Here is a 57671-nt window from a genome sequence, read left to right on the forward strand (position 1 = left end):
ATATAAGCAGATTGGTATTATATAAAAAGTATGAGATCCTCATAAATCAAAGTTATTTTAAATTAATGGTATTAGTTAATGATTACTCGTTAACAAACCTCTGACTTAACTTGTTTATGAAGGCAATGAATACTAATATAATTTCATGACCTTATAACTAAAATTTATTGAGTTAGTTGTTTTAAAATTACTACCAATAATGATTGTGAGCTGTAACTAGATGCCCTATGAAACATTTTTAGATGACTCTACTTCGCTAGTTGAATTTACACGTATTTACTTAGCTATTTTTTATACTTTTGTTGCGGGCTTTTATACATTTAGAATTATTTATAAAAATCGAGACACACCATCAGGCGTTATTTATCCCGGAGATAAGTTTTGTACTAGTTGGTGGAACCATATGGTTTTTAAGTTTTTCAGAGCTGCTATTTGGTTTATATGTGTAATTAGAGTGTTTGTACCTGAGTTAGATAGCTACCTTGGGCTATTCCCAATTCTCAATGGCTGGCCAGGTGTATTATTTGGCGATATTTTATTGAGTGCAGGTTTTATTTTGACGATGTTTGTACATTTTCATATGGCAGCACTTTGGCGTTCAGGAATTGATCCTAAGGGACCACATGAGCTTAAAACATCAGGATTATATGAATACTCTAGGAATCCGATGTATTTAGGTGTTGTAGCTGCACAGGTGGGTTTCTTTTTAGCCTTACCTAGTATATTTAGTTTGATCTGTTTAGTTATAGGTTTTACAGCTATATATCGACAAACGTTAGTTGAGGAGGCTCATTTAGCTCATCGTTTTTCTACACAATATAAAGAGTATAAACAACTAGTCCCTCGCTGGTTATAGCTTGGGATTAAGCTTTAAATACATGAATTTTTAACGCAAGAGTAAAGAAGTGTTCTGTGTTGGCTTGCTAAAATCTAGCACGATAGACATAAATTAGATCACTTCTTTTTGTTTTATATACTTTTTCATAAACTCTTGTTTAGTAATTGCCTTTGAAAAAATGTAGCCTTGAATATAATCGCAAGCAAGCAGCTTTAATAGGTCATACTGTTTTTGTGTTTCAACACCTTCCGCTACCACCATTACATCTAGGTTGTGAGCCATAGTGATAATAGCCTTAACGAGAGCAATACTATTATCGTTTGATTCAATATCGCTTATAAATGAGCGATCTATTTTTAAAATGTCTATATCTAAGCGCTGTAAATACGCCAAAGAAGAATAACCAACACCAAAGTCGTCAATCGCTATGTCTATATTAATAGTGCTTAAGCGTTTTAATTGTCGCTGTATTGACGAATCTGGATCCATTAAGGTATTTTCAGTGACTTCAATTAAAATAGTGTTGGCGGGTAGTTGGTACTTTTTACTTGCAACAATCCATTCATCCACCCAGCAACCAGCGCGGTCAATTTCAAGAGGTGATGTATTTACACTGACTTGAATTGTCTTTTCACTTAAAACATTGAATTTGACGGTATCTTGAATTGCTTGAGATTTTACCCATTGGCCGATGTCGTTTATTAATCCGTTTTTTTCAGCGACAGGTATAAATTCATTGGGGCCTATTAGGCCTCGTTCAGGGTGGTTCCAACGAATAAGGGCTTCAGCTTTTGGTACTGATTTCCCATCAATTGAAAATATAGGTTGGTAATATAATTCAAATTGGTTTTTAACAATTGCAGTGCGTATCTCTTCTATCAGGCGACGCTTTTCTGTGGCTTTTTCTTCGATAGCATAGGAGAAAAACTCATAGCGATTCCGCCCTTTATTTTTAGATAAATACATCGCTTGATCAGCACGTCTAACGAGCTCTTCTACTGTTAAACCATCAGCAGGGAAAAACGTTAAACCTATGCTTGCGGTAACATAGACTGTTTCTTTTTTTATTTTAATGCTCTGCATTAAACTACTTTTTACAGCTTCGGCAATTTTTGATGCTTCATCTGGGCTATTTACACCCTCTAAAATTAATGTAAATTCGTCTCCACCTAAGCGTGCTACTGTATCTTTTGTTGTTATACAGCTTTGCAGCCTCGTTGCTACCTGGTGTAATAATAAATCACCGTAGTCATGCCCAAGGCTGTCGTTTACTTCTTTAAAACCATCTAAATCTATAAATATAAGTGCGAATTTCATTCCTTCAACACTTATTAAGCTTTGTAGTTTCTCGTAAAAATACCGTCTATTTGGTAAATCGGTTAACCCGTCTTGGTAAGCATATTGTTGCAACTGAATATTTGCATTTTCAAGTTCATTAGTACGAAGCCTAACTTGGTTTTCTAATGAACTTTCTCTTTGCTCAATGTTGTATAGCATATCGTTAAAACAAGAGGTTAATTGTCCTACTTCATCTTGTGATAGTTGTTTAGCGCGTAAGCTATAATCATGTGACGTTGTTATTTTATTTGCTGTTTGTGCTAAATATAAAATAGGGTTTAAAAAGCGGCGCCTTAGCAAAAGGGATAAAATGAGGCTGATAGCAAAGGTAAAGACCATCAAAATCATTATAAATTTAAAGTAAAAAGTGATTCTATCTTGAATGTAACTGTTGTTAGCGCGTATTTTTAATACGCCATAATCATGCATATCGAGCTGAAGGGGGGTATTAACCTCAATGCTTTGTTCTATTTCTTCATTTTCGGCTTGAGCAATAACAAGTTGTTCACCAGTCATACTCGTTACCATTATACTAATAACATCTGAGCGTATAAGTATTGGGTCTATAAGCTCTTGTACTGCATCTATGTCATTAAACATAAGTGCAGTAGTTATATTGGGTGAAAGCATTTTAGACAGCGACCCCAGGCTTTCTATTTGTTCTTCTTGAGCGCTGGTGATTTCATAAGCACTAAATACAATGGTTACTGTAGCGGTTGATACAAGTGCGACACTCATTAAGATGAATAATAATTTTTTGCTCATTGTATTTAATGCAAATAGTTTTTTCATTGCATTACCTATCTACAACGCGTGCAAGTCGTAGTACTTTTGAACTCATAGTAATGCCTGCATCTTTAAGCTGTTGTGGTGCAATTTCAAAGCGAATTTTACCACTGGAAAGAAAGAATCTGATATGGCCGCCATTTTCAATAAATGAGTCTGTTTCACCAATGACCATAATATTTTTTAGATCTAAAGGAGTTATGTTTTGCCACTGAGCAAATGTATCTGAGGTGATAAATAGCATGTTACACGCAGATGTAGTGACTTCATCAATAGTGACTAATTTATTATGTAAAGGTAATTTTTTTATAGTGCGATTTTTTAGAGCGGTGTTAGCCACATCAATAAAGTATTTATCAGGGCTACAAATAGTAAATTGATCAAGGGGTTCTAAATGAGAATCCCAGTGTCCAAAACGTGCAAAGTTATACAAGAAGCCTGCTTTTAGCATGTATTCTTTTTCAACAGCGTCAACGCTGGTACTTAAAAGTACCAAGGCTATCAAGCTTCTGTGAATTAGACTTCTTAATTTAATCATCTAATTAGCTTAGAAATTTGCTGAAATTGTAAACGTAATACATTCATCAATATAGTTTGGTAATGTATAGGTTTCGCGCGTATTACTGTACTCAATATGTGAACCTGAAAATAGGTTTTTACCCGAAACTGCAGTAGACCACACAGGAGTAGCCTGCCAATTCCAACTAACATCTAACGTTGTGTAATTATCAGTATTATATGCATTTGAGTTTACTGCTCGTAATGTCGCAAATACGTTATGGTCAGTTGAGAATGTATAATCGGCTTTTGCAAATAACTGCCTGTTTTTAGAGTCATACCCGATAGCGGGCTCTACTCTAGGAGGTAAATCGTAGTTATAGTCGGTGTAACTGTAACCAAACTCAGTATTGAGATTATCAATTGGTTGCCATGATATTACTAAGTCGAACCCTTTAGTGGTTGTGTTTGCTACAGATGCAAAGTCTAAATCTATACGAGTCATTGTTAGTGCTTGAAATACTTCTGGAATTCTCCCTGCTAGAAATAAATCAAGTATAGGAGTGAATTGTTCAGCATGCGTATTCATATCAATAACCGCTACGTTTTTAGCATCGGTATAATAAGTAGAAAGATCTAATGACCAATCGTTAGCAGTAAAACGGTAGCCTAATTCATAAGATAGATAGTTTTCTGATTTAACTTTGTCATTACCATTTAGGTAGGTTGCAATTCGGTAGTCGTCTATTTGGTCAAAGCCTGAACTTAAACCGGTAAGATCTTTAATTTCTGTACCATTAACTTTAAAATTATCGTTAAACTCAATTAATGTTGGTGTACGCACACTTCGCGATATTGCGCCCCAAGTAAGATGGTTATCTACTGGTTTGTATATAAGTCTTGCTGATGGTTGATTTCCCCAGCCAGTTAAATCGTTATGATCAAGCTTAGTACCGATAATAAAGTCGAGAGTGTCAGGAGTCACATTATATTGAGCTTGAACAAGTGCACCATATTGTTTGAGGCTATCAAAGTTTTTATCGCTATCTAAAAATACACTTTCTGCGAAAGATATAGAATTGTATCGGTAGTTCAACCCCCAATCTAACTGTAGAGATTGATATATAAAGTTCATTTGATAATCAATATCTATCGATTCAAAGTCTTCTTTAATATAATTTTGAGAGCCATTTTGTTTAAGCCAAGAAATTTGTAGCATTTGATTGGCATCTGGCGACATTCTGTTTTCAAGGCGCGCCATTATGCGCGAGTCTGTTCGCTTTAAATCATCTGAAAATGAAATGTTTTCGTTGGTTTCATCGACAACACCTCGGTAGTTTTGGCCAAGTGTGGAATGAGTTACATCACCCTGAAGTAGCGCAGACCACTCATCATTAGGGGTAAAGTCAGCTCTAAAACCTAAAGAATTTTGCTTAGTTGTGTCGTTAGGAGCGAGTGAGATCCCTTTTTTTGATTCATTAGCATCTTTTAAGTGCCCATACACACGGTAGCTGCCTATGTTACTTATATCACCACCGTAGCGAAGATTAGCATCAACATTTATTTGATTACCAGTTGTTACACTTGCGTATCCACCGCGAGTATCAATACTATTTTTAGTAATGATATTAATAACGCCATTATTTGCGTTACTTCCCCAAAGTAATCCGCCTTGTCCGCGTATAACTTCAATACGTTCAATATCGTACAAAGGAACGTTGAGTGTTTCCCAATAAACAGCGGCAAACTTTGGGGTATATAAGCTTTGTCCGTCAATCATAACCAATAATTTGCTTGAAAAGCGAGAGGCAATGCCTCTTGAGGAAATAGCCCATTGATTGTTATCGAGCTGACGGACAATTAAACCCGGCACCATTTTTAGTGCTTCAGGTACTGATGTAGCACCAGATTTAGTAATTTGTTCTTTACTTAATACATAAATAGATGAAGCGGTATCAAATGCTGATTGTGCTCTTTTCATCGCAGAAGTCGCTTGCACATCCATACCCATTAAAGCATCAAGATCGAGGTCTTCATCTTCAAACGGCTCAGCCGTTACAAGAGGGCACACAAAAAGTAATGGCCAAAATAAACGTTGTGATATTTTCACCCAAAAGTCTCCTGCGCAATCAAAAAATCAAAAACAATGACTGTTTTTGTAATACATGTGATATCACACAATATTAACATACATTAACAGCGTAAAAGTATAAATGCGATTAAATCAAAGCAACTAATTTTGTAGTAGTTAAAAAATTTAACTTAGGCCAATAAAACAGTAAAATTTAAAAAATAAAGTAGATACATTTTATACAATTACATTTATTAAAGAGTCAAAAAATAGAAGTTACTGAGAGTTATATGATTATATACTATTTAAAATTTAGTCTATTTTTGAAGGACTTCAAAGTATTTTACGCTTATTGATTATTTAACTTTGCATTTTATGCTTTTACAAGGGCGATATTAATTATACGTGCACGATTAATCTAACTTTGTATTAACTATTATTGTAGTTTCAATTACCTTTGCTTTTATTAAAGGTATATAGAATACTTAAATTCGCTTGGTTTTGCTTTGAAGGCACCAAAGTATGAAAAAAAATGAATTAATTAATGTAGAAGAAGTACTCGATTTAATGCTTGATGCGGTATGCGTGGTAGATAAACAAGGCACATTTGTTTTTGTAAGCGCAGCATTTGAGCAAATTTTTGGTTATACGGCCGACGAAGTTGTAGGCAAAAAAATGATTAACTATGTTTACGAAGGTGATCATTATAAAACGCATAATGCCGTAACTTCACTGTTGTCTGGCGAAATGGTGAACCCTCGCTTTGAAAACCGTTGGATGAGAAAAGATGGTCAGGTAGTTCATATATTATGGTCTGTTCGTTGGTCAGAGCAACATCAAGTAAGAATCGCTGTCGCGCACGATATAACTGAACGTAAAGTAATGGAAGATCAACTCCATTATATGGCACGGCACGATGTGTTAACTGGCCTACCAAATCGATCATTATTGATGAATCGATTAGAAAAAGTAATTATTAGTGCAACCAGAGACAACACGTTTTTTTCTTTACTGTTTATAGACATAAATGGCTTTAAAGCAGTAAACGATACTCACGGACATGAAATTGGCGATAAGCTTTTATGCGCTATAGCAAAAAGGCTTTCAGCGTCAGTAAGGCATTACGACACAGTAGGGCGTTTAGGCGGAGACGAATTTTTAATTATTTTAGATAACTTAAGTTCTAGCCACGAAACCGTCAGAATCAAAAATAAAGTCCTCACTGAGTTTAAAGCCGTCTTTAAGTTAGATGACGTACTACTAAATATTTCACCCAGTATAGGAATTGCAAATTACCCCGAGCACGGCCAAACAGATCACGAACTCATAAAGTATGCTGATGAAGCTATGTACAAAAATAAACAACGAGGCTTAGATAACGTAACCTATTTACCTCAATAACTAAGCTGAACTATCATCTTAGGTTAAACAATTGTCGCAGCGCCCTTGACTACAATGCCTTACTTGCTGACATATTTTTTAATATCGGTTTCCAGTGCTGCGCTAAAAAATCTATAAATGCTCTTACAGCAGTTTGTAGGTAGTTCCTTGATAAATAAACTGCACAAGTTATGTCTGGGTGATAATGAAGACAATTACCGTATCGGCAGTAATACATTTTTTACTAATGATGCAGGCGAAAGCAATATATTGGTCACTGATTATGCAAGCGCAATGGTTGATGAAGCGCAAAATGCAGCGTACTTAAATCAGCATATTAGTATTGCCTACTAATATGGTTACTAATCAAAAGCGTTTGATTATTTAGATATAACAATACTGGCTCATAAGGCTAAAATAATTTAATCTGAGCGTATTAATTCTTATTAAATTATTTGCCTTATGAGCCTTCTTTTTTCTCTTGCGTTAGCAAGCCTTCCCGCTTTACCAGAGCCTGTTGCAAATAATGCTGTGGCTAAAGTTATTGTTAAAAATCAGCCTTACTTTTTAAGCTTTATGGGGCTGGGGCGCGATAAACAATACTCGTCAGTGCATAATAAAGTGTGGGCGCTTAAAGTTGGCGATTCACAGTGGCAAACTAAAACTGGTGTGCCTTCAAGCTTGCCATTAAAAGGGCGCTTAGCAAGCACCGCAGTCGGCTTAGGCGAGTACGCTTATGTGTTTGGCGGCTATACGGTAGCAGAGGATCATACTGAAGTTTCAAGCCCCGACGTATATAGGTACGACGTAATAAAAGATACCTACACTCATCTTGCGAGTATGCCAGTACCCGTAGACGATAGCGTCGCGCTGAGCTACAAAGCGCGTTACATTTATCTAATTAGCGGTTGGCATAACGATGGCAACGTAAACTTAGTGCAAGTGTACGACACGCAAAATAATACATGGCAACAAGCCTCGCCATTTTTAGGTGAGCCCGTATTTGGGCAAGCTGCTGCAATTAGCGATAATACCATTGTTATTTGTGATGGCGTTAAAACACAAGCTAATCCTGATTCGCGTCGCTCGTTTGCAGGTGTAGCACAGTGCTTAAAAGGCACAATAGATTCAACTAACCCACAAAAAATAGATTGGCGTACGTTGCCACATCCAACAGGCAGCGCTCACTATCGAATGGCAGCTACCAGCTATAACGGCAATATTTATATGATGGCAGGCTCTAATAACCCATATAACTACAGCGCAATAGGCTACGACGGCAAACCTGCACCTGCAAGTGACCATGTTTGGCGCTTTAGTATCGAAAAAAACGAATGGCAGATTTTATCCCCAGTTGAAATAAAGAGCATGGATCATCGTGGTTTACTTGAGCACAGTGGGGTTTTATATCGAATTGGCGGCATTGATAACAGTCAGCAAGTAAGCGCTAAAGTACTCGGTTACGAGGCGCCAAAGTGAATACCCTTTACATTACCGGAGCGGGAGTCAGCGCTGCCAGTGGTATTCCCACCTTTAGAGGGGAGGATGGTTATTGGACCATTGGCAGTAAAAATTATACGCCTATGGAAATGGCAACGCGCGCAATGTACCAAAATGCCCCTAAAGAATTTTTAGCATGGTATTACCATCGCTTTGCAACGTATCGTAACCATGGCGCAAACGACGTACACCATTGGCTAAGTGATAAAAACCTAATTACTCAAAACATAGATGGGCTTGATGGCAAAGCGGGTAACAAAAATTACATAGCGATACACGGCAGGCTTGATCAAATGACCTTATTTCATGAGCAAGGTGAGCCAGTCACGCCACTTGCCACCCCGTGGGAAAGCGTAGACGAAAGCCGCCTGCAAGAGTCTCTTTTTGAGCTATTTAATATTCAACACCAAACGCCTGAGCTAAACCATTCATTTAAGCCCTTTGTTTTATTATTTGACGAATACTACACCGAGCTTTACAGAATAACACAAGCACAACAGCGTATGCTCAACGCCGATAAAATTGTATTTATGGGCACCTCGTTTAGCGTTAATATTACGCAAATGGCAATTGAAATAGCCCGAAATTACGACATTCCTGTTGAAGTGGTTGACCCTGAACCTGCACATATTTTGCACGCTAACGTCACATATAAAAAAATGAATGCATTAGATTACATTCAATCTAATTAATAAGTGCTATATTTTAAAGGGGTTGATAATGTTTTCTTAAATATTACAATCTCTTTATATAATATTAACGAGTCAAAAATGTTATTATTATCCTGATTATAACAATACTAAAGAGATCTGAATGAGCGACTTAACTGCAATAGCAAACTTGTCCATTTTACTTGTAGAGCCTTCAGAGGTTCAGCAAAAAATAATAATAAAATCGCTTTTAGAAAGTGGTGTAAAACAAGTTGAAACTGCATCTACACAAACACAAGCGCTTAGCTTATTAGCAAGTTATCACCCTGATCTAGTTATAAGCTCTATGTATTTATCTGACGGGACAGCCGACTCACTATTGCAAGAAATAAGATCAAACCCTATCACCGAGCATCAACCTTTTATGCTTATATCGAGCGAGCGTAATAAAAAATACCTTGAGCAATTACGTCAATCGGGTGTCCTAGCTATTTTGCCTAAGCCTTTTAGCGCAAAAGCCATTACCCGCGCACTCAAAGCAACCCTCGATATTATAAGCGAAGAAGAAGTCGAACTTGATCATTTTGACGTAACGCTGCTGCGAGTTTTAGTGGTAGACGACAGCCGCTTTGCGCGTAAACACATAATACGCGTACTTGCGGGTATGGGAATACCAGCACCGGTAGAAGCTGAAAACGGTAAAGAAGCTATTGAGCACTTAAATAACCAATCGTTTGACTTAATTGTAACCGACTACAATATGCCAGAAATGGACGGACGAGAACTAACAGAAACCGTTAGAAGCTCAAATAGTTACTCACATATTCCTATTTTAATGGTGAGCTCAGAGGCAAACGAAACGCACCTAGCAAATATAGCTCAAGCGGGAGTTGATGCTATTTGTGATAAACCGTTTGAACCGGCCACAGTGCGAGAATTATTGTTTAAAATAATGTCTTAAAAGTAAGTACAAGCGTAGGACTGTTATTATTTGGCCTACGCTCATCTTTAAAATACATTTACTATTACAGTTTTCCTAATCTATAAATGAGTAATGCAGTTTTTTTAATGTTTTTATCAAGGCTGGTTAAATCGGCTGTTTCGTTTTTAGTGTGCGCGCCGCTGCCCATCAAACCTAAACCATCAAGTGCCATATCAACATGGTTTGCCGCAAACGAAATATCAGCCGCACCTGCATTGCGTGGATTGGCGGCTACTACTTTGTTGAAGCCTAAATCGTGGCTTACGTCGCTGTATAATTCTAATAGCTTTTTATTGCCATCAGTTAATGCCATTGGCGGGTAACCGTCTTCAAAAATAAGCTCTGCTTTACTGCCATTTAAACTGTTGCTAGCAATGAGTTGCATTGATCTTTTTGCGTTTTCGAATTGCTTTGGCGATAGTGCGCGTAAATCACCTGCTACATGCACGGTTTGTGCTATTACATTACTTTTACCAAACGCCGTTGCTGACGAATTAGCACTGACGTAGTCGGCATTTGTACCACCTACAATAAGCCCTGGGTTAAATGTTAAATTAGGTTGCGTGGCAAGTTGCTCTCTAAAATCATTTAAAATGCGTGATGCTTCGTAAATAGCGCCATAACCAACGCTTTCGCTAAATATTTGTGACGAATGCGCTGCATTTGCCGTTACATTTAGCGTCCAACCGGTATAACCACGGCGCGCCGCCATAGCTGTTTTTATGTTGTTATCGCCATTTTCATAGCCAAGCGCTACGTCAGCCCAAATTGCTGCATCAACAATAGCTTGTTTAGATAAGCTAAGCGGGCGACCGCTGCTTTCTTCATCGCCAGTCAGTAATACTTTTATGCTTACATTTTCGAGTAAATTAAGGGCTTGTAAGCTTTTAAGTGCGGTAATTATTATCGTGTTACCGCCTTTCATATCGGCAACGCCTGGGCCACTGGCTGTATCGGCATCAAGTTGTTTGTAGGTAGTAAAGTTATCGTTTTTGGCAAATACCGTATCTAGATGGCCGATCATCAGTATTTTTATTGCATCGGGATCATTACTCTCATGGGTTGCTAATACATGCCCTGCGCGGTTAAACGCACTGCCATCCAGCCATTCTACTTTAAAACCAATGGCTTTAAGCTGCTCACTTGTCAGCGCACCTACTTTTTTTACACCTTCAATATTAAGCGAACCGCTATTAATGTTTACGGCTTGCTCTATTTCTTTAAGTGCGTGAGGAGTGTTTTTATCGACCTGTTTTACTATTTCACGCTCATTTTTATCAAGCGCAGCATGGCTTGTAAGCGGTAAGGTACTAGCGAGTGTGAGGATAAGTGCATGGCTAAATTTTAAAAATGACATAACAGCATAATAAGTGAGAAATAAGAGTATTTAATATGAAGTAAAAATACAGAGGATTCAATAGGGGTAGATTGTGATTTTTAACTAATTTTATAAGTAATAACGAGTTACAAGTTTAAGGGGGAATGCGTTATTGGTTTAAACACAGATATTTAAAATATAACCTCTTGAATAATAATCAACCTGTATAACTAAATAGCAATTTCCCCGATATTACTGACCTCCACCATTTTGGATTTTTGCTACATTTAGAAAAGATGAGACTGAACTAACTGTTTACAAATACTTATTTTATAGCTAGGGTAAAACCATTGTAATATAAGGACATTTATCGTTTTTTAGGTGACAAATGTCGTAGACTAAATTGTAAGATTCATAGGTATAAACAATGAGTAACTTAGTTGTATTAATAACGGGTGCTAATAGGGGAATAGGTTTCGAATTAGCCAGACAATACCTTATAAATGGATGGGCAGTAATTGCTACCTGTAGAAATCTAGAAACGGCGGTTGATCTCACTTCATTGAAAGGTAAGTTTCCAAATAAATTGTCTATTGAATTAATGGATATCACTTGCCCTGAAAAAATTAAGACGTTGGCAAGTAAACTTAATGAGGAAAATATTAAATTAGATTTAATAGTAAATAATGCGGGATATTTGGATAGAGAAAACACAAGTATCCATACTATTAATTATGCTAATGCTGAAATGTCTTTTAAGGTGAATTCACTTGGACCACTATATTTAACTCATTGCTTTTTACCTTTAATAAATAAAAAACGCTTATGTAAGATAGCCGTTATTTCTTCTGCTATGGGATCTTTGTCGCTAGAACAAAGTGTGGATTGGTATGGTTATCGAATGTCTAAAGCCGCTGCCAATATGCTAGTAGTGAACTTATCACAAGAACTTGTTAATGATAATGTGGCTGTGGTAGCTGTTCACCCCGGTTGGGTTCAAACCGATATGGGGGGCTCTACAGCAAGTGAAAATGTTGTAGATTCGGCTCTTGGAGTTATGAACGTTATTCTGAATTTATCTATTGATAATACGGGAAAACTTTATAGTTTTAATGGTGAGGAGTTACCGTTTTAATAAATATAACAACACGCTATGAGGTGGATAACTAGTAAAGTCAGCTATTAATTGCAAATTTTAAAACTGCTGAGCCTCTTCGTTTTAAGGCTATTAAATACGTCAATTCATTGTAGGGTGTTAACGCGGTTTAAGATCCATAACCCATTCATGCAACACTCTAGGTATGTAAGTGAGAAATAAGAGTATTTAATATGAAGTAAAAATACACAGGATTCAATAAAAGTGGATTGTGATTTTTAACTAATTTTATAAGCAATAACGAGTTACAGGTTTAAGGGTTATGAGGTGTACACGTTATTGGTTTAAACACAGATATTTAAAATATAACCTTTTAACTAATAATCAAGCTGTATAACTAAACGACGATTTGTCTGATATTACTGACCTCCACCATTTTGTTTTTTTGCTGTATTTAGAAAAGGTAAGGCGAAGCTAACTAACTGTTTACAGTTGTTTATTTTATAGCTAGGATAAAATTATTGTAATATAAAGACATTTGTCGGTTTGTAAAACGACAAATGTCGTAGACTAAATTGTTATGTTTCAATCATGGAAGGTGCAAATAAATATGTTTGGTTTTATATTTAAATATATATTCTTTAGTATTATTAACGTCGTTTTATTCCTTCTAGCAAGTTTTGCTTTAATGGCGTTGCTACCTGAAACTATCGTAAATGGAGATACATTCGAGTTGGTCTATGGAATAGTTTTTATTTCTTTTTTAGTTCTAACTGGCTTTGTAGTAAACCATCAAATCACCCCAAAAGTTGGCTTTATCGAAGGCTGGAAACTTGGGTTTCTAAGTATAAAAATGTATATTAAGCCCTGAGTAACTGAAACATAACAAGAATTTCAAGCAGGACAAAATATAGTTGGCTTTTTGTTCACTCCGTTCACCTATTTTAGCCAACTATATTTTGCCTCTTAAATGGGCGTTATACGCACAAAGGACATGTAGTTGAATAACGAAGCTGTTAAACCAAAATACTTAAATTACACTGAGATATTGGGTTTTAAAATTCCTTTAGTGTGGTGTTCGTTAGCTATGTTAATTGGCCTAATATTTCATGAAGTTGTAGAAGCTATTTTAGTACCGCCGCTAACGTTATTGATGGTTTATATTTGTCATAAAATAACCAGTTTTTTCCTGAGCTTTCAGGAACACAGTGGGATTTTGAGTGAGAAAGTTTATGGTGTGATAATTAGATTCATTTGGTTTAGTGCTGTACTTGGATTTTTCATATCTCTTTTTAGTGCCGCTTTTGAATCTGTAAACAACGAAGTAAATTTTGAATTTTTCAATGGTGTTTTTAGTATTGTCTATTTTGGTTTTGCTTTGGCAGCGGCTAATAAGTGGGGTAAAACCTATGTTCCCAAACATTAGCGTAATATGTGCGTATAACAAAAACATCAACTGGGAAACTACTCGCTGTAAAGCGCTCGTATTTTCCAGTTATATTAAGCGTTATGTGGCATGGAGTCAGCATTGAGTCAATTTGAACTAATTATAGGGTTGATAATCTGGGTATGGATATTCGTAAGCTCATTTCTGTTTAATTATTTGGAAAATAGTTGCATTGATAACATGCAAAAACATTCAGACTCAGAAATAGAGAACCCAAGTAAAAATTCTTGGATAAACCCTTTTGGTGGTTTTAAAAATTTATTGTTTTTTATTACCTATAAGCCTAAAACTTCTGACTCTACAGGTTTTGTTGTAGCGGCTAAAAATGGGAAAGTATTACAAGCGGTGTACTTCATTCAACTTATTTGTGTTGTTGGTGTATTTATAGCTTTTAAAGCTTAATAAAATTTACAGTACACTGCCACATAACAAGCACTTCAAACGGAACAAAAACAGTTGGTTAGGTTCCGCTTCGCTTCACATTTTAACCAACTATTTTTGTCCGCTTAAGTGGGCGTTAGCACTATCAGAGGTTCTATTGAAAGTTGAGAGTATTCGAGAATGCGAAAACGGTGAGTTTGTAGCAGATATACACCTTGAAAATGGTGAACACTATTTCACAACCGAATACTTTTCTACTTTTAAAAAAGCAGATGAATGGGTTACACCTTGGTGTGAGTGGGCGAATAAAGTTTCTTTTGGGACTATCGATAGCGTTTATTATATTATTCAGGTACCAGACTCTTGGGCTGGACCACCTAAAAATGCACACCCTTTACATGGGCTATTTATAAAGATTGGTAGATCTAAAAATGTACTCCAGCGTTTACAAAATTTACAAACTGGTACGTATGGCCAATTAATTATTGGCGCATTAGAACCAGGAGGCTCTGCTAGAGAGGCTGAATTACACCAAAAGTTTTCTCATCTAAGAAGACAAGGCGAATGGTTTTCTTGTAATGAACCTCTTTTTAAACATGTTTTTCGTACATGGTATAAAAATAAAATGCTTCCTCCTGAGCACCAAGAGAAAATGCAAATACTTGCGCAGCGTAGTAATGATTACCGTATTATGCGTGATCTAATTGGTGGAGCACCTGATACAGTAAATCCATCGCTTGACGATGAATGGCACGGAACAACTTTTGTAGATCTAGTATATAGTTCTTTGGCAAAGTCGTTAAAATAGTGCTAACAAGACGATCCAATAAGGACAAAAAACAGTTAGTTTTGCTCCAGCGTGAATTACAGTGACACCCAACCTAAATCTTGTAATGCTTTAAAAACGCTTAGGGTTAATTAAAGGAGCTCATTTTTTAATTGAATTTGGCTGTTGGAGTTATTTTACAGTCTCGTTAGTTGCCAAGGATAATAATGAGAACATTTCAGCTTTTAGGTTTTATACTTGCGATTGTTGGGTTTATTTTAGGCTACGTGATGCTAGCCCCAATTGATGGTGAAGCATCCGACGCTTCAGCAGGAGGTACAGGCATAGGCATTATGTTTATGGTGTTACCTATACTTGGTTGGTCTGCGTTAATATTAGTGCCCTCTTCAGTAGCATTGTTCAACCATGAAGTAAGAGAACGCACTTATTTCAGAGGCAATTTTTGGCTAAACCTTTGGAAAGTAAACCTAATTATTTCTTTTGGATATATTGCCGTTGTCTTATATTTTGCTTACATATGGTTTAAGGGCAGCATTGGCAATTAATAAGACTTTAAATGCGTAATACCTTTAATTCATTCTTACCTACTAACACCTAACCCAAACTAAGTACTAATAACCATCAGGTTTAACACCATTAGCATTAAACCTGACAGCCCGAACTCAACCAATCAACGTTAATTAGTCGGCATTAAATAAATCTCGCGTACGCTGTTGCGCTGGTTTGCTTCAATAGCAAACAATACCGCGTCGGCTACATCTTGCGGGTCGAGTTTGTCGGGTTTTGCTTCATCAAAAAACGGGGTGTTTACCATACCTGGTGCTATGGTTGTGCAGCGGCCGTTCCAATCGCTCATTTCCTCAGCTAAGTTTTGTCCAAAGCCATAAGCAAACCATTTAGTTGCCCCGTAAATAGAGCCTCCTAATGGCTTACGACCAGCAGCTGAGCTGGTTAATATAAAGTGACCTTTATTTTGGCGTAAATGCGGCAGGGTTAATTTTGCAGTCCACAGTAGGGCTTTAATGTTTATGTCGATCATAGTTGACCACTCATCGGGATCACCTTTTTCGGTGCCAGCGGTTGAAACACCCATACCCGCGTTAGCAAAGGCTACATCTAATCGGCCAAACTTTTCAATGCCTTTGGTAACTACGTTTTCAAGCGCGGTAAAGTCGGTTGCATCTGCGGCTACGCTCAGTGCGTTATCTGATCCTAGCTCGGCAACAAGTTGGTTAAGTTGCTCTTCTCTACGGGCGGTTAATATAACTTTATGACCGTTGTTTACTAAGGTTTTTGCCGTTGCTTCACCAATGCCACTAGAAGCGCCGGTTATGAGTACTATTTTCTCTTTTGCCATGGTTTTTTCCTTATTAACAAATGAATAAAGGCGCAGCTCAATGTGCGCCATGCAGTTATTGCGCTATGTCAAAATTGACTGATAAATCGTCAGCTTGCGTTAGGCTAATTTGTTTTAGTTGATAAATATTAAAATCAGCATCTATTTGCTCTGCATCGTCTATGTGTGCGCTACATGTATAAGCAAGTTGATAGTCGCCTGGTGTTATGAATGCGAGTTCAAATTCGTATTCATTATCGTCTGCATCAAATACAACATTGGCAGTAGCTAACGGAGCGTTATCAGGCGTTTGGTCATCTATTTCATGAATATCTGTTGGGGTTTGTGCTTGCGCAGAGTAAAGGTAAACAGCATGGCCAAATGATGAATCATCAGCAGCAAGATCAATGTTATCAGTCTCGCAATTGTTTATAAGTGTTTGGCTTACAGTGCCTTCAATATCTTGTGATTCAGAGAGGTTTTGTAAACGCACACCGCGAGGTTTTAAAAATACTTCGTTATTATTTTGTGGATCAACCAATGATTTTTTTAAATCAAACTCTAATACAAACTCGTTGTCGGTTTGATTGAGTGTAAAGCCATCTAGCTGAATTTCGCCCACGCCATCATTACCTTTTCTTTTTACGATAAGCGGTGCAATGCTGCCGTCTTCATAAACTACGTGAGATGTTAAGCTAAGGTTGTTTGTGTCGCCGTTTATTACTTGCGCGCGGATCCACGAATAATCACCTGCAGGTACTTCTTGATCGTCAAGTAATTGAAAAATATCGTCGCCCGTATAGTCTAGTAAATTGACCATTTGCGCTAAGGTGGAATCGTTTTTAGAGCGAGTTTCAAAGCTAACTTCTTCACCTTCTTGGGCTTTAATTGTTATTGAATCAAATACAACGTTAACTTGTTTTAAACCAGTGACTGGAGCGTCGGAAATACCTAAGCTAAAAGTGGTTTTATCACTTGTTTGCGGTGGGGTTGTTTCAGCATCGTCATTTGATGAGCCGCAGCCTGCTAAGGCAAAAATAATAGCGCTACTTAATATTGTTGATTTAAAGTTCATGGTTGTTTCCTCTTATTTGATTTGTTAAGTGTATGTATTTAACCCTTAACCTAAATTGAATTAAAAATATGAGAAGTTAGAACTTTAACATGCTGTTTTAAAAGTTTTTAATTTCATCGATTTAATCGTTTTTTACTATATACTCGCGCCACTTCTTTTGAAGTCGGTTTTTATTAGATTTAACCATTATTTTGCTGAGTTTCAGCCACATTTATCGGAACAAACATGAAAGATAAACTCTTAGCGTTTTGGCAAAGCCATTCAGAAACAATCATCACTTTAGGTTACAAGGTGATTTTAGCGTTGGTGATTTTAGTTGCGAGTGCCTTAATTGCACGCTCGGTTAAAAAAGCGATTAAAAACTCTAAATCCCCGTTAAAAAGAGTGGATAGTACGCTGCTTCCTCTTTTATCGAGTATTGCTGGTTATTTAGTTTATATAATTGGCGGTCTATTTATTTTAGATATTTTTGGCGTTAATACGGCAAGCTTAATTGCGCTAATGGGTGCTGCTGGTTTAGCGATTGGTTTAGCGCTTAAAAATACGCTGAGCAATATTGCTGCGGGTATTATGCTGCTAATACTCAGACCTTTTAAAATAGGCGATTTTGTTGATGCCAGTGGCACGCTTGGTACTGTGAGTGAAATAAATCTATTTACCACTATTTTTAAAACCACCGACGGCCTTTATATAGCATCGCCTAACGGCAAAGTGTGGGGTGGCAATATTAAAAACTTTACCCGTAATGGCAAAAGACGAATGGATATAGTGGTGGGTATTTCGTATGCCGACTCTATTGACGTTGGCTTAAATGTACTTAAAGAATTAGCCGCATCAGAGAGCCGATTACTCGCAGAGCCTGCACCTAAAGTAATGGTGACATCAATAGGCGAAAGCGCAGTGAACATTCAATTACGTGCGTGGGCTGTTAATGGTGATTATTGGCAAACTGTGTGGGATTTAAACAAACGCGTTAAAGAAGCAATTGAAGGTGCTGGGCTGAGTATTCCGTTCCCGCAGCGTACGCTGCATATATCTGAGTCTATGGCGTCGGCAATAACGGTTAATACCAATCCGCAATAATACTTAATCATTTTGCGGGGCTAAACGTGTCGCTACCTGCGTTAAAAAATTCTCATTTACGACTGCATGGATGCAGAAGGTAGAGCAATGCAGGAGCAATTGCCGAGAACAACTAAATAGCGAATTTTTTGCCTAGTTATCAACACGTTTTTCCTGCCTCAAAATAGATCACTTAATTAAGCGAATTGGTATAATAAAGACGTTTAAATTCTAGTAGCATAAGCACAAATAAAAATAGCGAGCCTTGGCTCGCTATTTTTGTATTAGCCTTTGTGTAGGCTGAGGTATTAACCTTCTAATTGAAAGTCGTACACTGAGCCTAAATTAAGTAGCTGCGTTAGCTCATCAAGTGCTTGGTAGCTTTCAGTCAATAGGGCTGAGTCTGCAAAGTCACTTGCGCCTAATTTGTCGCGGTAGTTACGTTTTGCCCAGTCACACAGCTGTGTGTATTTAGTATCAGTTAAAATAACCTCTGGGTTTACTGCAGCAAGTTCTTGCTCGTTAAGGGCTACACGTAAACGCAAGCAAGCAGGGCCGCCGCCATTTTGCATACTTTGGCGTAAATCAAAAAACTGTACTTGGTTTACTGGGTTATCAGCCATAATCATTTCTTCAATGTAGGCGTTAACTGCGCTGTTGCGTTTACACTCTTGTGGTGCAACTAACAGCATTGAACCATCATCAAGGCTCACTAGCTGGCTGTTAAATAAATAGCTACTTACAGCGTCGGTAATGCTTACTTTATCGGTAGGTACTTCAATAATATAAAATTCTTTATTGCCCACATACGCTTCGCGAATATCTTGCAGTGCCAAAGCTTGGTTTAAAAATGCTTGCTGGTGGCACAGTAATACATTGGCGTTACCTACTGCAATTACATCGTTATGAAACACGCCTTGGTCTATTACGTCTGGATTTTGCTGTAGTAAAATTTGGCTTGAATCTTTTAAGTTATGTAAGCGACAAATTGCTTCTGAGGCTTCGAGTGTTTGCCTTGCAGGAAACTTAGCTGGTTTTGGTAATTGGCTGTTAAACGCGCTGGCACCAAATACAAACATTTCAAGGCCTTGCTCGCCGTGGCTGTCACAAAAACGAGTATGGTTTGCTGCGCCTTCGTCGCCAAAAAAGCCTTGGTCGGGTAAATGGGTATGATGCGCAAAGTATTTGTCGTTGTTAAACATAGCCTTTAATAAGCGTGTAGTGGTTGCAGGCTCTAATGAACGATGAAACTTATTATTTAAATTAGCTGAAGTAAAATGTACTTTGCCGTCGGTTGTATCAGGAGATGGCGATACCGTAGCGGCATTGGCTGTCCACATTGCAGACGCTGAATAACACGCGCGTAATAAAATAGGATCTGCTTTAAATGCTTTATGAATTACTTGTGCATCATTACCGGTAAAGCCTAAGCGGCGCAGTACGTTTAAGTCGGGGCGCGCATGAGGTGCAAATACACCTTGAGTTAGGTCTTTGTCGTGCATGGCTTTCATTTTTTCAAGGCCTTGAAGCACGGCCTCTTGAGGATTTGAAAAGCTTGCTGCGTTATTTAACGAGGCAACATTACCATACGATAAACCAGCGTAGTTGTGAGTAGGGCCAACTAAGCCATCAAAATTAACTTCCAAAGCGTGCATACACGTTCCAACTAAAAATTTTCAATAGGGTGCAACAATACAACGCAATAGGGTTGCTTGCAAAGTTATAAACGCAGTGTTTTTACTAATTTTTTGATGTTTTTATATGTGTGATTTTTTGCAGGGAGCTTTGTTTTTATATCAGGTGGCTAATAAGTAATTAAATAAGGTTTATTCATAAATTTCATAGTGTGCAAAAGCTTAGCATAAAGTAGGTTTATACATTTAAGCTTTATGCCAAGCCTTTACACAATACGATGTTACTTAACATAGGCGCGCTCTTTATCAGCGGTTGTATGGGTATTTGTTGGATCATTAACTTGCCAAACGCTAATATCTAAACGCCATAAAAGATAAAGGGTATGGTATAAATTGAACATGGTTTTTCCTTAGTATTTTCACTGAACACATCAGTTTATAGGAAGAAGTATGCCAACATTAACTTGAATATTTTATGAATAAAAATCAGGTATTTAGTATTTAAGTGTAAATACATACTTAAGGATTAGCACCAAAGAGGTGAAGTATTACTAAAAGATGCACCAGTGTGGTGTGTTTTTAGCAAAAAGCCCTGCAACTATTGGGTCACTTAAATGTGCAAGGCTTTTTAAAAATGTAGTCACTTAAAAAGTAAATTAACGGCCTACTTTTCCTTTTACTAAAGGCTCGAACGACATTACTTTAAACTTGCCGTGGCTTTGATTTTTGCCATTATTAAGCACTGGAGAATTATGTAAATCGTCAACGGTAAAGTATATTTTATGATCGGCTCCGTAACTAAAACCATCAGGCCAGCTCAAACGTTCGTCTTTAAATAATACTTCGTAGTCGCCAGTGGGTTTAACTACGCCAATTGCGCCATTGGTTATGTCGGTTACATATACGTTACCGCCGCCATCAACAATAATACCGTCTGAAATTGGCTTAGTGCCGTAACGCGTAACTTTGTCTTCAAGCGCTTTAGCCGAAAGGCTCTCGTTATTTATAGCGCTGGTGGCAATGCGGTAAACCGACGTGCCCGACATAGATCCAAAGTAAAGCCAGTCTTCGTTAGGGTCAAGCGTAATAGGGTTAACACCTAAGCGGGCAGGTTGTCCGCCAAGGCTCATTGTGCGCCCATCAATAACCATATCGATATTTTCGGCAGTGGTGTAATGACTGTCTTGTAATACTCTGCGTGCGACACCTGTTTTAAGGTTTACCGTAATAATAGCGGCTTGGCTGCCTTGGGCTGTATCGGCAATGTATACAACGCCATGCTTATTATCGATGACTAAATCGTTTAAAAACGAGGTGTCGGTAATGGTTGGTTTAGCCAGATAAATGATTTTGTGCAGTTGCTCTTTGTTTGTATCCCAGCCTACTAAGCGCCCAGCGTGATCGGGTCCTGAGGTGTCGAGCATCCATAAAACTCCATCGCTTGATACGTTTATACCAAGAACATCGTAAAAACCTTTACCGTTATTGTACGCGTATGCCCACTCTTCATTAGGGTAGGGCTTAGTTGTACCATCGCTTAAAAGCTCCATAATTTTTTGCTTTTGGCCAAAAAAACCATGCACAGATAAAAACTTTCTGTCCGATGGAGTAATAGCAATGTTACCCGGTGGATGCTGCGCATCAAATGTGGCTACTGTTTTTAAATCAGCATTTTGATTATCGGTATTAGCAGATACGGCGTTGCTACCTAAAAGAGCCGTGCTACACGCCGCTGCTAATAGTAATTTTTTAATATGGGTCATTTTTAAAACCTTTTAAAACACGTTTATTGTTTAAAAATTAAGAGCCTAATCGGCTAAGTCGTTTACTACTAAATCGAGCAGCTGCATTAACTGCTGTGCTTGTGTTGCATCTACACTATCAAATTTACATAAAATATTTTTAGGAATATCGGCTGCTTTTAACTTAAGCGATTGGCCATCCTGGGTTAGCTGCACTAGGCGTTTGCGTTTGTCGTGCTCATCTTTAATAACAGCCAGTAATGATTTGTCGCTCATTTTTTTGAGTATTTGGGTCATTGCACCGCCGTCTATCGCGGTTTTATCTTTTAGCTCGGCAATTGTTATTTCGTCTTGCTCCCACAGGGCCATCATTACTACGTATTGTGGGTAAGTTAAATTTAGTTCGCTTAAAGGCTCGCGATACGCACGCGCAATGCTGTTAGATGCCATGTATAACCGATGACATAACTGATTCTTTAACTTTAATTGCTCAAACGACATAACTTTATCCTTCATTTCGATACATGCCATTTTAATTTGCATGCAAAATATTTGCAATCTCTAATTACTTGTTCTATTATTTTGCACACAAACTAAATTGATTGATATTTTTAAACTTTGGAGTTCATTATGAATGTATTACAAAACGTAGCTTACACAGCAAAAGCAACTGCAACTGGCGGCCGTGAAGGCGTAGCTAAATCTGATGATGGTCGTTTAGATGTAAATTTATCAACACCTAAAGGTTTAGGCGGAGACGACGGACAAGGAACTAACCCAGAGCAATTATTTGCCGCAGGTTATGCAGCATGTTTTATTGGCGCACTTAAATTTGTTGCAGGTAGCGAAAAAATAGAATTACCAAGCGACACGCATATTAACTCACAAGTGTCTATTGGCGCGATTGAAGGCGGTTTTGGGATTGCGGTAAAACTTGCTGTATCACTAGGTGATATGGATAAAACAGCAGCGCAAGAGCTTGTAGATAAAGCGCACCAAGTATGCCCGTATTCAAACGCAACACGTGGCAACATCGAAATAGAGCTTTCAGTTATTTAATAACTAAATAAAGAAAAGTTATAAAAGCACACTTCAGTTACTGAAGTGTGCTTTTTGCGTTTTAGGGTAAAATCACTTTAATATGTAAAAAATCATATATTCACTATTCCATATGTTCTGTTTTTGTTTTATTGTATGTGCACTAACACAGTGAGGACAGTATGGAACAATTCAACCCACTCCAATTTTATAAATGCCTAGCAGACGATACGCGTTTAAAGGCAATGCTATTAATTAACCATCAAGAAGAGCTATGTGTATGCGAACTGGTTGCTGCACTTGAGTTAAGCCAGCCTAAAGTGTCTCGCCATTTAGCGCAGTTAAGACAATGCGGATTATTGAGCGACCGAAAACAAAATCAATGGGTTTATTACAGTATTAATAAAGCCCTGCCAGAGTGGGCTAAAAATGTATTAACGCAAACCCTGACTGCTAACCCTTCATTTTATGAAAACGATTTAACGCGCTTAAATGTTATGGGTAATCGCCCTGAACGTATTACTAGCTGCTGCAACTAACTAATAAATTAACTTATTAAAGGTATTTAATTATGACTATTAAAGTAGGTATTAACGGTTTTGGCCGTATGGGACGTTTAACACTGCGTGCAGCAGTTGATTGGCCAGAAATAGAGTTTATTAAAGTAAATGATGTAGCGGGCGATGCTAAAACCCACGCACATTTAATTGAGTTTGACTCAGTACACGGACGTTTAGCACAACAGGTTTCTAGTGACGATAATAGCTTTAGTGTGGGTAAACACACGATTGCAGTTACCAACAACAAAACCATAAACGAAACTGATTGGTCAGATTGCGATGTAGTTATAGAAGCCAGCGGTAAAATGAAAACCACTGAGCTGTTAAATCAATATTTAGCGCAAGGTGTTAAGCGTGTTGTGGTAACAGCACCTGTAAAAGAAGACGGTATTTTAAATGTAGTTATGGGTGTAAACGATGATCTTTATAACCCAAGTGAGCATAAAATTGTTACAGCAGCTTCTTGCACAACTAATTGTTTAGCGCCAATTGTAAAAGTACTGCAAGAAAAAGTGGGTATTAAGCACGGCTCAATGACCACTATTCACGACATTACCAATACCCAAACTATTATTGATGCCCCTCATAAAGACTTACGCCGTGCGCGTTCTTGTGGTACAAGTTTAATTCCTACTACAACCGGTAGTGCAACGGCTATTACGCATATTTTTCCTGAGCTTAAAGGTAAATTAAACGGCCATGCTGTGCGTGTACCTCTTACTAACGCGTCAATTACCGATTGTGTTTTTGAGCTTGAGCGCGGTGTTACACAAGATGAAGTAAACACTTGGTTTAAAGATGCTGCAAATAATGAGCTAAAAGACATTTTAGGCTACGAAGAAAGACCGCTTGTATCTATAGATTACAAAACAGATCCGCGCAGCTGCACCATAGATGCCCTTTCTACTATGGTAATTAACAACACTCAACTTAAATTATACGCTTGGTATGATAACGAGTGGGGTTATGCAAACCGTACTGCTGAGCTAATGCTTAAAGTTGCAAAAAGTGATTTAGTTTAATCTCATTTAAAAGGTTTAACGCTATGTTTGCGCAGTTGGCTAACTTACCGAGTTCTATAAAACAATATTTAATAATTACTGGTAACTATTGGGCATTTACTTTAACCGACGGTGCACTACGCATGTTGGTGGTGCTGTATTTTCATCAGTTAGGTTATGGTGCATTTGCAATAGCCATGTTGTTTTTGTTTTATGAAATTTTTGGTGTGATCACTAATTTAGTCGGAGGTTGGCTTGGCGCGCATTTAGGGTTAAACAAAACCATGAATGTAGGGCTTGGGCTGCAGCTTGTAGCTTTAGCTATGCTTTGCGTGCCAGGGGATTGGCTAACCGTTGCCTATGTTATGGCAGCGCAAGCATTGAGTGGCATAGCTAAAGACTTAAATAAAATGAGTGCCAAAAGCGCCATTAAGCATTTAGTACCACAAAGCGATGAGGGGCAAAGCCAATTATATAAATGGATTGCCATACTTACAGGCTCTAAAAATGCGTTAAAAGGGGTGGGCTTTTTTTTAGGCGGCTTATTACTTACTGTATTTGGTTTTGTAGGTGCACTAATAAGCCTAATTGCTTTACTTAGTGTTGCGTGGTTTATTAGTTTAATTTTTTTAAAAGGTGATATTGGTAAAGCTAAAAACAAACCTAAGTTTAAAGAATTATTTTCTAAATCGCGGGCAATCAACTTACTTAGTGCAGCGCGTTTATGCTTATTTGCGGCGCGCGATGTATGGTTTGTGGTTGCATTACCGGTTTACTTAGCCGCTCAGTTTAACTGGGATCACTGGTGGGTAAGCGGCTTTATGGCTTTGTGGGTTATTGCTTATGGGCTGGTGCAATCGCAAGCTCCACGCATAACTGGACAAAGCGATTCAAATTCACACTCAGTCAAAAAAGCGTATTGGTGGGTTGCTTTATTAAGTGGCGTAACCTGTATTTTAGCGTTGTTGATGCAATTTGATATTGCGGTACATTTTACGCTTGTAATTGGCTTACTTATTTTTGGTGCTGTATTTGCCGTAAATTCATCACTGCACAGTTACTTAATAGTAAGTTTTGCTAAAAATGACGGGGTGTCGCTCGACGTTGGTTTTTACTATATGGCTAATGCAATAGGGCGCTTGCTTGGTACGGTGCTCTCTGGCTGGGTTTTTCAAGTGTATGGGCTTAGTGCATGTTTATGGGTGAGTGTGTGTTTATTAATTGCGGCCTCAATCACAACGGCACGCTTAGCTAAACTTTAAAAAACTCAACATATTGTATTAAATTCAGTTTCTTTAACGATATTCATAGCTTCGTTGGTTAGATCTACTAAACTATATCAGTAGTTTTAATTTAAAGGTGAGATGAATGCGGGAAATATCGCTAGCAAAAAAATTACTTTGGCTTACTGTCGGAAGTATATTTATCACTGTATTAGTGCTTTCGAGCATTTTGTGGTGGCAGTTATCTGCAAGTAATACCGAACTAGCAAGCAAGTCAGAAGAGTACATTATTGTAGAAGTTGAAGAAAAGTTGAATGCAAATGCAGCAATATATGGTGAAAAAATTGCTGGCTTTATTAATGAAGCTTACCGTGTTCCTTATTCATTAGCGGCACTACTTGGCGATGCAGCAAAACAAAACACTTTAGACCGAGATACAGTTGTCCGTATAAATAAAGCGGTTTTAGAACAAAACACTCTCTTATCATCTATTTATTCTCAATTTGAACCGAACGCTTTTGATGGGCAAGATTCTCAATATCAACAAGGGTATAAGCATTCAGTAGATAGTGCTGGTACGTTAGAGGTATACATAACTCGCGATCAAAAAGGCATAATTGAACAACAAAAAGTAGCGAATGCCGCCGATAAATACATAACAACGCTTAATGAGTTTGGTATTCGCGAAGCGCAGTGGTATTTGTGCGCAAAAGACACACTTAAGCCTTGTATTATGGAACCGTATTTATACGAAATTCCATCGGGCGATTCGGTAATGCTAACTTCGTTAACCGTGCCTATTTTAAAGTCAGGCCAGTTTATTGGTTTAGCAGGCGTTGATTTAACTCTACCAACCTTTCAAGTAATGACTGAGCAGCTTTCTAAGCAGCTTTACAATGGTCAAGCTAAAGTAACCTTATTAAGTGATTTAGGTTTAGTTGTAGGCAGCAGTCATTATAAATCTAAATTAGGGCGCCCAATTAAAGAGGCTGTTAGTTCTACTATATTTAATGATATTGAAAAGTCTAAAGGGCAAAGCGGTATTTTTAAAACAAATAGTGAATATTTAGTAAATTATCCAATTGATATAAAACTAGCAAACACTCAGTGGTCATTAATCATAGAAGTACCTACAGATCTAGCACTTGCAGGGCCTGAAGCGCTAGAAAAAAACATGCAAGAAACAGCAGCATCACTCGGGTTTATTATTTTAATTACAGGCTTAATAATTGCTGTGGTTGCTTTTGTTATTATGAAATTAGTAATTGCAGGTGTAATAGCGCCGCTACAACAAATTCAACAGCGGGTTGATAACCTTGCAAGTTCTGAGGGTGATTTAACGCATACATTGCATGTTGATAGCCACGCAGAACTTATTGCATTAGCTGGTGGGTTTAATCGATTTTTAGCAAAACTACGTGATTTAATTTCTGAACTAAAAGCGGTATCTGAGCAAACTAAACAGCAAGGCGAAATAGCACAACACATCGCTATTGATACTAAGCATAATGTTCAATCTCAATTTCAAGAAATTGAAAGTGTGGTAACGGCTATGAACGAAATGAGCGCAACAGCACTCGAGGTCGCCAGAGCATCAGAGCAATCAGCCCAACAAGCCGATGAAATAAATAGCTTGGTAGTAAGCAGTGAGTCGAGCTTATCGTCAGCGATGACACAAGTTAAAACGATGTCTGAAGAAATTAAAGAAGCCAACCAAGCAGTTGAAAAAGTAGCTTCGCGTAGTAAAGACATTACGCAAATATTAGATGTAATTCGTACTATTTCAGAACAAACAAACTTACTTGCACTTAACGCAGCCATTGAAGCTGCGCGCGCAGGTGAGCATGGGCGAGGCTTTGCCGTTGTTGCTGATGAAGTACGTGCACTTGCTTCTAAAACGCGTTCATCAACAGATGACATAAGCCAGTTAATTGATAGTTTACTATCTGAAGTAGGTAATGCATCTACCGTTATTGAAAAAGGCGTAGTACGTGCACAAAATGCCGTTGATGAAACATCTGTAGCTTTTGATGCTCTGCACAGTGTTGTCGTTAAAGTTGATGAAATAACCAATCAAATTACACATATTGCCACCGCTGCTGAAGAACAAAGCTTAGTGACTGAAGAAATAAACCGTAATTTAACGCTTATATCTGATGCCGCATCGCAACTTGCTGACTTATCTACACAAGCAGGGGATAGCAGCGAAGCGCTTAATGCACTTGTTGCCCAGCAAGATAATGAGCTAAATAAGCTTAAAACGTAACTTATAAATTAAGTTTTAAGCACAAAAAAATGGCCAGTTAATACTGGCCATTTTTATTTAGTAAAATAAGTATAACTTGTTGAGAATGCGCGATAACTGCTATTTATAACTTTTTAATCAACATAAACATTTGGTTGATCATTGGCTCAGCAAATTGCTCTACATTAGGACGATTAAAATAACCGCGTAAACCTGTAAATTGCACCTGAAAAAAGCGCGCATATTCAACAGCGGTCAACGTATTACTTAACTCACCTTTGTTTATTGCTTGTGTAAACAACTGCGTTAAATAAGCTTCAAATTGAGCTGTTAAATCTAAGCTTAACTCGTATAGGTTTGAGTCTTTTTCTGCAAACTCGCTGTTTGCTTTAACCAGCATACAAATAGCGCTTGGGCTGCAATCTTTTGTTTTAATTACCACGTTTTCAACAAACGCACGTAATCCACCAAGTACTGTATCGGCACTTGATAAAAACCCCTCTATTTGGGTTTTCATTTGTACTGTGTAATCTTTCAGCGATTCGCAGTATAGACCTTCTTTAGAGCCAAACGCAGAGTAAATACTACCGGGGCGCATATTAACGGCTTCTTGTAAGTCACGCGTTGAGGTTGCATGAAAACCTTTTTGCCAAAATAGCTGGCTAGCAACGCGAACTACATTATCGCGTTCAAATTTAACCTTATTAGCCATATCATTCTCAATCAATTTGAACATTTGCTCAATTTTAACTTGAACAGTCGCTCAAAATCAAATACTATGTGTCTCGAAGTTACTTAAAACTATTAATTATTAGGAGCTAACCATGGCCGAATTTACTTTATACACTCAAGAAAACGCACCAGAAGAAGCAAAACCGTTACTAGCTGATTCAGTAGCAGCATTTGGTATGCTTCCTAACTTACATGCAGTAATGGCTGAAGCACCAACATTACTTAAAGGTTACCAAGTACTGCATGAGCTTTTTCAAAAAACATCATTCAATGCAGAAGAGCTAACAGTAGTATGGCAATCAATTAACGTTGAGCACGCATGTCATTACTGTGTTCCTGCACACAGTGGTATTGCAGCGGCAATGAAAGTTGACCAAGGTGTTGTTGATGCACTTGTAAACAAAACACCACTTGAAAACCCTAAGCTAGAAACTCTTCGTGAAACTACACTCGCAATGACACGTGAACGTGGCGTGATCAGCGATGAGCAAATCGAAAAATTCTTTGCAGCAGGTTACGCTAAGCAACAGCTACTTGAAATTATTGTAGGCTTGTCTCAAAAAGTAATGAGCAACTACACTAATCACCTTGCTGATACACCAGTAGACGCGCCATTTAAAAAATACGTAAAATAAATACGGTTTTATAAATGACAAAAGGCAGCCTAGGCTGCCTTTTTTGTGTTTATAAATCGCGGCTATTTAAATTTTACCGTTTTTGTACTGTGTGTATAAATACGTTGTTCGGGCTTTGTCCACTCACCCTTTTTAAGGTAAGAGGTCGATACAATAAATTTATCGTCTTTTAAATCACTAGTAGATTTAACCTTAGTCACTCCCTCTTTACTGCCTGTTACTTCCTCATAGGCTACAAACTGAGTAGGGCTTAATACCGTTATTGTGCCTTTAGTGTAAAATCCTGCCGTAGTGAAATAATAAAATACGAGTGACTTCTTTTTGCTATCATAAAAAATCATCGACTCACCGCCATACTCACCCTCGTTAATCGAGTGCATGGTACGAATAGCTTTACCGTTTAAAGCGCGTTCCCAACGGCCAACATCTTGTATTTTTTTAGCGCCTTCTGGTACTTTAAAGTCTGCTTGCCACGTTCCTAAGTAAGGTTTAAACACTTCTAGCTCTTTATCAAGGTTACTGGCATTTTCATTAGCAAAGCTACTAAATGTGCATAAACATAATGCGAAGAATAGCGATTTAAAATATGTCATAATTTGGCTCTCGTTGTTAGGCTCTTATAAGCCCAGTATAGGTGATAATTAATTGATAAAGAAAATATTAATCACATTCTCATTGCTTTATTTAGCTGCCATTTGGTTAGCTTACCCGCTGCAATACTTACCTGTTTATATACCAATATATGTACCTGGTTATATAAGTGTATTAAGTGCTATCACTTTTTTAATGTACGCGTGGGATAAGCGACAAGCTAAGCGTTCTTCACATACAAAAGTAAACCGCACGCCAGAGCGTACACTGCAGCTACTTGCATTATTTGGAGGATGGCCGGGAGCATTACTTGCTCAACAATTACTTCGTCATAAATCGCAAAAGCGACGTTTTATTATTGTGTTGTGGTTATGTATTTTAATTAATGTAGGATGCAGTATTGTCGCTATTTATTTTCCAGATTTATTGTTAGGTTAAAGTATAAATAGGAAAAGGACTTTTTATGACCAATACAAGATCGGCTGGCGTGACTTTAACGCTTATTTTATTTTTATTAATACCAATGCAAGGATGTGCAGACATGTTTGGGTTCTTTAATAAACAAGACGTTACGTTATCGTTGCCTGTAAAAGGCAGACTATTAAATAATGGTGAACCCCAACAGGGCGTTAAAGTAACAAGAGAGCTGATTTACGGTGATACTTATATTGATGAAGCTATAAGTGATAACAATGGTTACTTTTATTTCGATAATAAAACAATACGCAGTTCAAAGCCTTCAAACATGTTTTTTAATAGCTCTTTGCTACAGAGTATTTATATTGAAAACAAAAAAGATGAAGATTCAATCTTGTGGTATACCACAATACAGTTCACCGAAGAGCAAGCACTGATGTCTGATATATTAAATAACTTTGAATGCGAACTTAGTGAAGAGGCTAGAACGTACGATATACCGATAAAAAATACGGGTCAATTTTATACAGTTTATACGCGTTGTAATACCAATTCGCTTAATTAAGTGGTCTATTTTGAGGGCGGAAAAACGTGTTGATAGCTAGGCAAAAAATTCGCTATTTAGTTGGTCTAAATGAGAATTTTTTAACGCAGGTAGCGACACGTTTAGCCCCGCAAAATGATTAAGTATTATTGCGGATTGGTATAAGTTATAGAAATTAGTGAGAAGTTTTATAAAGCCACTAATGTTCATCTATTCGTGGCTTTAATATGACGATTAACGTTTTAACTGTGCTTCTTTTTGGTTTAGTAAACGAATTATAGGGTTTTGCTCTAATATTTTACTTTTCAAAATATAACCAATAATTAGTCCAGCTATAAAGCCCCCAATATGCGCACCATAATCAATGCCATCAGGGCCTGTTACTGCACCAAAAATGTTAAATCCTAACCAAATAGCAAAAAACCATACCGCAGAAAGTTTCTTCTGATAAATTACAAACATAAAAGTAAGGCTTGCGTGTCTAAACCACATTAAGTACATGCCAAATAAACCGGCTATGGCGCCACTTGCACCCACGCCTGGTATATTCGACATTGGACTTACAATGTAGCTTGCAAACGAAGCGAGTAGTCCACAGGCTAAATACCATAACAAAAAGCGTTTATGGCCTAAAACATCTTCTAGGTTATCGCCAACTATATATAAAAAGTACATATTGCCGACTAAATGCATTATAGAGCCATGTAAAAATACGCAAGTTAATACAGTCCATAGCTCATTACCTTTGCTTAAATCTGCAGGTGTCATAGCAAAGTTATCAATAACATAGCTAAATGAGCTTGGATTTAAAAAATAAAGTGCAAAAATCAATGTATTTAAAACAATAAGGCCGCGAGTAACCCAAGGGGTTTTTTGTGGTTTAATATTATATTCAACAGGCATTTGCGTTAAAAATTGGAACAGGTAGGTTTTCCAGCTTACTTTTTGATTTAGCTCGCCTAAACTCGCTTTTATTTCAGGGCTTTTTTCTACACTTTCAAGCTCATCTTTATCAATCCATGTGCCATCGCAGTGTCTACAAACATCAATTTCGGTATGAAAAGCTTCAAGTAAATGAAAACGTTCTAAACTTTTTTTACAATCAGGACAGTCAAGCTCAGAAATTCCTAATGGTTCACCAAAGTGAGTTTCAAATTTATCTCCTTCAGGACCGTCATTTATCTCTGAAATCATCCTGTTTACTTCATTTTTTTCGAACCATAAACCGCCACACTCACGGCAAATATCTATTTCTTCACCTTGATAATTGGTTGCTTCTAATGGATGGTCTTTACAATGAGGGCAGTTCTTAGTTAGCATTTTCAAGTTCCTTTAACGAACCAACAGAAATGTCATTCTGCTGTAATTCCATTTTTAATTGTTTAGCGCTATTTTTTAATGCTGGTAGTGTTTGAGTTTTAATTAAGTCTGTTATTTTTGTTAATTCGATAGAGGCTTGCTTAGCAGACATTTTGCGATTTATTGCGGCATTAATGATAAAATCGGCTCGAGAATAAAACCGACGTATTCTAGTTAAAAACTCACTCGGTGTTTCAAGCGTAGTAGGAGAAAATTGCATGGTTTTCCATATGTACTGCTCAAGTGTTGGTTTAAAAAACTCCATCTCTGATGTTGGAGGGCTCTTCGCTAAGCGTTCTGCATACTCAGCTACCGTGTTTGCATTATCATTAACTTCGTCATAAAGTGATGTACGTAAATAGTAATTATCTTCCATTTTACTAAATGAATCAAACTTAAGCGCTTGTTCTAAACCGCTTTGAGCCGCCAGAAAAACACCAAATACAGTAGAAATAACCATAAAAAATTGATTTAACCAAAAACCAGTGCTTTTTAGTTCTTTATGATCGACCGTTTTAAGGACTTGAGTGAATTTTTGAGTAACTATAGGTGGCTTTGTATTGTTTTCTGGGGTGTGATTAGTTGGTTCCAATAGCTTATTCCTTAAATTTTTGCTTCCTTTTTAGGCACGCAAGAATACTTAAAAATTAGCCAGTTAGCAATGCTCCTACCCACATTGAATATACTTTTTACATATATACCTATATTAAAGAAACAATTCGAGTATAGCCTTTCCCTTAAATTTTAAATTGTTTTTTAAATCATCTAGCGATCCAACTAAACAAAAAACTTCATGGCTCTATATTAATGAATAGAGAGTTTTTGTAGTACCTGAGGCTATTTTGTTAGCAAAGTAACGTATTACCAATAAACGGACTAAAAAAACCTTCTTTAATAACTCAATAATGAGGCGTAGTTAGCCTTTATATTTAAGGCGTTGTTGGCCCAACGCCTAAGAGGGGTATTTATTTTTGTTATACAAAAGTGGAGAACTTTTTACACAGGCAAAGACTATGTATTTAAAAGCACAGCGCCGCTTTTATTTTCGCCTAAATGATCATCTTTATTGTAAATTGGGCAACTTTTAAGTGATAAGCAACCACATCCTATACAACCGTCTACTTTGTCGCGCAGGCGTTGCATATGCGCAATTCGCTCATCAAGTTGCGCTTGCCAATGTTTTGAAAGTGCTGACCAGTCTTGTTTTGTTGGTGTGCGGTTGTCGGGTAGGGTAGCTAAGGTGTTTTTAATCTCATCGAGCGTAATTCCCATCGCTTGAGCTGCTTTTATTACAGCTACACGGCGTAATACATCAGGTTTATAACGTCGCTGATTACCATTATTTCGCCAGCTCTTAATTAAAAACTTAGTTTCGTAAAAGTGAAGAGTAGATACTTTTACACCACTTCTTTTTGCTACATAGCCAACGGTTAGGTTAGCTTCGGTTAATTTTTTTTGTCCTAGTGGCATAATTTTAATCCTTCAGTTGACCTCAATATAACTTGAGGTTTTAAGCTTCTACCACATTAAAAAAGGAGCTAACTAAATGCAACAAAAACTTGAGCGTAATACTGTTATTATTTATTCAAGCGCACGAAAAAACGGCAATACCACAGCCCATGTTAATAGCTTTGCCGAGCAAAATGATGTGCGCGTAATTTGTCTGGATGATTATAAAATTGCGCCGTATTGTTATGACAAAAACTATAAAAATGATGACTTTTACGCGCTATTTGAAGTGCTTTTAAAGTACGACCATTGGGTGTTCGCGTCTCCTGTTTATTGGTATAACACTACGGTACAAATGAAGTCTTTTATAGATAGGATCACAGATTACATGGATGACGAAACCTTGAAGCCGAAGTTACGGGCTTTACGTAATAAAGATTTTTCGTTGTTATCAAACGCATCATCGCTTGAAGCGCCTGATATTTTTGTAGAAATGTTTAAACGAACATTTAGCTATTTAGGTATGCAGTTTATTAACCACCATCATAAAAACACTCAATCGGCAGCATGATAAGCTGCCCTTTTTTCTTTGCTTCTGTTAGTTTTATAAATAGGTTAACTTATTTAAAACACAGGATTGTTTATGAAATACCTATTATTGCTTTTACTTATAAGCCCATTTTCGCAAGCGGGTGAAAACCTTATTAAAGACTTTGGTTACTTTTATAGTGTCCCGGAGCATGTTCAGATAAATGACTCTACGGTATTCAAAATAGCCTTTGATGTTGGTGATGGCGCTAAAAAAGGTGAGCAGAACAATTCAATAAACTCACTTGCACGTTTTATTAATATGCATGTAGCACACGGTGTAAAGCCAGATAACATTAAATTAGCGTTAGTGGTACATGGTAGTGCTAGCATTGATGTATTGGCTAATAGTGAATATAAAGAACGTTTTAAAGCGGATAACAAAAATCAAAGTTTAATAAAACAATTGTTGGCCAATAACACCGTGGTTTATGTGTGTGGGCAATCGGCTACGCATTATAAAGTAGCACCAGAACAACTAATTGAAGGTGTGCAAATGTCACTTTCGGCGATGACAGCACATGCCCAGCTGCAACAGCAGGGTTATACACTCAATCCATTTTAATAATTAACATGACAAAAAATATTCTCTGCTTTGGTGATTCTAATACGTGGGGTTTAAACCCTGTAACGGGAAAACGCTTTGATGAAAATACCCGTTGGACATCGTTATTAAATAAAAACTTAGGGTGTGGCTTTAACGTAATAGAGGCAGGGCAGCCTAACCGCACGTTAGTGCATAATCCACCGTTTGATGGCATGCTTAATGGTGTTAGTTATCTAAAGCCTTATTTGGATAAGCATGAGCTCGACTTTATTATTATTGCCCTTGGTACAAACGATCTTAAAAAACGTTTTAATTTAACACCTAGTTTAATAGCAGGTGGCTTAAATGATTTAATTAACTCAATACATATTTATTATCAGCAAGGTAGTACTTTAAAATCTCCTAAAATTATTATTGCTAGCCCACCTAAAATAAGAATCACCGAGCAGTATTCGCGTATTTACGAAGGTGCAGATACAAAAGCAACAAAGCTCTCTAGTGCATTTAAAAGCGTTGCGGCTAATAATAAATGTACTTTTATTGATTTTAATACATTTATTAATGTAACAGCCGGTGATGGGATTCACTTTGAAAGTAATCAGCATTTAACGGTAAGCGCTAAAATCACTCAGTTTATTCAAAATTCGTTCAATAATTTTTGAATCGATCTGTTTGAATTTAATGCGACTTATGCAATCATCTAATAAAGTAGTGATATAAATTAACAACTTCGAGATGCTATGAAAAAGTACCAACAAAAATCTATTATAGCCATTTTAACCGGAGGGTTAGTTTTTGTAATTGGCTGTTTTATTTTGCTCAATTTTGCAGCGCAGCAGTTAACAGCACAAACAAAGTCAGACGCTGAATATATTCTCGGTCATGTAGAAGGTGCAATTGCAGAGAGGCGTCGAATTCTTACCCCATTAAATAAGCTTGCGTTTAAGCAGTGTGACAACACAACCCTTCTTGAGATGCGCCGCGCTTTATTTGATGCAAAATATGTAATTGATATAGGCTTTTTTAAAGGTAACCAGCTAGTTTGCACTACTGGTGCAGGCTTATTAAGTAAACCAATTAACGACAAACAGCCTGACTTTATTCGAGATGGTGAGAAGGTCAGGGTTCGTTTTGAGCCAGAGCTTTATCTATTATTATTTAGTGAGCGCCCTATGGAGGTAATTATAGTCAGACAAGGGGACTATAATTTAATTATGCAGAGCACGCCCTTTACCAACATCGGAATTACTGCGCCAGATTGGGAAGTTATTTATAAAACACCAAATGCTTTGCATCATTTAGCAGGTAAAGAGGGGTTGTACCAGCAGGTAAAAAACAGCGTTTTCTTTCCTTACGAAACTAACTCAGTTTGCAGTTCTACAAGTAGTCAATATTGTGTAGTAGTGCACTTGCCTTGGAGTCTGTTTTTTTCTAATAATCACTTATTATTAATAATTTCGTTAATTTTAACCTGTTTAGCGGGCATATCGAGTGCGTTAATAGTTGATGCGAGGATTGCTGCACGCCGCTCTACCAATCAACGTATTCGTAAAGGGCTTAAAAAGGGATCATTTTATTGGACTTACCAGCCCATTATTTGTTTGCAAAGTGGCAAGCTGATTGGTTGCGAGGTACTTGCACGTTTTGAAGATAAGTACGGTGCTTTATTTCCAGATGAGTTTATTCCGGTTATTAGAAAAAATAATTTAACTTGGACTTTTACTGAGGCAATGATTGCTACCACAATAAAAGAGTTAACCTCTATAGAGTTATTGCCAGAAGGCTTTAAAGTGTCGCTTAATATATTTCCGTGTGATGTAGAGCTGGGTAATGTGTCGTTACTGCCGCAAATTACAGAGCTTACCAACTCACGCTTTATTATTTGTTTAGAGATAACTGAAGACGAGTACCTTGATACAAGCATTGCGCATGCTCATTTTAGAACCTTAGTGGAATCGGGATTTAACTTATCATTAGATGACTTTGGTACGGGTTATTCGAATTTAAGAAACTTACAAAATTTGAGCTTTCATCAACTTAAAATTGATCGTACGTTTGTTCAAGATATAGCAACTGAGGGCTTAAAAGCCTCTATGATCCCAAATATTATGGAACTTGTGCATAAGTTTAATTATACCTGTGTGGCAGAAGGGATTGAAACCACTGAGCAAGAAGCTATTTTAAAAATGGCGGGTGTGCATTATGGGCAGGGTTGGAAGTATGGTAAGCCCATGACGGCGTCTAAATTTAAAAATTATATAACTAATCAGCATTTTTAGATCTCAGCTGCCATACTAAACGTATCGTTATGAAATTTATAAATATTAGGTTTATTATGATCAAATTAACATTAAGTGCTTTTGCATTTTTACTACTTAGTGCATGTACAACACAGTACCCAAACCAACAATTAACAGGTAAGCAGTTCCCAAGCATTAGCGGCGAAAGTTTAGAGCAAAGCATGGTGACTATACCCAGCGATTTTAAAGCAGATAAAACACTACTGCTTATTGGGTACAAGCAAGATAGTCAGTTTGATATAGACCGTTGGTTAATTGGTTTAGATATGGCGGGTGTAACGCTCCCTACATACGAACTACCAATCATTGCCGGCATGGCACCACGTATGTTTAGCACATTTATAGACAGCGGTATGCGCAAAGGCATCCCTAAAGAATTATGGGGTGGGGTAATCACTATTTATAAAGATGGTGAAACAGTTCAAAAGTTTACAGGTAATCAAAGCCCAAATAACTCACGTGTGGTACTTATAAATAACAGCGGCGAAATTTTATATTTTTATGATCGAGGTTTTTCGGTTGATGAGCTAAATAAACTAAAAGCGAGTATAGAATAATTGATCCTAAAAGTTAGTTTAGGCTAATGCATATTTAAGGCTTTATAAGTTATTAAGCCACTAATCCGATCTGTTATTTATCTTATAAAAGCAATTTTAAAAATAAAATTGATGAAGGTTTTGCATTGATTTAATTGATTTTTATCTATTTTAGGATGAGAAAGAATAACAGTACTTTAATATCAAAATCCCATTGTAAGTTGTATTTGATTTAGGTAATGTAGTGTAAATGTTTCAAGGACGAAATTTATGCCCCATAAAAACTCGGTATTTGTAAAAACAACGTTTCAATCATCTTTTCATTCACACAACTACACCGCTATTTTAAGAACACTACAAGCTTTGTTTGGTGATATTAAAATGGACGAGGTTATTCCTAAAGCTGAGCAGCGCACAAATTATGATTTGTTTTTAATAGATGGTGCTAAAAGCAAATGGCAAGACCTTATTCCGACTGACCTTATTTGTTTAGCTAAACACTATAGCGTTGTCATCTTTAATGTTGATAAAGAAGATGTGTGCGAGCAAAACTTATTGCTTAACCATTTTAATGGTGTTTTTTATAAATCTGATCCACCAGAAGATATTTTTAAAGGGTTACTTCGTGTTAATACTGGCGAGCTTTGGTTTACGCGTAAAGTGATTTCAAAAGCTTTTAACGATATTTTAGCCGTGGCATCGTCGTTTAATAGCTTACACGACGACATTGAATTAAAGCAGGACGATTACGATCATTTAACAAAACGAGAAAAGTCTGTTATTCATTTAATTGCACAGGGGGCGAGTAACAATACAATCGCTGATAAACTTAACATTAGCGACCACACTGTAAAAACACATTTATACAGTGCGTTTAAAAAAACTAACTCACGCAACAGGGTGGAGCTTGCTAATTGGGCGCAGCGCTATATATCGGTTTTGCTGCCAATGGGGAAATAGTTTTTTGAATAAATTTCACTACTCCTAAAGTAATTTAAGCCCAGCTTTGCTGGGCTTTTTTATGTTTTAAAAATATAAACTATACTTTTTTATACGGGTGGGTTTTAAGCCAGTGCTCGGCTATTTGCTCGCGCGTGGCAAACCATACCTGCTCATGCGATCGGGCATATTCTAAAAACCGTGCTAATGCTTTTATTCTTCCTGGGCGACCAATTAAGCGGCAATGTAAACCTATCGACATCATTTTAGGGGCGTTTTCACCTTCTGGATCGCCTTCCTCGTATAGCGTATCAAATGCATCTTTTAAGTAATTATAAAACTGATCGCCGGCATTAAAACCCTGTACGGCAGCAAAGCGCATGTCGTTTACATCGAGCGTGTAGGGCACAATGAGTTGTGGCTTACCTTCTTTAATACTGTAAAAGGGCAAATCGTCGCTGTAATCGTCGGCATCATATAAAAATGTGCCATTCTCAACTACAAGGGCTGCGGTATTTGGGCTAGTTCGGCCGGTATACCAGCCTTTGGGCTTTTTACCCGTAAGCGTTTGAATAATCTCAATGGCTTGTTGTATATGCTCGCGCTCGGTTTGCTTATCTATATTTTGATAATTAATCCAGCGCAGGCCATGGCTTGCAATTTCGTGGCCTGCTTCAACAAAGGCTTTAGCTACATCGGGGTGGCGCTCAAGGGCCATCGCCACTGCAAAAATGGTGACCGGTATATCGTATTTTTTAAATAAACGCAGTAGCCTCCACACGCCCGCGCGCGAGCCATATTCGTAAATAGACTCCATGCTTATATGGCGGTCTTCTACATGGGGAGCACTGACTATTTCTGATAAAAACGTTTCGGCCGCTGCATCACCATGTAATACACAGTTTTCGCCGCCTTCTTCGTAATTTAATACCACTTGCACGGCAATACGGGCTTTATTAGGCCAGTTTGCATGAGGCGCATGTGGGCCATAACCAATTAAATCGCGCGGGTAGTTTTTAAATTGCTCGCTCATTTTATTGCTCCTTTTTAAGCGCTGCGAGCCAAGAGCCTAGCGCTTCGCGCTCTGTGTCTGTCATCTTGGTCATATTAGCCAGTGGCATATCTTTGGTTATAACCGCGCGGGTATGCACAAGTACTTGCGACTTTTTTACCTGTTCAATTGAATCAAGTTTAAAGCCAAGTGGCGCTGTTTGAAAAAGCTCAGAGGTAGGTGTTTCACTGTGGCACTGCGTACAGTGTTTGCTGATTATATCCCACGCTTGTGCGTCGGTAATACTTGCTTGTAAAGGCGCGCTTTCGTCTGCATTTGTTGGTGTATTAGGCCACGGAGCTATTGCCAACATAAGAGCAAAAAATGCTGCAATACCACTTATAAGTACTGAAGGTTTATTAACGCCTTGATGTTTTAAGTTAAAGTAATGGCGTATCCACATACCAATACCAAACAGCGCAATTAAAATAAGCCAGCCAAAGTTGTGGCTATACGTGTAAGGAAAGTGATTGCTAAGCATAATAAATACTACAGGTAATGTGGCGTAGTTATTATGAATAGAACACAGCTTTGCCTTTAAACCTGGCGCTGAATCAGGGATTCTACCAGCTTCTACTTCACTCACCATGTAGCGCTGCCCTGGCATAATAATGTGATATACATTACCCACCATACACGTGCCAATAAGTGCACCTACATGAATATACACAGCGCGGTCGCTAAATAGTTGATCAACCCCAAAAGTCCACAGAGCTAATAAACCAATAACTACAGCAATAAACACTTTGCCGTTTTCAACCAGTGGGGTTTTACACAATAAACGATAAACACCATAGCCTAAGCCAATAAAACCAAGGGATGCGCCAATAGCTGCAAATTTACTTAGCTCACTTTTACTGTTATCAATTAAATACACATCGGCGCCAACATAATAAAGTAAGCTAAATAGTAATATACCGGTGATCCACGTTGTGTAGGCTTCCCACTTAAACCAATGCAGGGTGTGAGGCATTTGTTCAGGGCCATTTTGATACTTAGCCACTTCGTAAAAGCCACCACCATGCACGGCCCATAAATCGCCTTTTATGCCTTTATCTATTTTCCACTGCGGTGGTGTTTGTAGGTTGTTATCAAGCCATGCAAAATAAAATGAAGCGCCAATCCATGCTATACCAGCAATAACATGAAAATAACGCAGTACTAAATGAGCAAGCTCAAATAAATAGTTTTCCATAACGGTTAAGCCTCTTCTAATACCGGTGAGCGGGTGTCTGAAAATTGATTGCTATCATCGCGCTTATACACACTTTTACCCATAATGTAGGTTTGCTCAACGCAGCGGTCGTCGCCTAACATCATCATTACAAATAGTTTTTCATGTAGGGTTTTGGCATGTTGTATTCTAAATTTTAAAAACGAAGTTGCTGAACAATCCATTACAATAAAATCGGCCTCACAGCCGGCTTCAAAATTACCAATTGTCCCTTCTAAATCGAGCGCTCTAGCACCGCCGAGTGTTGCTAAATACAGCCCTTTAAATGCTGAAAACTTTTGACCTTGTAACTGTTGGATTTTGTAAGCTTCGTTACCTGTTTGTAGCATAGAAAAGCTTGTTCCTGCGCCTACATCGGTACCCATGCCTACGTTTATGCCGTGCTCTTCACAGGCTTTTAAATTTAAAAGTCCTGATCCTAAAAATAGGTTTGAGGTAGGGCAGTGCGATATAGCCGCATTGTTATCTGCAAGGCAGCAAAGTTCGCGCTCAGATAAATGAATACTATGGGCAAAAACCGAGCGTTTGCGTACCATTTTTGCTTGCTCGTAAACGCCAAGGTAATCTTCAGCTTCTGGAAATAGCCCTTTAACCCATTCGCACTCGTCTTTGTTTTCTGATAGATGAGTGTGCAGGTAGGTGTCTGGGTATTCTTCAAGTAACTGAGTGCATTTTTGTAATTGTTCTGGGGTTGATGTGGGGGCAAAACGCGGCGTAACTGCGTAGCTTAGCCTGTCAACATTGTGCCATTTTTTTATTAGGGCTTTAGATTCGTCATAGCTTGTTTGCGCGCAATCAGATAAGTCGTCAGGGCAGTTACGATCCATCATTACTTTACCGGCAATCATACGTAAATTGCGTTTTTGTGATTCTTTAAAAAACGCATCAACCGATTGCGGGTGCACAGTGCCAAATACAAGGGCGGTGGTTGTACCATTGCGCAGCAGCTCGTCTAAAAAGCGATTAGAGATCTCTTTTGAATAATGCTTACACGTAAACTTTTTCTCTGTCGGAAACGCATACTCGGTTAGCCAACTTAGCAGTTGCTCGCCGTATGCACCCACCATTTCGGTTTGTGGTAAGTGTATGTGGGTGTCAATCATACCAGGCATAACGAGCTTACCATCGTGGCGGATAATACGCGCTGATTTATCAATCGTTGGCAGTATGTCTTGCTCGTAGCCAAGTTTAACTACTTTGCCGTGCTTGATAACTAATGCGCCTTTTTCAAAAAAACGATGGGCGTTTTCGCCAGCAATGGCAGGGTCGTCAACAAAGTCGAGTATATCAGCACAAACTACTGTTAAGTTATTATTGTTTTGTGTGCTCATAGTTAGCTACCTCTGTATGTAGAGTAGCCAAACGGGCTAAGCAACAATGGGATATGATGATGTTTAGTATCTTGTAATCTAAAAGCTATTTGCGCCTCTGGGTAAAACGCAGGGGTAGGTTGGTTTTGGTAATAACTATCTAAATCAAATACCAGTTTATAGGTTGCAAATTCTACTTCTGTATTTAGCCAGTCGGTAATTCGCCCATCGGTATCGGTTGTGCCTTGGGTTAGTTGTACCCATTCGTTATTTGTAAGTTTAAATAGCTTAACAGCAACGTTTGCTGCAGGTTTTCCGGTGCTGGTATCGAGTATATGGGTGGTAATAGGGCTTTTGTTCATACTTTTATTCATAGCAATGACTCCAATCTTATTTTTGTTATTTTGGCTTGTTCGCCCGCGGCTATAGCAAGCTCTGTGCTGCGGGTGTTGTGTATGCGCTGCTCTATGAGTTCAAGCATTTGTTCGGCCGTTTTAGCGGTGGCGCACACAATAAAAATAAAGCCAAACTTGTTCAGGTACTCTTTATTAAGGGTAATCATTTTGGTAAGTACGGCTTCGTTTGCTTTGCTCATACCCGATTGCTCATGCCCCGCTTTTTGTGCGGTAGCAGCGTATTTTTTGCTAAGGGTTGATAAGTCACCTATTTGCGGGTGGCCTTCAAAGGCAGCTAAATAGTCGCTCTCGCCAAGGCTATCCCATATGCTTTTTGCGCATTCAAACAGCTGTTGAGCACTTTTAAATGGCATTGCTTTTACCATGGCTGCCACCCAGTTAGGGGCCGCGCAGCAATGCTCAAGAGCTTGTTTTGCTTGTGCATCATTTAGCGTATTTATTTGTAAGCTACTCATGCGCCTACTTCCTCCTGCGTGGTGCTAATTAAGGCATTTTTTAGTGTGCGCCACTGCAAGCCTTGGCGTTTTGGCGCTTGGGTTTGCATAGCCTGATAAAGGCCAATTAGCTGTCCACTAATCGAAATAGCCACTTCCATTGGTAATTTGCCCGTAATATTTTTAAGCCCAACAGGGCAGGTCATTTGTTGTATTTGATCGGCTGTAAAATCGCGATGTGCTAGGCGTTGTTTAAAACGTTTTGCTTTAGTGTCAGAGCCAATAACGCCCAGCCAATTGGCATCAGCGCGTTTAATAATTGCTTGGGTGAGTGCAAAGTCGAGCTGGTGGTTATGGGTCAATACTAAGTAGTTGTTAGCTTTAGGCGCACGCTTTACTTGTTCTGTTGGCTCTTCATCAACCACTTTTACTACATTAGTCGGCATAGCCTGTGGGAATACATCTGCGCGGCTATCTATCCAGCGTATGCGCATAGGCAGCTGTGCCAATATACCAATAAGCGCCTGTGCTACGTGGCCTGCGCCGTAAATGTCGAGGGTAAAGCGCTCGCATTGCATGCATTCAAGCATAACGGTGGCAGCCCCGCCGCAGCACTGGCCTAAATTTGCACCTAGGTTAAATTGCTCTATTACTTGGGCGGCTTCGCCTTTGGCAAGTAGTTCGCGGGCTTTTTCAATTACTACATATTCAAGGTGGCCACCGCCAAGGGTGTCGTAAATATGCTCGCCGCTTATTACCATTTTAGAGCCTGTGCCACGTGGGGTTGAGCCATTGGTGCCAAGTACCGTGGCAATTACATAGTTAGTGCCGCTTTGTTCATGCTCGTTTATAGCCTGCGCCCAATTTTGAGTATGAAAACCTTGAAACGACTCATTTAAATTAGTCATGTTGATGCTCCTTAAACCAGCTCGCGGTTTGCTCAATTGCACTCAATACTCGCTCTGGGGTTGCGGGTGTATCCAGTGTGGCGGTGTATTTGTAATTAGCCACACTGCTTATTGCATTACGAATGGCGCTCCATACACTAAAGGCCAGCATAAATGGCGGCTCGCCTACGGCTTTTGATCTAAACACGGTGGTTTCTGGATTTGCTGAGTTATAAAGATTGACGTTAAATTCGGCAGGTGTATCGCCAATGGCTGGTATTTTGTAGTTGGCTGGGCCAAAGCTTGCAAGCTGGCCTTTATCATTCCATTGTAAGTCTTCGGTTGTTAGCCAGCCCATACCTTGTACAAAGGCGCCTTCAATTTGCCCTATATCAAGTGCTGGGTTAATTGAACTGCCTACATCGTGCAGTATATCAACGCGGGTTACCGTGTTTTCGCCCGTAAGCGTATCTACTTCTACTTCGCTGAGTGCAACACCGTGAGCGTAGTAAAAAAATGGGCGGCCTTCGCCTTTAGCTCTATCGTAATGAATTTTTGGTGTGGCGTAATAACCCGTTGATGAAAGCGATATACGGTTCATGTAAGCAAGGTTTGCAAGTTCGCTAAAGCTAATTTCCCCTTTACTAAAAGTAATGAGGTTATCTTTAAATGTAATACTTTGGCTGTCTACTTCAAAGTGATCGGTAATAAAGTTTATTAAGCGCTCTTTTATTGTGTTTACTGCATTTAGCGCCGCCATACCGTTTAAGTCGGTACCGCTTGAGGCCGCTGTTGGTGAAGTGTTTGGTACCTTGTCGGTACGCGTGGCACTAATACTTACCGCGTTAAAATCGACCCCAAAGCCGTGGGCCACAATTTGCGCAATTTTGGTATTTAGTCCTTGGCCCATTTCGGTGCCGCCGTGGTTTAAATGTATAGAACCATCGCTATATACATGTACTAATGCACCAGCTTGGTTTAAATGTTGTACCGTAAACGAAATACCGTATTTAACCGGCGTCATCGCAAGGCCTTTTTTGATAATAGGTGACGATACGTTAAATGCTTTAATAGCCTCTTTACGTGCCCAGTAGTCACCCGACTCCTCAAGCTGGTTTATCATATCTATTAAAATATGTTGCTCTACGGTTTGATGGTACGGCGTGGTGTCGCGGCCTTTCTTGTATAAATTAAGTTTTCGGATCTCAAGCGGATCTTTACCTAATTTGGCGGCTATATCGTCCATTATTAGCTCGCCCATAATCATTCCTTGCGGGCCACCAAATCCTCTAAATGCGGTATGGCTTACGGTATTTACTTTACAGCGATTACCCTTGATTGTGGCGGTTGGGTAGTAGTAGGCGTTATCGGCATGAAACATGGCGCGATCTACAATTGCATCAGATAAATCAGGCGAGTAGCCACAAAACCCATTTACGGTAATGTCGGCACCTTCTATTAAGCCATTTTCGTCAAAACCAACATGGTATTGGTTATAAAAAGGGTGGCGTTTACCGGTTAATTTAAAATCGTCGCTGCGGGCTAGGCGCATTTTTACTGCGCAGCCAAGGTAATAAACCGCAAGGGCTGCAAGGCATGCCCATGGTGCGCCTTGGGTTTCTTTACCGCCAAAAGCACCGCCCATACGGCGGGTTTCTACGTTTACAAAGCTAAATGGCTTTTTTAAAATTTTAGCAACTAAGTGCTGCACCTCAGTAGGGTGTTGCGTAGAGCATTGAACATGAATGCCCCCGTCGTTATCAGGTTGCGCCAGTGCTATTTGGCCTTCTAAATAAAAGTGTTCTTGCCCGCCTATGTTTATTTCGCCTTTAAGCTGGTGGGCTGCGTTATTAATGGCTTGTTCGCTGTTACCACGGTTAAGTGAATGGGGCGGCCTCACCCAATGCTCTTTGCTAATGGCTTCTTTAATATCAAGTATGGGTGTAGTTTGCTCGCACTCAATAACCACTAAGCGTGCAGCGCGGCGCGCTATTTCATAGGTGTCGGCAACGACAATTAATACAGGTTGTCCGTGGTATTGAATCTCATGGCTAGTGAGTAATACATCACCAGGAAATACCGGGCCAATATCTAATTTACCCGGTACATCTTCTGCCGATAAAATACGTTTAACGCCTTTAACTGCCAGTGCGAGACTGGTATCAATTGATTTAATAAAGCCGCTTGTAACAGGGGCGAGCACTGGGTAGGCATGCAGGCAACCGTAAGGCTCAGGATTATCGTCGGCAAAATTTGCACTTCCACAAACTTGTTTAATAGCGCTTTCGTGATATTTAGATTGTCCAACGCTACCACCTTGCGCTTTTAGTTTATCCATTTCAAAGTGACGCATGTGAGATCCTCGTAATGGCAATGTTGTTATTGTTGCTTGCTTGCGGCTCACAAAACTCAATACCAATGCGTTGTAATAAGTTTTTGCTTACCGTGGTGCGGTAATGCGCACTGCTTCTTACATCGCTCATGGGCGTAAAGTCATCGTTAATAGCCGTTGCTGCGTCTATAAAAGTGCTCACTTGTAATGATTGAGATATCAGCTTTTGCTCAATATGCTGCGCGCGCTTAGGAATAGCTGCCATACCGCCCATAGCGCAGCGGGCTTGAGTAATCATGTTTTGTGAATGCTCTATAGCAAGTACCAAACAAACGGTAGATATATCGTCTTCAAAGCGTTTTGATATTTTATGACATGCCAGTTTTAGTGACTCTGGGCGCTTTGGGATGGTGAACTTGCTAATTACTTCATCGCTTTTAAGAACCGTTTTTTTGTAATCAATAAAGTAGTCGGCAACTTTAATAGTGCGCGTACCAGCGCTGCTTAATAAATCCATTGATGCATTAAGAGCGATTAAAAGAGGAGCTGGATCGCCAATAGGAGAGGCATTCCCTATGCTGCCACCAAGCGTGCCGCTGTTACGTACTTGGCTTGATCCTAAGCGTTCAAATAGCTCTTTTGACTCTGGGTAATGGTTATAAAATACCTCAACAAATTGGCTATAAGGGAGTGCTGCACCAATGTGTAGCTCACCGTTATTATCTGCCAAGGTGCAAAGATCCTTTACTTGGCTAAGGGAGATAATTACATCCGGTAAGAGCATGTTTTGGCTAAGCTCAATGGCAAAGTCGGTGCCACCAGCAACTAAATGTGCATAAGGATAAAGCGCTTTTAGCTCAACAAGTTGTTGGGCAGTTTGTGGTAAGTAAAATTTGCGAGGACCATTTTTTAAAAATGGAATATCGTCATCATATTGCGTATTAAGTGATGCTTTAAATTGAGCGGCCATTGCTGAGTAAGGTTCAGCTTTACGCTCATAGCTATAGGCTTTTTCGGCTGCAAGTAATATAGGGTTATAACCTGTACAACGGCATAAGTTACCGCCAAGTGCATGAATAACCGCTTTTTTACCAGGGTACGTTGGCTCATTAATATAAAGAGCCAACAAACTCATTATTATACCGGGCGTGCAAAAACCACATTGCGAACCATGGCACTCCACTAGTGCACGTTGTACGGGGTGTAAATCGGTTAAGTTTGGGTATAAGCCAGTAGTCACAGCCTCTACCGTTACTATATGTTTTGCATGCGCATTACCTAATAACAATAAACAGCTGTTCATTGTTTTGTATTGCCAACTAGTTTGCCCGTTTGCATTTATACGCTCTTCACCCACTAAAATTGTGCACGCACCACAGTCGCCAGTTGCACATCCTTCTTTGGTGCCCACTTTCCCTTTTTTGGTGCGAAGCCAGTCCAAAATGGTGAGACTTGGCGAACATTCTTGTACTTCAATTGGCGTGTTATTTAATAAAAATTGAATCACACAGACCCCCTTAATTTTTATAAAGCCCTGATACATAAAGGCTTGGCGTATGTTTTTTCTTGTTGTTTGCGCACGGGTAAGAAAAATACTTTTTCATCTTGGTAAGTATATTGCAGTTACCATGCCATTGTTGACCGGTTGGTCAGTTGATGTTTTGAGTAGGCTAAATTGCTCATTAAGTACAAATAGGCCCTAATAATGAATAATAAATACCGCCTTACTATGCAGGGAATGACAAAGCAGTATCCCGGATGTATAGCCAATAATGACGTAACCTTAAAAATTAAGCATGGTGAAGTGCATGCCTTATTAGGTGAAAACGGTGCAGGTAAAAGCACATTAATGAAAATGCTTTATGGTGTGGTTAAACCTGACCAAGGGGACATGTTTTTTAATGGCCGTATAATGAATATAAAAGACCCTGCTGATGCGCGTGATTTAGGCATTGGAATGGTCTTTCAGCATTTTTCGTTATTTGAAACACTTACGGTCGCCCAAAATATTGAACTAGCGTTAGGTGATTTAGCAGGGCATAGCAGCACGCTTGCGGGTCGAATTACAAAAACATCAACACGTTATGGTATGCCATTAGACCCCCATAGACTGGTATCAACACTTTCAACTGGCGAGCGCCAACGAGTAGAAATTGTTAGATGCTTATTATTAGATATTCAGTTACTTATTTTAGACGAACCCACTTCAGTACTGACTCCACAAGAAGTCGATGCATTATTTAAAACCCTAAAGTCACTTAAAAAAGAAGGCTGCTCTGTGCTGTTTATTAGCCATAAACTGCACGAAGTGATTGAGTTATGTGACAGTGCGACCATTTTGAGAGGCGGGAAAGTAAGCGGGCATTGTATTCCTAAAAACGAAACTAGTGAGTCAATTGCCAGGCTGATGGTAGGCGACAACACGCCAATCAGTAACCAAACTCGCAGAGCTTTGGGGGCTGCGGATTTTTTAACCGTTAATAATCTAACCACCGCCGCACAAGCGTTATTTGAAACATCCCTTAAAAATATTAACTTTGCAGTACAGCAAGGCGAAATAGTGGGGATTGCGGGTGTTGCTGGCAACGGACAAGAAGAGTTATTAAAAGTGCTTTCGGGGGAGCAAATTCAAGCTAGTAGCAGCGCCATCAAATTTAAAAATACCGTTGTTGATGCACTGTGCCCGCTAAAAAGGCGCCGCCTTGGGCTTGCATGTGTGCCAGAGGACAGGCTTGGGCGAGGAGCCGTGCCCACTATGGATTTAGCACAAAATGCACTGCTTACTAGTTTTGATAATGGGCTGGTTAAAAATGGCTTTTTAGTAAAACCAAAAATTACTGAGCTTGCGAATAAAATCATTACAAAATACAAGGTTAAAACGCCAAGTTTTCGCACTCATGCAGCTAGCCTTTCAGGTGGTAATTTACAAAAATTTATTATTGGTCGCGAGGTAGAGCAAAGCCCAAAACTACTCGTTATGTCGCACCCTACTTGGGGAGTAGATATAGGCGCACAAGTGGCGATACATGAAGCTATTTTAAAGCTTCGCGACGAAGGGTGTGCGGTACTCGTTATTTCAGAAGATTTAGACGAACTTTATAAAATTTGCGACCGCATTGGCGCAATTTGTGATGGCAAACTGTCTCCTATTTTAAATACCGATACCGTACCACTTGTGCAGTTAGGGCAGTGGATGGCTGGCGACTTTAGCGATGTTTTTAATAACCAGCCTAAAGTACACACACCACAAGGGGTACTCGCATGATTAAATTAGAACCACGTGTTGAGCGCTCACCAGCTTGGAGTTATCTCTCTCCTGTTTTAGCTATTTTACTAACATTAATAACCGGTTACGTGGTGTTTGCCTTATTAGGGCATGATCCTCTAAATGCCCTGTATACATTGCTTATAGCACCTGTTGCCGATTGGTATGGTGTAACTGAGCTACTTGTAATGACCATTCCTATTTTGCTATGCGCCTATGGCTTAGCGCTTTGTTATAGAGCATCGGTTTGGAATATAGGCGCAGAAGGGCAACTGCTTATTGGTGGTGTATGTGCAAGTGCTGTAGCCGTTAACTTTGTTGACTCAACAAGTGCTTTTGCAATGCCACTTACATTACTCGCTGGTATTGCTGGTGGCATGTTGTGGGCGGGGCTTGCTGCTTTTATGAAGCTGCGTTTAAACACCAATGAAATTTTAGTCACCATAATGCTCAACTACATAGCAGTAAATGTATTGCTGTGGGCTGTTCATGGGCCACTAAAAGATCCTCACGGTTATAACTTTCCTGAAAGTGCATTGTTTGGCGATAGCACGCTATTACCTGTTTTATTCGACGGTACTCGATTGCACTTAGGCCTGGCGTTTGCGTTATTAGCGCTATGCGCCACATGGGTTTTTATTAGTAAAACCTTTATAGGCTTTCAAATACAAGTACTTGGGCTTGATGCATCCGCGGCCAAAATGGCGGGTTACAAGCGAGCATTATTAATTGCCGGAGTGCTAGTTATTAGCGGGGGCTTGGCGGGGCTTGCTGGAGCGGGCGAAGTAGCTGGGCCTATTGGACAGTTGGTTCCGCAAATATCACCCGGTTATGGCTATGCCGCCATTATTGTTGCTTTTTTAGGGCGACTCCACCCAGTAGGGATTACGTTTGCGGGCTTACTAATGGGGCTTATTTATATGGGAGGTGAACTTGCGCAAATTAACATGGGATTACCTAACGCTATAACCGGTATTTTTCAGGGGTTAATGCTGTTTTATTTACTCTCGTGCGATGTGCTTATTACTTATCGCCTTAGATTTTCGCTGCCATTTAAACAACAAAAAGCGCAGCCAATACATATTGCACAGGAGTCTTAAATCATGGAATTAGATGTAATTACTAATATTTTATACGCCACTATTCGTACAGGCACCCCCTTATTGCTGGTGGCGCTGGGTGAAATGGTATGCGAAAAAAGCGGCACCTTAAATTTAGGGCAAGAAGGCATGATGCTACTTGGCGCAGTGGCAGGGTTTATAACTATGTACCAATGCGACAACCTATTTATTGGTTTTACGGTAGCTGCTTTGGTCGGGGTTATGGCCTCACTTATTTTTGCTTTTGTAGCACTTAATTTAAATGCTAGCCAAGTAGCGGCAGGTTTGGCGCTGACTATTTTTGGTACAGGCCTTTCGGCATTTTTAGGGGCCGACTATGAGGGAAAAACCATTAACGCGTTACCTACTTTAGCAATTGCAGGGTTTGAGCATATTCCAGTTTTAGGCAAAGCGCTATTTTCGCAAGACGCCATTGTGTATTTAAGTTGGGGTTTAGTGCTTGGTGCGTATTTGTTTTTTAAATACCACAGAGCAGGGCTTGCAGTACGAGCTATTGGCGAAAACCCAAGTGTGGGGAATAACTTAGGATTACCTGTAATGCGTACACGTTATTTAGCCGTAATGTTTGGCGGCGCACTGGCTGGCATTGCGGGCGCATATTTGTCGTTGGCTTATACACCACTTTGGACTCAAAACATGACGGCAGGGCGAGGTTGGATAGCCCTTGCTTTAGTGGTGTTTGCAAGCTGGCGTATTGAGCGCGTAATGCTTGGTGCTTATTTATTTGGTTTTGCCAGCATTATGCACTTAGTGGCACAGGCTTTTGGGTGGGCTGTGGAGTCTAACTTACTGGCCATGTTGCCTTATGGTGCAACGCTCATAGTACTGATTATGCTCAGTAAAAATAAACAAAAATTAAAAATGTACGAACCCATGTGGCTAGGTAAACCTTGGCACAAGGGTCATTAAATTAATTACAAAATCAATAAGGCAAATCACCTGCTTCAACAGGATATTAAAAATATAACACGGAGAATAACAATGAAAAAACTTATAACAGCACTCGGGGTTGCATTAAGCTTAGGCATAAGCGCAATAGCTATTGCAAAAGATAGCGTAAAAGTTGGCTTTGTATATGTAAGCCCTATAGGTGAAGCTGGTTGGACTTATACACATGACTCTAGCCGCCACTACCTAGAGGAAAAGTTTGGCGACAAAATAGAAACCACTTTTGTCGAAAGCGTACCAGAAGGGGCCGATGCAGAGCGTGTTATTACGCAACTGGCTAAAAGCGGGCACGATTTAATATTTACCACGTCGTTTGGCTACATGAACCCAACACTTAAAGTGGCTAAACGATTTCCTAATGTAAAGTTTGAGCATGCCACAGGCTATAAACGCGCAAAAAACGTAAGCACTTACTTTGATCGCATTTACGAAGGACGCTACCTAACAGGTGTTATTGCAGGGCACATGAGTAAAACCGACAGCATTGGTTATATTGCTGCGTTTCCTATTCCGGAGGTAATACGCGGTATAAATGCATTCACGCTTGGCTTGCGCTCAGTTAAGCCTAATGCAAAAGTAAAAGTAGTGTGGGTTAATAGCTGGTTTGATCCGGGTAAAGAGCGCGAAGCTGCCGATAGCCTAATAGATCAAGGCGTTGATATTGTTACCCAACATACTGATTCGCCTGCACCACTGCAAGCTGCGCAAGCCGCTGGTATTTACGCTATTGGCTACCACTCAGATATGAGCGGATACGGTAAAAAAGCACATTTAACGGCAGCGGTTCATCACTGGGATGAGTTTTATGCAGAGCGCGTGCAGCAAGTACTTGACGATAAATGGCAATCGCAAGATATATGGAAAGGGATAGGCTCAGGGATGACTCGCTTAGCGCCGCTAAGTAAAGACATTCCAAGTGATGTAGTAAGTGAAGTAAATGCTATTTCAGAGAAAATTGGTAAAGGTGAATTTCATCCATTTACTGGTCCTATAAAAAATCAGCAAGGTGAGCTGGTTACAAAAGCTGGGCAGACTATTGATGATAAAACCTTACTCGGCATGGACTTTTACGTTGAAGGCGTAGAAGGGCAGCTTAAATAAACGCAGACGTATTTGAATTAAAATAGGGCTGGGCGTTAATACCTTGCCCAAGTTTAAGCGCTAAAAGGATATTGACCATGTCAAACCAAGAAGCTATTTCAGAAGACATAATTTACGCGGTAGATGATAAACCAGGGCTAACTGAATCATTTTTTGCTGCACTACAGCACGTACTCGCAAGCTTTGTAGGCATTATTACACCCACACTTATTATTGGTGGGGTGCTTGGCCTAGCTGCTGAAATACCATATTTAATTAGTATGGCGTTGTTTGTATCGGGTGTTGGTACGTTTATACAAGCGCGCAGAGTAGGGCCTGTTGGTTCTGGACTTATATGTGTGCAAGGCACCAGTTTTGCTTTTTTAGGCACTATTTTGGCCACAGGCTTTACTGTTAAAGCTACGGGTGGCAATAACGATGAAGTACTCGCTACTATTTTTGCTGTGTGTTTTTTAGCGGCCTTTGTAGAGATATTTATTAGTTTTTTTATAGAAAAACTCGGCAAAGTAATTAAGCCTGTTGTTACCGGCGTGGTTATTACCACTATAGGCGTCTACCTTATAAAAGTGGGTATGACCGACATAGGCGGCGGCCAGTGGCTATTAACTAATAAGCCTGACGAGTTTGCCTCACCAAGTAACCTAATTGTTGGTTTTTCGGTTGTTGCTCTAGTGGTGCTGCTTAATGCAAGTAAAAATCAATGGGTAAGGCTAACTGCCGTGGTTGTAGCCATGATAGTAGGTTGGATACTGGCCGTTATATTAGGAATAGCCAAATTTGAAGTCGGCGAGTTTGATTTAATCGCCATGCCAATACCGTTTAAGTACGGTTTTAGTGTAGATTTTGGTGCGCTTATAGCCTTTGGCTTTTTATACCTTATTACTGCAATTGAATCGACAGGCGATATTACTGCCAATTGTGCTGTTTCTAAGTTACCTGTTAGAGGGCCTACTTACTTAGCACGCATACGCGGTGGTATTCTAGGTGATGGCGTTAACTCGATGATTGCGGCCTTATTTAACACTTTTCCAAATACTACTTTTAGTCAAAACAACGGGGTTATTCAGCTAACAGGTGTTGCCAGCAGGTACATAGGCCTGTGGATCGGCGGTATTTTAATCATCCTTGGTTTGTTTCCTGTGATTGGCGCTGTATTACAAAATATACCTAAACCCGTTTTGGGCGGTGCAACGCTTGTAATGTTTGGCACCGTAGCAGCCGCAGGGGTCAAAATACTAGCCAGCGAAAAAATAAATCGCAGAAGCTTACTTATTATTGCGGTGAGTTTGGGACTAGGGCTAGGTGTTAGTTTTGTACCAGAGTTGTTTACAAACGCACCTAAGTTGGTTACTGCCATATTCGGTAGCGCAGTGACGGTGTCGGGTATCACCGCAATAATAATGACGTTGGTACTACCAGAAAATTACTCAGCAAGTACGGATCATCTTAACTAAACTAAGATTCATAAAAATAAAGGAATTAAAATGAACACTAAAACAATAAAAAAACTAGCACTTATAACTGCAATTACAATGTGCTCAACAGGTGTTTCGGCTAAAGAGCTTTGGTCTGATTTTAGTATTACCGCAATGAAAGGGGCCGACTACCTAGAGCCATTTTCAGGGGAGGAAGACGATAGAAGTGTTGTTACTATAGAACATGCGTCGGGACATACTTGGGGTAGTACGTTCTTTTTTATGGATAGACTAAGTAATCCTGATGAAGTGTACGGTGAGTTAAACATAAACCCAACCCTTTACAAGCCACAAAACAGCTTTGTTAAAGAGGTGTTTTTAGGCCTACAAACAGAGTATGGCTCGGGAGATACGGATCAAAATAACTATTTATTAGGGGGCGGTGTATCACTTGATGTACCTGGCTTTCAATATTTTAATGTGGCTTATTATCGTCGTTTTCAAGATGATATAGGTATTCAACGTGAAGATAATAACCAAATAACAGTTACGTGGGGCTATAACAAAGGTAACTTTAGATACGATGGCTTTTTAGATATTGTAGATAGCACCGACACAATGTTTGGTAAAAGTGAAGGTGGCTTTAACTTTACCTCGCAGATTAAATACAATATTGCCCCTATGCTCGGCTTAGATACAGGCCGCCTTGATGTGGGTATTGAGTATGTTTATTGGAAAAATAAATTTGGTGTAGATGGTCAAACCGAACATAATCCAAACTTGCTAGTTAAATGGCATTTTTAACAGCAAATTGAATGGTATTTAATTAATAATTAAAGGCTACTTTTTAGTAGCTTTTTTATTTGATAATCTTAAATAATTGAATAGCTTGAATTAGTTGTGTTAGATTGCTTTTTAATAACACTATATGGATTTTTTGCATGGACTCTGAAATTGATTTTTCTACCTACACTTTAGATGAGCTTTACTCATCAGCGAGAGCTATAGATCGCGAAGCCTACCCAGATCGAGCAAAAGAAATAGACGACTTAATTGAAACGCGAGAAGCACAGAACCCATCTGAAAATATTGTATCAAAAGTAGCAGGAGAAAAAGCAACGCGCTCAGATAGGCTAGTGGCTGCTATTGTTGATGGCGTTTTAGGTGTTGTTTGTTTTATACCTGTATTCATGCTTGTAGGGTTTGATAATTTAAGCCAACCAACGCTTACTTTATCTGCAGGTTTGCTAGGTTATGGCATATTAAGCACGTTAGTGCTTCATGGTTACCTCATGTACCAACGCGGACAAACAATTGGTAAATCTTTAATGTCTATCCGTATTGAAAATTTAGATGGTACACAAGCAAGCTTTACTACAATTTACTTTAAACGCATGCTTTGTATGCAACTATTATCACTTGTCCCTTCGGCAGGTCAGTTTATAGCTGGTTTTGTTAATCCATTATTTATATTTGGAAAAGATAAACGATGTTTACATGATCATTTAGCGGGAACAAAAGTGAGTTATGTAGATTAATCAGGATATTAATTATGGCAGCTTTGCCTAGGCAAAAAAAACTACCCGGATTTAAAATAGTCTATAGTTTGGCTTTATCAGCATTATTTATTGTCATTTTGCTATTTTACATGGAAGTAATTAACGAAAAACCTTTATTGCATCAGTTTTTATATTTGTTTGGATTATCTTCTTTAGGAGTGGTTATTGAATGGCTATCTACAAATAATAAGCAATCACAAGCTATTGATATTGCCAATGGTGAATTTAAATTACTTGGTATAAATATAAAGGTATCTGAGCTAGAAGAAGTACTTTACTGTCAAACGAAGCGGTTTGAGCATACCTTAAGGTTTAAATTTAGAGACGCGACTTACCGAGACATAGAAATATCAGCCCCTGACTTGATTGATGATTTACGTTTTTATCACTTTATGGTTGGTAACGGTTTACCAGTAAAAATGACAGACGATACAGGGCGTTTTTTTGAGCGAACTTAACATTACAGCAAGGAGCGAGTGATGATTAAAACAGCTTTTATGTTAGCAAGTGCGGTCTTTAGTGGATATTCACATGCAGACTCATTTGAAGGATGCTATTCAAGAACAGACAAAATAACTAGCGCGATCCCTATGCTCAAAGACGATGGGAGCGAAAGTGATGAGCGTTTTAAATTAAAAACGAGCTATATAAATATATTTAAAAAGACGATAGATATTTTACAGAGGGTCTTATCTGGGGCTTTAACTTTCATATTTGCACTATCACAGCCCGTTAGAAGGGACAACAGAACCATTACCTTTAGTACTAAAGGGTAAAAAACTGGTGTTTGAAGAGCAAGAGCCCGAATACGATATTAACTGTAAGTTTGAGCTAGAATTTGATGAGAATGGTTTGAATATTAAGGATGAAAACTATCATTGCTCTAACTACATGTTTTACTGTGGAGCACATGCAAGTGTTAATAATATTCAATTAGTTAAAACGTCTAAAGGGTGCAATTAACAAAGCCATTTTTAATATTTTATAGATTAGTCAGTTTGTATTTTAACTTGTTGGTACAGCTAAGAAGGACTTACCATGCGCGGCTTTTTATTATTTATAGGCTACTCATCTTATATTGGCAGTATGGGTGATGGTCTGCTTGGCTTATATGCCTTATGGGTTTTAATAAGTAATGAATTAGCACTTTTAAGCTTATCGCTTAATGACTTTTTAGCGCAGTATGTTGAGTTTATATTTTGGGTGAAGCAGGTCGCATTTTATGTAATGCCACGAGGCTTTGCCAATTGGTTATTTGGCATTCCAGCTATTATTTACTTTCCTGTACGTATATTAATGAGCTTAGTGATTGGCTGGTGGGCGCTTAAAAAGGCAGCTCAGTTAAAAAGCTGAAGGGTATTAAAAGTGATTACACATAAAAAATTAGACATACTCTACCTTGACGGTATAGCAGGTTTACTTGCTGGTTTAACTTTGTTTAGTTTTCAATCTTGGTTCTACGAAACTTATTCTTTACCTTTACATGTACTTCAATTTATTACAGCAGCTAATATACTTTATGGTATATGCGCACTTTTATTAGCATTTAAAAGAACAAGAAGCTTATTAGCCATTAAAGTATTAGCTATAGCCAACTGCTTTTGGGTAATAGTTTGTATTTTCTTTATTTTTGAATATATTAATTCTGCAAGTTGGATTGGTATTAGCCTATTAATCTTTGAGTCAATTTTTGTAGGCTATCTTGCTTACTTTGAGTGTATAAATAGCGCTAGCTTAATTTATGGGCCTACTTATAAACAACGTGTAAAAAATACCTACTTTTAAAATAATTACCTTCTCAAATATTACCTTTTATAAAACCTAACCTCAAACTGCATTCAGTGTGAATTACAGCGTTGTTTTTAAATGTATTTTTCAAAGTTAATTCAACTTTTGAGAGATGTTTTTTTGGCACGTAAGTTGATACAACTCCTTATAAATTTTAAAAAGGAATTACCATGACTGCTGAATAC

61 protein-coding genes (1 of these 61 running past the window's edge) are annotated in these 57671 nt (G+C 38.8%); 39 read left to right on the forward strand and 22 right to left on the reverse strand.

Annotated features, from left to right (window positions below):
- Positions 1–220 precede the first annotated feature (220 nt).
- Positions 221–856 (forward strand): isoprenylcysteine carboxylmethyltransferase family protein, encoded by a 636-nt coding sequence (locus tag GQR39_RS10180; RefSeq protein WP_165735527.1) that lies wholly within the window; start codon positions 221–223, stop codon positions 854–856.
- A 93-nt stretch (positions 857–949) separates the two neighbouring features.
- Here the strand turns inward: GQR39_RS10180 and GQR39_RS10185 are convergent, their stop codons facing one another.
- The 3 genes from GQR39_RS10185 to GQR39_RS10195 are packed head-to-tail and all read right to left on the reverse strand — an operon-like array spanning position 950 to position 5570.
- Positions 950–2968 carry an EAL domain-containing protein gene (locus GQR39_RS10185; RefSeq protein WP_165735528.1) on the reverse strand — a complete coding sequence of 673 codons (2019 nt, stop codon included), beginning with the start codon at positions 2966–2968 and terminating at the stop codon, positions 950–952.
- 4 nt (positions 2969–2972) lie between these two features.
- A complete protein-coding gene (locus tag GQR39_RS10190; protein WP_007586256.1) occupies positions 2973–3500 on the reverse strand; it encodes a YfiR family protein in 528 nt (175 codons plus the stop codon).
- A 9-nt stretch (positions 3501–3509) separates the two neighbouring features.
- Positions 3510–5570, reverse strand: a complete 2061-nt coding sequence (locus tag GQR39_RS10195) for a TonB-dependent receptor (RefSeq protein ID WP_165735529.1) — start codon at positions 5568–5570, stop codon at positions 3510–3512.
- 483 nt (positions 5571–6053) lie between these two features.
- Between GQR39_RS10195 and GQR39_RS10200 the strand changes: the two genes are divergently transcribed.
- The 5 genes from GQR39_RS10200 (at position 6054) to GQR39_RS10220 (ending at position 10022) form a co-directional block, all read left to right on the forward strand.
- A complete protein-coding gene (locus tag GQR39_RS10200; protein WP_165735530.1) occupies positions 6054–6932 on the forward strand; it encodes a sensor domain-containing diguanylate cyclase in 879 nt (292 codons plus the stop codon).
- A gap of 147 nt (positions 6933–7079) precedes the next feature.
- Positions 7080–7265, forward strand: coding sequence for an epimerase (locus tag GQR39_RS10205; RefSeq protein WP_165735531.1), 186 nt, complete (start codon positions 7080–7082; stop codon positions 7263–7265).
- A 108-nt stretch (positions 7266–7373) separates the two neighbouring features.
- Entirely contained in the window at positions 7374–8390 is a 1017-nt protein-coding gene (locus GQR39_RS10210) for a kelch repeat-containing protein (RefSeq protein WP_165735532.1), read from the forward strand.
- Positions 8387–9103, forward strand: a complete 717-nt coding sequence (locus GQR39_RS10215; protein WP_165735533.1) for a Sir2 family NAD-dependent protein deacetylase — start codon at positions 8387–8389, stop codon at positions 9101–9103. The genes GQR39_RS10210 and GQR39_RS10215 overlap by 4 nt, the downstream gene beginning before the upstream one ends.
- A 121-nt stretch (positions 9104–9224) precedes the next feature.
- The gene (locus tag GQR39_RS10220) at positions 9225–10022 is read left to right on the forward strand and encodes a response regulator (RefSeq protein ID WP_165735534.1); all 798 of its coding nucleotides are present in this window, start codon (positions 9225–9227) and stop codon (positions 10020–10022) included.
- Between the two features lie 64 nt (positions 10023–10086).
- Here the strand turns inward: GQR39_RS10220 and GQR39_RS10225 are convergent, their stop codons facing one another.
- Positions 10087–11400 carry a M20/M25/M40 family metallo-hydrolase gene (locus GQR39_RS10225; RefSeq protein WP_165735535.1) on the reverse strand — a complete coding sequence of 438 codons (1314 nt, stop codon included), beginning with the start codon at positions 11398–11400 and terminating at the stop codon, positions 10087–10089.
- 388 nt (positions 11401–11788) lie between these two features.
- Between GQR39_RS10225 and GQR39_RS10230 the strand changes: the two genes are divergently transcribed.
- From GQR39_RS10230 to GQR39_RS10250, 5 genes are all read left to right on the forward strand, one after another.
- The gene (locus GQR39_RS10230) at positions 11789–12496 is read left to right on the forward strand and encodes an SDR family oxidoreductase (RefSeq protein ID WP_165735536.1); all 708 of its coding nucleotides are present in this window, start codon (positions 11789–11791) and stop codon (positions 12494–12496) included.
- A 961-nt stretch (positions 12497–13457) separates the two neighbouring features.
- A complete protein-coding gene (locus GQR39_RS10235) occupies positions 13458–13883 on the forward strand; it encodes a hypothetical protein (RefSeq protein WP_076926134.1) in 426 nt (141 codons plus the stop codon).
- Between the two features lie 102 nt (positions 13884–13985).
- Positions 13986–14306, forward strand: coding sequence for a hypothetical protein (locus tag GQR39_RS10240; protein ID WP_145990803.1), 321 nt, complete (start codon positions 13986–13988; stop codon positions 14304–14306).
- Between the two features lie 136 nt (positions 14307–14442).
- Positions 14443–15093, forward strand: coding sequence for a GIY-YIG nuclease family protein (locus tag GQR39_RS10245; RefSeq protein ID WP_024591548.1), 651 nt, complete (start codon positions 14443–14445; stop codon positions 15091–15093).
- Positions 15094–15278: 185 nt separating this feature from the next.
- Positions 15279–15617, forward strand: a complete 339-nt coding sequence (locus GQR39_RS10250) for a hypothetical protein (RefSeq protein WP_007586232.1) — start codon at positions 15279–15281, stop codon at positions 15615–15617.
- A gap of 131 nt (positions 15618–15748) precedes the next feature.
- Here GQR39_RS10250 and GQR39_RS10255 read toward each other — a convergent pair whose 3' ends face one another.
- Complete coding sequence (locus GQR39_RS10255) at positions 15749–16429, reverse strand: SDR family oxidoreductase (RefSeq protein ID WP_165735537.1); 681 nt, start codon at positions 16427–16429, stop codon at positions 15749–15751.
- Between the two features lie 55 nt (positions 16430–16484).
- Positions 16485–17483 carry a DUF4382 domain-containing protein gene (locus GQR39_RS10260; protein ID WP_165735538.1) on the reverse strand — a complete coding sequence of 333 codons (999 nt, stop codon included), beginning with the start codon at positions 17481–17483 and terminating at the stop codon, positions 16485–16487.
- Between the two features lie 225 nt (positions 17484–17708).
- Here GQR39_RS10260 and GQR39_RS10265 point away from each other — a divergent pair, with 225 nt between their 5' ends.
- Positions 17709–18566: a mechanosensitive ion channel domain-containing protein gene (locus GQR39_RS10265; protein WP_165735539.1), complete on the forward strand. Its 858-nt coding sequence runs from the start codon at positions 17709–17711 to the stop codon at positions 18564–18566.
- A 287-nt stretch (positions 18567–18853) separates the two neighbouring features.
- On the opposite strand, the gene astB is transcribed toward GQR39_RS10265, so the two are convergent.
- The 3 genes from astB to GQR39_RS10280 all read right to left on the reverse strand — a co-directional run bounded on the left by astB (position 18854) and on the right by GQR39_RS10280 (position 22422).
- Positions 18854–20200: an N-succinylarginine dihydrolase gene (astB, locus tag GQR39_RS10270; RefSeq protein WP_165735540.1), complete on the reverse strand. Its 1347-nt coding sequence runs from the start codon at positions 20198–20200 to the stop codon at positions 18854–18856.
- Positions 20201–20835: 635 nt separating this feature from the next.
- Positions 20836–21942, reverse strand: a complete 1107-nt coding sequence (locus tag GQR39_RS10275) for an L-dopachrome tautomerase-related protein (RefSeq protein WP_165735541.1) — start codon at positions 21940–21942, stop codon at positions 20836–20838.
- Positions 21943–21987: 45 nt separating this feature from the next.
- Positions 21988–22422: a MarR family transcriptional regulator gene (locus tag GQR39_RS10280; protein ID WP_165735542.1), complete on the reverse strand. Its 435-nt coding sequence runs from the start codon at positions 22420–22422 to the stop codon at positions 21988–21990.
- 129 nt (positions 22423–22551) lie between these two features.
- Here GQR39_RS10280 and GQR39_RS10285 point away from each other — a divergent pair, with 129 nt between their 5' ends.
- The 5 genes from GQR39_RS10285 to GQR39_RS10305 all read left to right on the forward strand — a co-directional run bounded on the left by GQR39_RS10285 (position 22552) and on the right by GQR39_RS10305 (position 28009).
- Positions 22552–22980 carry an organic hydroperoxide resistance protein gene (locus tag GQR39_RS10285; protein ID WP_024598473.1) on the forward strand — a complete coding sequence of 143 codons (429 nt, stop codon included), beginning with the start codon at positions 22552–22554 and terminating at the stop codon, positions 22978–22980.
- Between the two features lie 161 nt (positions 22981–23141).
- On the forward strand, positions 23142–23498 hold the full coding sequence (locus GQR39_RS10290) for a metalloregulator ArsR/SmtB family transcription factor (protein WP_165735543.1): 357 nt from the start codon (positions 23142–23144) through the stop codon (positions 23496–23498).
- A gap of 32 nt (positions 23499–23530) precedes the next feature.
- Positions 23531–24541, forward strand: coding sequence for an ArsJ-associated glyceraldehyde-3-phosphate dehydrogenase (locus GQR39_RS10295; protein WP_165735544.1), 1011 nt, complete (start codon positions 23531–23533; stop codon positions 24539–24541).
- A 23-nt stretch (positions 24542–24564) separates the two neighbouring features.
- Positions 24565–25782 (forward strand): organoarsenical effux MFS transporter ArsJ, encoded by a 1218-nt coding sequence (arsJ, locus tag GQR39_RS10300; protein ID WP_165735545.1) that lies wholly within the window; start codon positions 24565–24567, stop codon positions 25780–25782.
- 106 nt (positions 25783–25888) lie between these two features.
- Positions 25889–28009, forward strand: a complete 2121-nt coding sequence (locus tag GQR39_RS10305; protein ID WP_165735546.1) for a methyl-accepting chemotaxis protein — start codon at positions 25889–25891, stop codon at positions 28007–28009.
- A gap of 103 nt (positions 28010–28112) precedes the next feature.
- On the opposite strand, the gene GQR39_RS10310 is transcribed toward GQR39_RS10305, so the two are convergent.
- The gene (locus GQR39_RS10310; RefSeq protein WP_010553549.1) at positions 28113–28700 is read right to left on the reverse strand and encodes a TetR/AcrR family transcriptional regulator; all 588 of its coding nucleotides are present in this window, start codon (positions 28698–28700) and stop codon (positions 28113–28115) included.
- A gap of 112 nt (positions 28701–28812) precedes the next feature.
- Between GQR39_RS10310 and GQR39_RS10315 the strand changes: the two genes are divergently transcribed.
- Positions 28813–29355: a carboxymuconolactone decarboxylase family protein gene (locus tag GQR39_RS10315; RefSeq protein WP_010553550.1), complete on the forward strand. Its 543-nt coding sequence runs from the start codon at positions 28813–28815 to the stop codon at positions 29353–29355.
- Between the two features lie 62 nt (positions 29356–29417).
- On the opposite strand, the gene GQR39_RS10320 is transcribed toward GQR39_RS10315, so the two are convergent.
- Positions 29418–29948, reverse strand: a complete 531-nt coding sequence (locus GQR39_RS10320; RefSeq protein WP_101216305.1) for a hypothetical protein — start codon at positions 29946–29948, stop codon at positions 29418–29420.
- 52 nt (positions 29949–30000) lie between these two features.
- On the opposite strand from GQR39_RS10320, the gene GQR39_RS10325 reads away from it, so the two are divergent.
- Positions 30001–30384: a DUF1294 domain-containing protein gene (locus tag GQR39_RS10325; RefSeq protein ID WP_165735547.1), complete on the forward strand. Its 384-nt coding sequence runs from the start codon at positions 30001–30003 to the stop codon at positions 30382–30384.
- Positions 30385–30409: 25 nt separating this feature from the next.
- Complete coding sequence (locus tag GQR39_RS10330) at positions 30410–30928, forward strand: DUF6795 domain-containing protein (protein ID WP_029751869.1); 519 nt, start codon at positions 30410–30412, stop codon at positions 30926–30928.
- Positions 30929–31141: 213 nt separating this feature from the next.
- On the opposite strand, the gene GQR39_RS10335 is transcribed toward GQR39_RS10330, so the two are convergent.
- From GQR39_RS10335 to soxR, 3 genes are all read right to left on the reverse strand, one after another.
- Positions 31142–32227: a rhomboid family intramembrane serine protease gene (locus tag GQR39_RS10335; RefSeq protein ID WP_165735548.1), complete on the reverse strand. Its 1086-nt coding sequence runs from the start codon at positions 32225–32227 to the stop codon at positions 31142–31144.
- Positions 32217–32858, reverse strand: a complete 642-nt coding sequence (locus tag GQR39_RS10340; RefSeq protein WP_010553555.1) for a hypothetical protein — start codon at positions 32856–32858, stop codon at positions 32217–32219. Before GQR39_RS10340 ends, GQR39_RS10335 begins: the two co-directional genes overlap by 11 nt.
- A gap of 419 nt (positions 32859–33277) precedes the next feature.
- The gene (soxR, locus tag GQR39_RS10345; protein ID WP_024607319.1) at positions 33278–33736 is read right to left on the reverse strand and encodes a redox-sensitive transcriptional activator SoxR; all 459 of its coding nucleotides are present in this window, start codon (positions 33734–33736) and stop codon (positions 33278–33280) included.
- A 76-nt stretch (positions 33737–33812) separates the two neighbouring features.
- On the opposite strand from soxR, the gene GQR39_RS10350 reads away from it, so the two are divergent.
- The 6 genes from GQR39_RS10350 to GQR39_RS10375 all read left to right on the forward strand — a co-directional run bounded on the left by GQR39_RS10350 (position 33813) and on the right by GQR39_RS10375 (position 38646).
- Positions 33813–34286, forward strand: a complete 474-nt coding sequence (locus GQR39_RS10350; protein WP_165721743.1) for a flavodoxin family protein — start codon at positions 33813–33815, stop codon at positions 34284–34286.
- Positions 34287–34358: 72 nt separating this feature from the next.
- Entirely contained in the window at positions 34359–34868 is a 510-nt protein-coding gene (locus GQR39_RS10355; protein WP_165735549.1) for a DsrE family protein, read from the forward strand.
- 8 nt (positions 34869–34876) lie between these two features.
- Positions 34877–35512 carry an SGNH/GDSL hydrolase family protein gene (locus tag GQR39_RS10360; protein ID WP_165721741.1) on the forward strand — a complete coding sequence of 212 codons (636 nt, stop codon included), beginning with the start codon at positions 34877–34879 and terminating at the stop codon, positions 35510–35512.
- A gap of 78 nt (positions 35513–35590) precedes the next feature.
- Positions 35591–37129, forward strand: a complete 1539-nt coding sequence (locus GQR39_RS10365) for an EAL domain-containing protein (RefSeq protein WP_165735550.1) — start codon at positions 35591–35593, stop codon at positions 37127–37129.
- Between the two features lie 56 nt (positions 37130–37185).
- Positions 37186–37707 (forward strand): hypothetical protein, encoded by a 522-nt coding sequence (locus GQR39_RS10370; protein WP_165735551.1) that lies wholly within the window; start codon positions 37186–37188, stop codon positions 37705–37707.
- 249 nt (positions 37708–37956) lie between these two features.
- Positions 37957–38646 (forward strand): response regulator transcription factor, encoded by a 690-nt coding sequence (locus GQR39_RS10375; protein ID WP_165735552.1) that lies wholly within the window; start codon positions 37957–37959, stop codon positions 38644–38646.
- 79 nt (positions 38647–38725) lie between these two features.
- On the opposite strand, the gene puuE is transcribed toward GQR39_RS10375, so the two are convergent.
- Genes puuE through xdhA form a run of 8 tightly spaced genes read right to left on the reverse strand, consistent with a single transcriptional unit; the run spans position 38726 to position 47796 of the window.
- Positions 38726–39658 (reverse strand): allantoinase PuuE, encoded by a 933-nt coding sequence (gene puuE / locus GQR39_RS10380; RefSeq protein ID WP_165735553.1) that lies wholly within the window; start codon positions 39656–39658, stop codon positions 38726–38728.
- 1 nt (position 39659) lies between these two features.
- Complete coding sequence (locus GQR39_RS10385) at positions 39660–40871, reverse strand: urate hydroxylase PuuD (protein WP_165735554.1); 1212 nt, start codon at positions 40869–40871, stop codon at positions 39660–39662.
- 5 nt (positions 40872–40876) lie between these two features.
- Positions 40877–42241, reverse strand: a complete 1365-nt coding sequence (guaD, locus tag GQR39_RS10390; protein ID WP_165735555.1) for a guanine deaminase — start codon at positions 42239–42241, stop codon at positions 40877–40879.
- Positions 42242–42243: 2 nt separating this feature from the next.
- Positions 42244–42594, reverse strand: coding sequence for a hydroxyisourate hydrolase (gene uraH, locus GQR39_RS10395; RefSeq protein WP_101163529.1), 351 nt, complete (start codon positions 42592–42594; stop codon positions 42244–42246).
- Positions 42591–43091, reverse strand: a complete 501-nt coding sequence (uraD, locus tag GQR39_RS10400) for a 2-oxo-4-hydroxy-4-carboxy-5-ureidoimidazoline decarboxylase (RefSeq protein WP_165735556.1) — start codon at positions 43089–43091, stop codon at positions 42591–42593. Before uraD ends, uraH begins: the two co-directional genes overlap by 4 nt.
- Complete coding sequence (gene xdhC, locus GQR39_RS10405; protein ID WP_165735557.1) at positions 43088–43978, reverse strand: xanthine dehydrogenase accessory protein XdhC; 891 nt, start codon at positions 43976–43978, stop codon at positions 43088–43090. The genes uraD and xdhC overlap by 4 nt, the downstream gene beginning before the upstream one ends.
- Entirely contained in the window at positions 43971–46310 is a 2340-nt protein-coding gene (xdhB, locus tag GQR39_RS10410; RefSeq protein ID WP_165735558.1) for a xanthine dehydrogenase molybdopterin binding subunit, read from the reverse strand. The genes xdhC and xdhB overlap by 8 nt, the downstream gene beginning before the upstream one ends.
- The gene (gene xdhA, locus GQR39_RS10415; RefSeq protein WP_165735559.1) at positions 46297–47796 is read right to left on the reverse strand and encodes a xanthine dehydrogenase small subunit; all 1500 of its coding nucleotides are present in this window, start codon (positions 47794–47796) and stop codon (positions 46297–46299) included. Before xdhA ends, xdhB begins: the two co-directional genes overlap by 14 nt.
- 198 nt (positions 47797–47994) lie before the next feature.
- Between xdhA and GQR39_RS10420 the strand changes: the two genes are divergently transcribed.
- The 13 genes from GQR39_RS10420 to GQR39_RS10475 form a co-directional block, all read left to right on the forward strand.
- On the forward strand, positions 47995–49554 hold the full coding sequence (locus GQR39_RS10420; protein ID WP_165735560.1) for an ABC transporter ATP-binding protein: 1560 nt from the start codon (positions 47995–47997) through the stop codon (positions 49552–49554).
- Positions 49551–50654 carry an ABC transporter permease gene (locus tag GQR39_RS10425; protein ID WP_024591977.1) on the forward strand — a complete coding sequence of 368 codons (1104 nt, stop codon included), beginning with the start codon at positions 49551–49553 and terminating at the stop codon, positions 50652–50654. Before GQR39_RS10420 ends, GQR39_RS10425 begins: the two co-directional genes overlap by 4 nt.
- 3 nt (positions 50655–50657) lie before the next feature.
- Positions 50658–51584, forward strand: coding sequence for an ABC transporter permease (locus GQR39_RS10430; RefSeq protein WP_024591976.1), 927 nt, complete (start codon positions 50658–50660; stop codon positions 51582–51584).
- A gap of 72 nt (positions 51585–51656) precedes the next feature.
- On the forward strand, positions 51657–52724 hold the full coding sequence (locus GQR39_RS10435; RefSeq protein WP_165735561.1) for a BMP family ABC transporter substrate-binding protein: 1068 nt from the start codon (positions 51657–51659) through the stop codon (positions 52722–52724).
- Between the two features lie 77 nt (positions 52725–52801).
- The gene (locus GQR39_RS10440; protein WP_024591975.1) at positions 52802–54178 is read left to right on the forward strand and encodes a nucleobase:cation symporter-2 family protein; all 1377 of its coding nucleotides are present in this window, start codon (positions 52802–52804) and stop codon (positions 54176–54178) included.
- Between the two features lie 30 nt (positions 54179–54208).
- The gene (locus GQR39_RS10445; RefSeq protein ID WP_165735562.1) at positions 54209–54943 is read left to right on the forward strand and encodes a DUF5020 family protein; all 735 of its coding nucleotides are present in this window, start codon (positions 54209–54211) and stop codon (positions 54941–54943) included.
- Positions 54944–55080: 137 nt separating this feature from the next.
- On the forward strand, positions 55081–55677 hold the full coding sequence (locus GQR39_RS10450; protein WP_165735563.1) for an RDD family protein: 597 nt from the start codon (positions 55081–55083) through the stop codon (positions 55675–55677).
- A 14-nt stretch (positions 55678–55691) separates the two neighbouring features.
- On the forward strand, positions 55692–56156 hold the full coding sequence (locus tag GQR39_RS10455; protein ID WP_007584380.1) for a hypothetical protein: 465 nt from the start codon (positions 55692–55694) through the stop codon (positions 56154–56156).
- A 21-nt stretch (positions 56157–56177) separates the two neighbouring features.
- Positions 56178–56474 carry a hypothetical protein gene (locus GQR39_RS20290; RefSeq protein ID WP_240918197.1) on the forward strand — a complete coding sequence of 99 codons (297 nt, stop codon included), beginning with the start codon at positions 56178–56180 and terminating at the stop codon, positions 56472–56474.
- A gap of 7 nt (positions 56475–56481) precedes the next feature.
- Positions 56482–56661: a hypothetical protein gene (locus GQR39_RS20295; RefSeq protein WP_240918198.1), complete on the forward strand. Its 180-nt coding sequence runs from the start codon at positions 56482–56484 to the stop codon at positions 56659–56661.
- 75 nt (positions 56662–56736) lie between these two features.
- A complete protein-coding gene (locus GQR39_RS10465; protein ID WP_165735564.1) occupies positions 56737–57051 on the forward strand; it encodes a hypothetical protein in 315 nt (104 codons plus the stop codon).
- Positions 57052–57063: 12 nt separating this feature from the next.
- A complete protein-coding gene (locus GQR39_RS10470; protein WP_165735565.1) occupies positions 57064–57483 on the forward strand; it encodes a hypothetical protein in 420 nt (139 codons plus the stop codon).
- Positions 57484–57656: 173 nt separating this feature from the next.
- A protein-coding gene (locus GQR39_RS10475; RefSeq protein WP_004334621.1) for a trimeric intracellular cation channel family protein crosses the window boundary here: on the forward strand, positions 57657–57671 show its beginning. Its footprint extends 621 nt past the window's final position; 15 of the gene's 636 nt are visible here — the first part of the coding sequence; the start codon lies at positions 57657–57659; the stop codon falls past the right edge of the window.

This window comes from Pseudoalteromonas sp. C8 (genome assembly GCF_011378685.1).
In the GTDB taxonomy this organism is placed as follows: Bacteria; Pseudomonadota; Gammaproteobacteria; order Enterobacterales; family Alteromonadaceae; genus Pseudoalteromonas; species Pseudoalteromonas arctica.

Coding starts and splice junctions, on each gene's coding strand:
- GQR39_RS10180 (WP_165735527.1), top strand. CDS start 221: ATGCCCTATGAAACATTTTTAGATGACTCTACTTCGCTAGTTGAATTT.
- GQR39_RS10185 (WP_165735528.1), bottom strand. CDS start 2,968: ATGAAAAAACTATTTGCATTAAATACAATGAGCAAAAAATTATTATTC.
- GQR39_RS10190 (WP_007586256.1), bottom strand. CDS start 3,500: ATGATTAAATTAAGAAGTCTAATTCACAGAAGCTTGATAGCCTTGGTA.
- GQR39_RS10200 (WP_165735530.1), top strand. CDS start 6,054: ATGAAAAAAAATGAATTAATTAATGTAGAAGAAGTACTCGATTTAATG.
- GQR39_RS10210 (WP_165735532.1), top strand. CDS start 7,374: ATGAGCCTTCTTTTTTCTCTTGCGTTAGCAAGCCTTCCCGCTTTACCA.
- GQR39_RS10220 (WP_165735534.1), top strand. CDS start 9,225: ATGAGCGACTTAACTGCAATAGCAAACTTGTCCATTTTACTTGTAGAG.
- GQR39_RS10225 (WP_165735535.1), bottom strand. CDS start 11,400: ATGTCATTTTTAAAATTTAGCCATGCACTTATCCTCACACTCGCTAGT.
- GQR39_RS10230 (WP_165735536.1), top strand. CDS start 11,789: ATGAGTAACTTAGTTGTATTAATAACGGGTGCTAATAGGGGAATAGGT.
- GQR39_RS10250 (WP_007586232.1), top strand. CDS start 15,279: ATGAGAACATTTCAGCTTTTAGGTTTTATACTTGCGATTGTTGGGTTT.
- GQR39_RS10255 (WP_165735537.1), bottom strand. CDS start 16,429: ATGGCAAAAGAGAAAATAGTACTCATAACCGGCGCTTCTAGTGGCATT.
- GQR39_RS10260 (WP_165735538.1), bottom strand. CDS start 17,483: ATGAACTTTAAATCAACAATATTAAGTAGCGCTATTATTTTTGCCTTA.
- GQR39_RS10265 (WP_165735539.1), top strand. CDS start 17,709: ATGAAAGATAAACTCTTAGCGTTTTGGCAAAGCCATTCAGAAACAATC.
- astB (WP_165735540.1), bottom strand. CDS start 20,200: ATGCACGCTTTGGAAGTTAATTTTGATGGCTTAGTTGGCCCTACTCAC.
- GQR39_RS10275 (WP_165735541.1), bottom strand. CDS start 21,942: ATGACCCATATTAAAAAATTACTATTAGCAGCGGCGTGTAGCACGGCT.
- GQR39_RS10280 (WP_165735542.1), bottom strand. CDS start 22,422: ATGTCGTTTGAGCAATTAAAGTTAAAGAATCAGTTATGTCATCGGTTA.
- GQR39_RS10285 (WP_024598473.1), top strand. CDS start 22,552: ATGAATGTATTACAAAACGTAGCTTACACAGCAAAAGCAACTGCAACT.
- GQR39_RS10290 (WP_165735543.1), top strand. CDS start 23,142: ATGGAACAATTCAACCCACTCCAATTTTATAAATGCCTAGCAGACGAT.
- GQR39_RS10295 (WP_165735544.1), top strand. CDS start 23,531: ATGACTATTAAAGTAGGTATTAACGGTTTTGGCCGTATGGGACGTTTA.
- arsJ (WP_165735545.1), top strand. CDS start 24,565: ATGTTTGCGCAGTTGGCTAACTTACCGAGTTCTATAAAACAATATTTA.
- GQR39_RS10305 (WP_165735546.1), top strand. CDS start 25,889: ATGCGGGAAATATCGCTAGCAAAAAAATTACTTTGGCTTACTGTCGGA.
- GQR39_RS10310 (WP_010553549.1), bottom strand. CDS start 28,700: ATGGCTAATAAGGTTAAATTTGAACGCGATAATGTAGTTCGCGTTGCT.
- GQR39_RS10315 (WP_010553550.1), top strand. CDS start 28,813: ATGGCCGAATTTACTTTATACACTCAAGAAAACGCACCAGAAGAAGCA.
- GQR39_RS10320 (WP_101216305.1), bottom strand. CDS start 29,948: ATGACATATTTTAAATCGCTATTCTTCGCATTATGTTTATGCACATTT.
- GQR39_RS10330 (WP_029751869.1), top strand. CDS start 30,410: ATGACCAATACAAGATCGGCTGGCGTGACTTTAACGCTTATTTTATTT.
- GQR39_RS10335 (WP_165735548.1), bottom strand. CDS start 32,227: ATGCTAACTAAGAACTGCCCTCATTGTAAAGACCATCCATTAGAAGCA.
- soxR (WP_024607319.1), bottom strand. CDS start 33,736: ATGCCACTAGGACAAAAAAAATTAACCGAAGCTAACCTAACCGTTGGC.
- GQR39_RS10350 (WP_165721743.1), top strand. CDS start 33,813: ATGCAACAAAAACTTGAGCGTAATACTGTTATTATTTATTCAAGCGCA.
- GQR39_RS10355 (WP_165735549.1), top strand. CDS start 34,359: ATGAAATACCTATTATTGCTTTTACTTATAAGCCCATTTTCGCAAGCG.
- GQR39_RS10360 (WP_165721741.1), top strand. CDS start 34,877: ATGACAAAAAATATTCTCTGCTTTGGTGATTCTAATACGTGGGGTTTA.
- GQR39_RS10365 (WP_165735550.1), top strand. CDS start 35,591: ATGAAAAAGTACCAACAAAAATCTATTATAGCCATTTTAACCGGAGGG.
- GQR39_RS10370 (WP_165735551.1), top strand. CDS start 37,186: ATGATCAAATTAACATTAAGTGCTTTTGCATTTTTACTACTTAGTGCA.
- GQR39_RS10375 (WP_165735552.1), top strand. CDS start 37,957: ATGCCCCATAAAAACTCGGTATTTGTAAAAACAACGTTTCAATCATCT.
- puuE (WP_165735553.1), bottom strand. CDS start 39,658: ATGAGCGAGCAATTTAAAAACTACCCGCGCGATTTAATTGGTTATGGC.
- GQR39_RS10385 (WP_165735554.1), bottom strand. CDS start 40,871: ATGGAAAACTATTTATTTGAGCTTGCTCATTTAGTACTGCGTTATTTT.
- guaD (WP_165735555.1), bottom strand. CDS start 42,241: ATGAGCACACAAAACAATAATAACTTAACAGTAGTTTGTGCTGATATA.
- uraH (WP_101163529.1), bottom strand. CDS start 42,594: ATGAATAAAAGTATGAACAAAAGCCCTATTACCACCCATATACTCGAT.
- uraD (WP_165735556.1), bottom strand. CDS start 43,091: ATGAGTAGCTTACAAATAAATACGCTAAATGATGCACAAGCAAAACAA.
- xdhC (WP_165735557.1), bottom strand. CDS start 43,978: ATGACTAATTTAAATGAGTCGTTTCAAGGTTTTCATACTCAAAATTGG.
- xdhB (WP_165735558.1), bottom strand. CDS start 46,310: ATGCGTCACTTTGAAATGGATAAACTAAAAGCGCAAGGTGGTAGCGTT.
- GQR39_RS10420 (WP_165735560.1), top strand. CDS start 47,995: ATGAATAATAAATACCGCCTTACTATGCAGGGAATGACAAAGCAGTAT.
- GQR39_RS10425 (WP_024591977.1), top strand. CDS start 49,551: ATGATTAAATTAGAACCACGTGTTGAGCGCTCACCAGCTTGGAGTTAT.
- GQR39_RS10430 (WP_024591976.1), top strand. CDS start 50,658: ATGGAATTAGATGTAATTACTAATATTTTATACGCCACTATTCGTACA.
- GQR39_RS10435 (WP_165735561.1), top strand. CDS start 51,657: ATGAAAAAACTTATAACAGCACTCGGGGTTGCATTAAGCTTAGGCATA.
- GQR39_RS10440 (WP_024591975.1), top strand. CDS start 52,802: ATGTCAAACCAAGAAGCTATTTCAGAAGACATAATTTACGCGGTAGAT.
- GQR39_RS10445 (WP_165735562.1), top strand. CDS start 54,209: ATGAACACTAAAACAATAAAAAAACTAGCACTTATAACTGCAATTACA.
- GQR39_RS10450 (WP_165735563.1), top strand. CDS start 55,081: ATGGACTCTGAAATTGATTTTTCTACCTACACTTTAGATGAGCTTTAC.
- GQR39_RS10455 (WP_007584380.1), top strand. CDS start 55,692: ATGGCAGCTTTGCCTAGGCAAAAAAAACTACCCGGATTTAAAATAGTC.
- GQR39_RS20290 (WP_240918197.1), top strand. CDS start 56,178: ATGATTAAAACAGCTTTTATGTTAGCAAGTGCGGTCTTTAGTGGATAT.
- GQR39_RS10465 (WP_165735564.1), top strand. CDS start 56,737: ATGCGCGGCTTTTTATTATTTATAGGCTACTCATCTTATATTGGCAGT.